Annotated in this window: 53 protein-coding genes and 1 riboswitch (1 of these 54 running past the window's edge); of the genes, 46 read left to right on the top strand and 7 right to left on the bottom strand. The window is 44.3% G+C overall.

The annotated features are described in order from the left end of the window. The 5 genes from PGQ38_RS05425 to PGQ38_RS05405 form a co-directional block, all read right to left on the bottom strand. On the bottom strand, positions 1–131 hold the start of the coding sequence (locus tag PGQ38_RS05425; protein WP_118584199.1) for a DUF4860 domain-containing protein. It extends 358 nt beyond the left edge of the window; only the first 131 of its 489 coding nucleotides appear in the window; the start codon lies at positions 129–131; its stop codon lies off the left edge, out of view. Next, a complete protein-coding gene (locus tag PGQ38_RS05420; protein ID WP_270430976.1) occupies positions 128–478 on the bottom strand; it encodes a hypothetical protein in 351 nt (116 codons plus the stop codon). Before PGQ38_RS05420 ends, PGQ38_RS05425 begins: the two co-directional genes overlap by 4 nt. Positions 479–499: 21 nt before the next feature. Next, positions 500–1,543: a type II secretion system F family protein gene (locus PGQ38_RS05415; RefSeq protein ID WP_270430975.1), complete on the bottom strand. Its 1,044-nt coding sequence runs from the start codon at positions 1,541–1,543 to the stop codon at positions 500–502. 74 nt (positions 1,544–1,617) lie between these two features. Next, entirely contained in the window at positions 1,618–2,550 is a 933-nt protein-coding gene (locus PGQ38_RS05410) for a transglutaminase-like domain-containing protein (protein ID WP_195589643.1), read from the bottom strand. A gap of 35 nt (positions 2,551–2,585) precedes the next feature. Continuing rightward, entirely contained in the window at positions 2,586–3,359 is a 774-nt protein-coding gene (locus tag PGQ38_RS05405; RefSeq protein WP_148461064.1) for a GntR family transcriptional regulator, read from the bottom strand. A 229-nt stretch (positions 3,360–3,588) separates the two neighbouring features. Between PGQ38_RS05405 and PGQ38_RS05400 the strand changes: the two genes are divergently transcribed. The 18 genes from PGQ38_RS05400 (at position 3,589) to PGQ38_RS05315 (ending at position 24,054) form a co-directional block, all read left to right on the top strand. Then, on the top strand, positions 3,589–4,935 hold the full coding sequence (locus PGQ38_RS05400; protein WP_204452647.1) for a glycosyl hydrolase family 28 protein: 1,347 nt from the start codon (positions 3,589–3,591) through the stop codon (positions 4,933–4,935). 30 nt (positions 4,936–4,965) lie between these two features. Further along, positions 4,966–6,009, top strand: coding sequence for a lactonase family protein (locus PGQ38_RS05395; protein ID WP_270430974.1), 1,044 nt, complete (start codon positions 4,966–4,968; stop codon positions 6,007–6,009). 15 nt (positions 6,010–6,024) lie between these two features. Continuing rightward, complete coding sequence (locus PGQ38_RS05390) at positions 6,025–6,837, top strand: SDR family NAD(P)-dependent oxidoreductase (protein ID WP_148461067.1); 813 nt, start codon at positions 6,025–6,027, stop codon at positions 6,835–6,837. Further along, complete coding sequence (locus tag PGQ38_RS05385) at positions 6,834–8,063, top strand: enolase C-terminal domain-like protein (protein ID WP_148461068.1); 1,230 nt, start codon at positions 6,834–6,836, stop codon at positions 8,061–8,063. The genes PGQ38_RS05390 and PGQ38_RS05385 overlap by 4 nt, the downstream gene beginning before the upstream one ends. 281 nt (positions 8,064–8,344) lie before the next feature. Beyond that, entirely contained in the window at positions 8,345–9,601 is a 1,257-nt protein-coding gene (locus tag PGQ38_RS05380) for an ABC transporter substrate-binding protein (RefSeq protein ID WP_270430973.1), read from the top strand. A 123-nt stretch (positions 9,602–9,724) separates the two neighbouring features. After that, the gene (locus PGQ38_RS05375; protein ID WP_226854353.1) at positions 9,725–10,609 is read left to right on the top strand and encodes a carbohydrate ABC transporter permease; all 885 of its coding nucleotides are present in this window, start codon (positions 9,725–9,727) and stop codon (positions 10,607–10,609) included. Then, a complete protein-coding gene (locus tag PGQ38_RS05370; protein WP_226854352.1) occupies positions 10,609–11,427 on the top strand; it encodes a carbohydrate ABC transporter permease in 819 nt (272 codons plus the stop codon). Before PGQ38_RS05375 ends, PGQ38_RS05370 begins: the two co-directional genes overlap by 1 nt. Before the next feature lie 22 nt (positions 11,428–11,449). Then, complete coding sequence (locus PGQ38_RS05365) at positions 11,450–12,277, top strand: MBL fold metallo-hydrolase (RefSeq protein ID WP_270430972.1); 828 nt, start codon at positions 11,450–11,452, stop codon at positions 12,275–12,277. A 92-nt stretch (positions 12,278–12,369) separates the two neighbouring features. Then, complete coding sequence (locus PGQ38_RS05360) at positions 12,370–13,401, top strand: LacI family DNA-binding transcriptional regulator (RefSeq protein ID WP_270430971.1); 1,032 nt, start codon at positions 12,370–12,372, stop codon at positions 13,399–13,401. Positions 13,402–13,589: 188 nt separating this feature from the next. After that, a riboswitch (cyclic di-GMP riboswitch) is annotated at positions 13,590–13,673 on the top strand. A gap of 170 nt (positions 13,674–13,843) precedes the next feature. Then, entirely contained in the window at positions 13,844–14,860 is a 1,017-nt protein-coding gene (locus PGQ38_RS05355; RefSeq protein WP_270430970.1) for an anthrax toxin lethal factor-related metalloendopeptidase, read from the top strand. Between the two features lie 503 nt (positions 14,861–15,363). Continuing rightward, on the top strand, positions 15,364–17,031 hold the full coding sequence (rho, locus tag PGQ38_RS05350; protein ID WP_195699595.1) for a transcription termination factor Rho: 1,668 nt from the start codon (positions 15,364–15,366) through the stop codon (positions 17,029–17,031). 168 nt (positions 17,032–17,199) lie between these two features. Next, positions 17,200–17,403, top strand: coding sequence for a 50S ribosomal protein L31 (gene rpmE / locus PGQ38_RS05345; protein ID WP_117851138.1), 204 nt, complete (start codon positions 17,200–17,202; stop codon positions 17,401–17,403). A gap of 69 nt (positions 17,404–17,472) precedes the next feature. Then, positions 17,473–18,543 carry a DUF1385 domain-containing protein gene (locus PGQ38_RS05340; protein ID WP_270430969.1) on the top strand — a complete coding sequence of 357 codons (1,071 nt, stop codon included), beginning with the start codon at positions 17,473–17,475 and terminating at the stop codon, positions 18,541–18,543. Continuing rightward, positions 18,540–19,409, top strand: a complete 870-nt coding sequence (prmC, locus tag PGQ38_RS05335; protein WP_270430968.1) for a peptide chain release factor N(5)-glutamine methyltransferase — start codon at positions 18,540–18,542, stop codon at positions 19,407–19,409. Before PGQ38_RS05340 ends, prmC begins: the two co-directional genes overlap by 4 nt. Positions 19,410–19,450: 41 nt before the next feature. Further along, the gene (gene prfA, locus PGQ38_RS05330; RefSeq protein WP_118578120.1) at positions 19,451–20,524 is read left to right on the top strand and encodes a peptide chain release factor 1; all 1,074 of its coding nucleotides are present in this window, start codon (positions 19,451–19,453) and stop codon (positions 20,522–20,524) included. Positions 20,525–20,589: 65 nt separating this feature from the next. Further along, positions 20,590–21,507 carry a sugar phosphate nucleotidyltransferase gene (locus PGQ38_RS05325; protein WP_195992894.1) on the top strand — a complete coding sequence of 306 codons (918 nt, stop codon included), beginning with the start codon at positions 20,590–20,592 and terminating at the stop codon, positions 21,505–21,507. A gap of 112 nt (positions 21,508–21,619) precedes the next feature. Beyond that, positions 21,620–22,966, top strand: a complete 1,347-nt coding sequence (glmM, locus tag PGQ38_RS05320) for a phosphoglucosamine mutase (protein ID WP_148461077.1) — start codon at positions 21,620–21,622, stop codon at positions 22,964–22,966. Positions 22,967–22,968: 2 nt separating this feature from the next. Continuing rightward, on the top strand, positions 22,969–24,054 hold the full coding sequence (locus PGQ38_RS05315) for a tetratricopeptide repeat protein (protein ID WP_270430967.1): 1,086 nt from the start codon (positions 22,969–22,971) through the stop codon (positions 24,052–24,054). 103 nt (positions 24,055–24,157) lie between these two features. On the opposite strand, the gene PGQ38_RS05310 is transcribed toward PGQ38_RS05315, so the two are convergent. Continuing rightward, the gene (locus PGQ38_RS05310) at positions 24,158–25,042 is read right to left on the bottom strand and encodes a transglutaminase domain-containing protein (protein ID WP_270430966.1); all 885 of its coding nucleotides are present in this window, start codon (positions 25,040–25,042) and stop codon (positions 24,158–24,160) included. 338 nt (positions 25,043–25,380) lie between these two features. Between PGQ38_RS05310 and hflX the strand changes: the two genes are divergently transcribed. The 26 genes from hflX to PGQ38_RS05180 all read left to right on the top strand — a co-directional run bounded on the left by hflX (position 25,381) and on the right by PGQ38_RS05180 (position 52,436). After that, the gene (gene hflX, locus PGQ38_RS05305; RefSeq protein ID WP_118578125.1) at positions 25,381–26,616 is read left to right on the top strand and encodes a GTPase HflX; all 1,236 of its coding nucleotides are present in this window, start codon (positions 25,381–25,383) and stop codon (positions 26,614–26,616) included. Positions 26,617–26,794: 178 nt separating this feature from the next. After that, positions 26,795–27,826, top strand: coding sequence for a M42 family metallopeptidase (locus PGQ38_RS05300; RefSeq protein ID WP_270430965.1), 1,032 nt, complete (start codon positions 26,795–26,797; stop codon positions 27,824–27,826). A gap of 102 nt (positions 27,827–27,928) precedes the next feature. Continuing rightward, a complete protein-coding gene (locus tag PGQ38_RS05295; RefSeq protein WP_118578126.1) occupies positions 27,929–28,597 on the top strand; it encodes a response regulator transcription factor in 669 nt (222 codons plus the stop codon). Beyond that, a complete protein-coding gene (locus PGQ38_RS05290) occupies positions 28,594–29,577 on the top strand; it encodes a sensor histidine kinase (RefSeq protein ID WP_270430964.1) in 984 nt (327 codons plus the stop codon). Before PGQ38_RS05295 ends, PGQ38_RS05290 begins: the two co-directional genes overlap by 4 nt. A gap of 113 nt (positions 29,578–29,690) precedes the next feature. Continuing rightward, on the top strand, positions 29,691–30,761 hold the full coding sequence (locus PGQ38_RS05285) for a PTS sugar transporter subunit IIC (RefSeq protein ID WP_204452658.1): 1,071 nt from the start codon (positions 29,691–29,693) through the stop codon (positions 30,759–30,761). A gap of 89 nt (positions 30,762–30,850) precedes the next feature. Continuing rightward, positions 30,851–30,982 (top strand): FeoB-associated Cys-rich membrane protein, encoded by a 132-nt coding sequence (locus PGQ38_RS05280; RefSeq protein WP_148461082.1) that lies wholly within the window; start codon positions 30,851–30,853, stop codon positions 30,980–30,982. 241 nt (positions 30,983–31,223) lie between these two features. After that, a complete protein-coding gene (locus PGQ38_RS05275; RefSeq protein WP_148461083.1) occupies positions 31,224–31,877 on the top strand; it encodes a hypothetical protein in 654 nt (217 codons plus the stop codon). Between the two features lie 348 nt (positions 31,878–32,225). Beyond that, on the top strand, positions 32,226–34,751 hold the full coding sequence (locus tag PGQ38_RS05270; RefSeq protein WP_204452660.1) for a glycyl radical protein: 2,526 nt from the start codon (positions 32,226–32,228) through the stop codon (positions 34,749–34,751). A 173-nt stretch (positions 34,752–34,924) separates the two neighbouring features. Further along, positions 34,925–35,716 carry a glycyl-radical enzyme activating protein gene (locus PGQ38_RS05265; RefSeq protein ID WP_195589674.1) on the top strand — a complete coding sequence of 264 codons (792 nt, stop codon included), beginning with the start codon at positions 34,925–34,927 and terminating at the stop codon, positions 35,714–35,716. A gap of 363 nt (positions 35,717–36,079) precedes the next feature. Next, positions 36,080–37,591, top strand: a complete 1,512-nt coding sequence (locus PGQ38_RS05260; RefSeq protein WP_118578133.1) for a 4Fe-4S dicluster domain-containing protein — start codon at positions 36,080–36,082, stop codon at positions 37,589–37,591. 57 nt (positions 37,592–37,648) lie between these two features. Beyond that, positions 37,649–38,866, top strand: a complete 1,218-nt coding sequence (gene pepT / locus PGQ38_RS05255) for a peptidase T (protein ID WP_148461087.1) — start codon at positions 37,649–37,651, stop codon at positions 38,864–38,866. Between the two features lie 207 nt (positions 38,867–39,073). After that, positions 39,074–39,217 (top strand): hypothetical protein, encoded by a 144-nt coding sequence (locus PGQ38_RS05250; RefSeq protein ID WP_204452662.1) that lies wholly within the window; start codon positions 39,074–39,076, stop codon positions 39,215–39,217. 384 nt (positions 39,218–39,601) lie between these two features. Further along, positions 39,602–40,549: an L-lactate dehydrogenase gene (locus PGQ38_RS05245; protein WP_204452664.1), complete on the top strand. Its 948-nt coding sequence runs from the start codon at positions 39,602–39,604 to the stop codon at positions 40,547–40,549. 287 nt (positions 40,550–40,836) lie between these two features. Next, positions 40,837–41,631, top strand: a complete 795-nt coding sequence (locus tag PGQ38_RS05240) for a CoB--CoM heterodisulfide reductase iron-sulfur subunit B family protein (RefSeq protein ID WP_118578136.1) — start codon at positions 40,837–40,839, stop codon at positions 41,629–41,631. Further along, positions 41,631–42,032, top strand: a complete 402-nt coding sequence (locus tag PGQ38_RS05235; protein WP_118578137.1) for a 4Fe-4S dicluster domain-containing protein — start codon at positions 41,631–41,633, stop codon at positions 42,030–42,032. The genes PGQ38_RS05240 and PGQ38_RS05235 overlap by 1 nt, the downstream gene beginning before the upstream one ends. Positions 42,033–42,039: 7 nt before the next feature. Then, positions 42,040–44,028 (top strand): CoB--CoM heterodisulfide reductase iron-sulfur subunit A family protein, encoded by a 1,989-nt coding sequence (locus tag PGQ38_RS05230; RefSeq protein ID WP_173718187.1) that lies wholly within the window; start codon positions 42,040–42,042, stop codon positions 44,026–44,028. Next, the gene (locus PGQ38_RS05225) at positions 44,019–44,462 is read left to right on the top strand and encodes a hydrogenase iron-sulfur subunit (protein WP_118578139.1); all 444 of its coding nucleotides are present in this window, start codon (positions 44,019–44,021) and stop codon (positions 44,460–44,462) included. Before PGQ38_RS05230 ends, PGQ38_RS05225 begins: the two co-directional genes overlap by 10 nt. Beyond that, complete coding sequence (locus PGQ38_RS05220) at positions 44,450–45,424, top strand: 4Fe-4S dicluster domain-containing protein (protein ID WP_118578140.1); 975 nt, start codon at positions 44,450–44,452, stop codon at positions 45,422–45,424. Before PGQ38_RS05225 ends, PGQ38_RS05220 begins: the two co-directional genes overlap by 13 nt. A gap of 3 nt (positions 45,425–45,427) precedes the next feature. Next, the gene (locus PGQ38_RS05215; protein ID WP_173716026.1) at positions 45,428–46,489 is read left to right on the top strand and encodes a 4Fe-4S dicluster domain-containing protein; all 1,062 of its coding nucleotides are present in this window, start codon (positions 45,428–45,430) and stop codon (positions 46,487–46,489) included. Further along, positions 46,489–47,343 carry an FAD/NAD(P)-binding protein gene (locus tag PGQ38_RS05210; RefSeq protein WP_021924662.1) on the top strand — a complete coding sequence of 285 codons (855 nt, stop codon included), beginning with the start codon at positions 46,489–46,491 and terminating at the stop codon, positions 47,341–47,343. Before PGQ38_RS05215 ends, PGQ38_RS05210 begins: the two co-directional genes overlap by 1 nt. A 39-nt stretch (positions 47,344–47,382) precedes the next feature. After that, complete coding sequence (locus tag PGQ38_RS05205; protein WP_118578142.1) at positions 47,383–47,715, top strand: DUF3784 domain-containing protein; 333 nt, start codon at positions 47,383–47,385, stop codon at positions 47,713–47,715. Between the two features lie 32 nt (positions 47,716–47,747). Further along, a complete protein-coding gene (locus tag PGQ38_RS05200) occupies positions 47,748–48,422 on the top strand; it encodes a 2Fe-2S iron-sulfur cluster-binding protein (protein ID WP_118578143.1) in 675 nt (224 codons plus the stop codon). A gap of 15 nt (positions 48,423–48,437) precedes the next feature. Beyond that, positions 48,438–50,051 carry an FAD-dependent oxidoreductase gene (locus PGQ38_RS05195; RefSeq protein ID WP_118578144.1) on the top strand — a complete coding sequence of 538 codons (1,614 nt, stop codon included), beginning with the start codon at positions 48,438–48,440 and terminating at the stop codon, positions 50,049–50,051. 127 nt (positions 50,052–50,178) lie between these two features. After that, positions 50,179–51,021, top strand: a complete 843-nt coding sequence (locus PGQ38_RS05190) for a fumarate hydratase (protein WP_148461094.1) — start codon at positions 50,179–50,181, stop codon at positions 51,019–51,021. Between the two features lie 2 nt (positions 51,022–51,023). Continuing rightward, a complete protein-coding gene (locus tag PGQ38_RS05185; RefSeq protein WP_204452665.1) occupies positions 51,024–51,590 on the top strand; it encodes a Fe-S-containing hydro-lyase in 567 nt (188 codons plus the stop codon). Positions 51,591–51,746: 156 nt separating this feature from the next. Next, positions 51,747–52,436, top strand: coding sequence for a YoaK family protein (locus PGQ38_RS05180; protein WP_118578147.1), 690 nt, complete (start codon positions 51,747–51,749; stop codon positions 52,434–52,436). A gap of 157 nt (positions 52,437–52,593) precedes the next feature. Here the strand turns inward: PGQ38_RS05180 and PGQ38_RS05175 are convergent, their stop codons facing one another. Further along, positions 52,594–53,985, bottom strand: a complete 1,392-nt coding sequence (locus PGQ38_RS05175; protein ID WP_204452667.1) for a sodium-dependent transporter — start codon at positions 53,983–53,985, stop codon at positions 52,594–52,596. A 492-nt stretch (positions 53,986–54,477) separates the two neighbouring features. On the opposite strand from PGQ38_RS05175, the gene pflB reads away from it, so the two are divergent. Continuing rightward, positions 54,478–56,733 carry a formate C-acetyltransferase gene (gene pflB, locus PGQ38_RS05170; protein WP_204452669.1) on the top strand — a complete coding sequence of 752 codons (2,256 nt, stop codon included), beginning with the start codon at positions 54,478–54,480 and terminating at the stop codon, positions 56,731–56,733. A 105-nt stretch (positions 56,734–56,838) separates the two neighbouring features. Next, positions 56,839–57,567 (top strand): pyruvate formate-lyase-activating protein, encoded by a 729-nt coding sequence (gene pflA, locus PGQ38_RS05165; protein ID WP_173716030.1) that lies wholly within the window; start codon positions 56,839–56,841, stop codon positions 57,565–57,567. Positions 57,568–57,671 lie beyond the last annotated feature (104 nt).

The raw sequence follows: 57,671 nt of genomic DNA, 5'->3' as shown, positions 1-57,671 counted from the left end.
TTTACAGAGGCCTGATAGTTCCCGGCACCAAAAAGCATCAGAAATAGAAGAAACAGCACATACATTGCAAAAAGCAGCAGGGCTGCCAGTGAATCAATGCTGTGGTTCTTCCGGGTAAATCTGGAATTCATCTGGCACCTCCTTTTCTGGCATTTACCGGAAGTACGCTGATCGATGGCAGAAGATTGGATCCGTTTGGAACATATTCTACCACAAATTTCTCAGAATCATAGGTAATATGGTAATCTGAAAGCAATTCATCCAGGCTCTGAGGGTATTGGCCTGTGAGGGCGTAGGTGCGGATGGCACCTCCTTCAAGTGCCTGCGTTAAAGTAACCTGTTCTTTTTTCAGGGAATCAGTCTGTGTACGTGCAATTCCAAGATAGAAGATCAGGCAGAGGACTGCAGCGAACAGGATTGGAACAATAAAGCGGAAAATCCGCCTGACACGAATGAGTCTGGTTTCAAATATATCCATTTTCACTCTCCCTTACAGCTGTTATGCGATCATTTCAGATAACAGTCCCAGCAGCGGCATCATAACAGAAAGAAGGACCAGTCCTACAAGAATTGAAAGGACGATCACAATAGTAGGCTCCAAAATTGACACAATATGGGAAACAGAGTCTGTGGATTTCTCTTCATACTGCTCAGCCAGTTTTTCCATTACTTCGTCAGATGCACCAGCCTGAAAACCAAGGGAGATCAGACGAAGCTCCATAGCCTTAAAAAGTCCGGATTCCGTGATGGCTTCTATAAATCCATAACCTTCAGCGAGCTGCTTCTGAATGGAAGCAAGCTTTTCCCTGGTCTCAGTCTGGGAGACAACAGCGCCTGCCAGTTCCACACAAAGCTCAGGGGAAAGTCCGCTTCGGATTCCCAGGGAAATACATTGGCAAAGACGACTGTAATCCAGATTTACCGGTATTTCCTTCATGCCTGGAAAACGGCAGACGATTTTGCGGATCAGTTCCTGCCCCTTTGGGTGAAGAACCAGGAAAAGGATAAAGCCGATCATCGCGGCCAGAAGAACAAGGAAGGCAGTGGAATAGCGGCTAAGTGTTTCGCCGATTCCAAGAAGGGCACCGGAGATCCCGCTCATTTCCAGTCCAAGCTGGCGGAAAACCTGGCGGAAAACCGGGAGAACCTTTACAAGAAGAATTACAATAACCGCAGTCATCATGCCCAGCATAACAAGGGGATAGGCGACTGCACTCTGAATCTGGTCTGTGATCTGAATCTCCTTCGCATAGAAAGCAGACAGACCCTTCATAACCTCATCCAGACAGCCAGTCTCTTCGCCGGTGCGTACATAAGCAGCAGCAGAAGCAGGAAAAGCACCGGATTGCTCCATGGCGTGCGCCAGGGAGCCGGATTCCTCCATGTCTTTATAAAGAAAGGTCAAAATTTCTTTGCCCCGTTCTGTCTGGCTGTCGTCATTTAAGATGGCAAGTCCCTCAATGGCGGACATTCCGGAACGTAATATGATGGAAAACTGTTCACAGAATTGGAACAGCTCCCGATTGTTTAATTTGGTAATCATATAAAGTCCTCTCTGAAAAAACATCAGGCAGATCCTGAAAAAATCCATGAACCTGCGAGGCGTTTTTCGTTGTGCTATCGGGTAAACTGCAGCGTATAATTTGCGCTGTCACCGATATAGGAATTGATAAGCTCTTCATCTTCACTGTTGGCGGTAAAGGTTGGATCCATGCGGTTCCATTTCTCCCCGTCATAGGTAATCGCCTGTTCCACCCATCCTTTTCCACGTATGTAAACATCGATCCAGGCATGCTTGATGTCACCTGCATATCCGATCTGAAGCTTACAGGGAATATCCCTGCTTCGCAGCATTGCCGTCATCAAGGCAGCATAATCAAAACAGATTCCCTTTCCGGTAGAGAGGGTTTCGTCTATGTCAGGAAGATATCCTGTCTCAACGGTGGCTGCTTTGTCCTCGTCGTAGGTGACATGCTGGGTTACATACTGGAAAACGGTGTCAATGCTTTCCTGTTCCGTGGCATCCTCTGCCAGAAGAGAAAGAGCCAGCTTGCAGGCTTCTGAGTCCGGGGTAAAATTTACATACTGGTTCGGATACAAAAATGGGAGAAATTCATTCTCCAGGGAAACCTCCAGAGCCTGGGCAAAAAGTGCGGCATACTGGCTGCCGTTTACCTGCTCATAACAGGATACCTGGTAGGTGCCGCTTCCACTGGTAAACGGAATGACAGCACTTTCGCCGGAGCTTACAAAATAAGAATAAACAACGCCGTCATCCGCGGAAAGCTGGATGTTTTTGGTGGTACCATTGCTGTCACTGACAGCAGTCAGATATCCCTGACTGATATTTGAAATATCCAGTATCAGAGGTGAATATCCTATGGTGTCTGTTCCCGGAGCTTCCGGAACCAGAACCTTCAGCGGGGAAAAAACAGGCGGTTCTTCGCCGGAACCGGAGCTGCTGTTCTGACCGCAGCCTGCAGCTGGGAAAACTATTAGCAGGCAAAATAGAAATAAGCAAAGCAGAAGGGCCGAAATGCGTTTAGACATAGCGCCGCTCCTTTTTATAAGTTGATCATTCATTTTCAAACACGTTCCAGGGATTTTTGAAATTCGGGAAGATCGTACCATGCTGGTGGTTCCTTCATACGAACCACGAAATGGCACAGATCAGGACGAATCCTGGCTTCCAGGTATTCCATAGGACCCAGTGAACAGTGTGCTGTTCTGGTGTTGAAAAAAATAGGAGATCCCGGTTCAATGTTGAGAATCTGTGCATCAAGGAAATCAGCTGAGCTGATGTTGATGTGTTCTTCACCGGTTTCAAATTTAATTCCGTAGTGCTTCTGAATAAAGTAATAGAGATCTACAAGCTGTTCGCGGTAGGTATCTAAATCCGGGAAAAAATCGATACGGATATAATTTGTCTGGATTATCACAGGCTGTTCATTGGAGGAAACCACTCTTTGAAGGCGGAAGACTTCTGTTCCTTCATTAAGGTCCAACGCACTGGCGACCTGGCTGTTTGCAGGAATACGGTCAATCCAGGTTCCGCTGATGGTCAGGGCGGCATTATCCGGAAACAGAGTGTTTATGTCTATTACGTTATGAAATTTTGAGAAGCTGGTAAGCTCCCGTTCTTTGGGATTGATCACCTGTGTGCCGGCACCCTGCTTTACCTTTATGCGTTTGTCTTTAACCAAAAGGTCAATGGCATGCCGGACCGTCGTACGGCTTACCGAAAACATTTTTCCAAGCTCATCTTCTGTGGGAAGATAGGAACCTATGGGATAAACGTTATTATCTATATCGGATTTTAATTTGTTATAACATTTCTTGTATGCAGGAAGTTTTTCCATAATGTTTCCTTTCAAAATAAAGTTGTTTAGTAACCTATAGTATATATGTATCAAACAAATAAGTCAAACGATAATTGGAAAAAACAGAATCTCTTATACAAAATGCATAAAAACAGGCGAAGTATCTTGTCAAATAAAACACTTTACTAAATATAAAAAACAATGTATAGTAATGTTTATAAACATAATTACGAATTTAAAAAATAAATTAAAATAAAGGAGAAACATAATGATGAAAAAACAGGAATTTGTACCGCGAAAGATAAGCGAGAAACCACTGTATGAACTGAAATCAGTGGAAGATATTCCGGTATCAGAGCTGTATCAGGTTAAGATAAACGGAAAGGAACAGCGAGTATATCATACGGAATTTTTTGATTTTGTTTCTTTCTTGGATGAAAATGAAAAGGCAGAGGTAGAAGTTACAGTAAACGAACCATTTCAGAAGGCTGTTATCCGTCCTGCAGCTGCACAGATACCGTTCGAAGAAGAGGGGAACAAAATCAGTATAAGCCTTCCTGCCGGAAAGAGAATTACTCTTGAACTGGACGATAAACTGGAGTCACCACTTTATGTTCTTCCTGGAAAATACATACCGAAGCCTGAGAATGCCACTTATGTATTTGAAAGTGGAAAAGCCTACAATGTGGGATGCCTTCAGCTTAATTCTGACGAAACTGTTTATATAGAGTACGGAGCAGTTGTAAGCGGAAGAATCTATTCCAGAATGGCAGACAGAGTCCGTATTCTGGGAAATGGAATCTTGTATGGAGGAAACTGGCATGCATGGGACGAAAATGGAGCAGAGCAGCTGATCGTTCCTGTATTGGGTGAGAACATTGAAATACGCGGAATCACACTTCTGGATGGTGGTTCCTGGCATATTGTTCCGGTTGCATGTAAAAATGTTCTGATTGAAGACGTAAATGTTCTGGGAAAAGTGATCACAGGAGATGGCGTCGATATAGTCGGATGTGAGAATGTAGTGCTTCGTAATTGCTTTATAAGGGCAAATGATGATTGTATATCTATTAAGGCTGTGGAATTCCAGGATCCGTCAGGCTGCACAGATGTGAGACATATCCTTGTTGAGGATTGCCTGTTCTGGAATGCAGAATTTGGAAACACACTTGAAATCGGATATGAAACCAGATGTGACGAAATTACAGATGTTGTTTTCAGAAATTGTGATGTTGTACATTGCCAGTATGAGGGCAATCAGTCAGGTGGAGTACTGACAATTCATAACGCTGACCGTGCCCATGTACATGATATTGTTTATGAAAACATCCGAATTGAAGATGCCCAGGAAAAATTTATTGATATTAAAACTCTTGATTCCAAGTATTCACGAGACAGGGAAAGAGGCATGGTAAATGATATTTTCTTTAAAAATATTGAAATTACAGAAGGCACTTTTCCAGTATCCATTATACGTGGCTTTGAGATGAAAAATGAAGTGTGCAGACCTCATGGCTTTTATTTTGACAATGTGGTAATTCATGGAGAAAAGGTGATGTCACCTGGTGAATTACACATGGTTGTGGAATTGTCAGATGAACTGAAATTCCAGTAAAAGGAATTAACAAAGGAGATGGAAGAAAGCATGGATATTTTGCTTGTCGGAACCTATACACAGCATGATGCCCCTGCTGTATTGAAGAAGCAGGAGCTTGGAAAAGGTATCTATCTGATTCCGTATAATGAGATCCTGGGAGATGTTGCAGGAACTCCTCTTATCATACAAATGCAGAATCCTTCCTGGGTTTGTCTGGTGAAGAACCGGCTTTTTGCGGTAAGTGAAAGTGAAGATGCTGCGGAAATTGTGGAATATGAAGTAGGGGTTCAGGAAGAAAGGCTTACAGCAGAGAAAAAGGAAGGTCTTCAGATGCCTGGAAAAGCATCCTGTCATATTGAAAAGGATGAAAAAGGACAAAGGCTTTTTGTATCTGATTACGGAAGTGGAGATTTAAAGGTGATCGACATTTCAGAAGCCGGCAGCCCGAAACTTTTACAGGAAATTTCTTTTACAGGAAAAGGGCTGAATCCGGAACGGCAGGAAGCATCTCATATTCACTCCTGCGTCCTTCATAGGGGAGATCTGTATGCAGCTGACTTAGGGTGTGATAAGATTTATTCTTTTGGCACAGATAAGGGAAAGCTTCTGCAAAAAGAAACCATAGAGGTCAGACCTGGAGCAGGTCCAAGACATATGGGAATACTGGAGAAAAATGGAAAAACGTATCTCTATGTATTAAATGAGCTGGATCTTACAATTTCTGTTTACTGTAATGGGGAGCTGTGCCAGACCATATCCCTGGAAGAGAAGTTGCCAGAGGGCGCGCTTGCAGCAGAACTGTGTATTGCAGAGGGGAAAATGCTTTACGCATCTGTGAGAGGAACCGGAGAAATTTTTGGATTTACCATAGATGAAAATGGAATGTTAAATTTGAAACAAAAAGTTGTAGTTCCGAAAGGATGGTTTCGAAGTATCTGTCTGGACAGCAGTGAGGAGCATTTGCTTGCAGCAGATCAGAAAACAGGAAAAATATATATTTTTGACAGGCAATCAGAGGGAGAACTGGGAAATCAGCGGGTCCTTGTGGAAGTTCCCGTACCTGTGCAGGTATTGTCTGGGAAAATAGAATAAGAGAGGAAAACTGTGATGAGAAAAAAAGCAATCGTTACAGGTGCCAGTCGTGGAATTGGACGTGGAATTATCAGAGAACTGGCAGCAGCCGGATATGATATTGCCTTTTCCTATCGGACACGGGAAGATGAGGCAAAGGAAGCTGCTGAAGAAATAAGAAATATGGGTTCCTTTGCCTGGTATGCAAAGGCTGATATGGCACAGGCAGGAGAAGGGGAGAAATTTTTTGACCAGGCTGTCAGGGAATTGGGCGGACTGGATCTGCTTGTAAATAATGCCGGAGTTACCGTGTTTCAGTCCATTCTGGACCTTGAAATGGAGGAAACCCAGAAAATGCTGAATCTGGATCTTTTGAATTACCTTGTACTTTCCAGTAAGGCGGCCAGATATATGAAGGCTCATGAGGTTAAAGGATGCATTATCAACATAACCTCTTCAAGAGCAGAAAGAGCATATCCGGGAGATTGTGTTTACGGCGGCATAAAGGCAGCAGTGAACCGGGCTTCACAGTCTATGGCACTGGATCTTGCACCATATGGGATCCGTGTGAACTGTGTGGCTCCGGGAGCTATCTGTATCCGTACGCCAGAGGAAATAAAAGCAGAAGGCAGGACAGAGCTGGAAGGCTTCTGGGAAAGTCTGGGAGAAAGAATTCCAATGGGCAGAAATGGAACACCGAAAGATATAGGAAGAGCGGTAGTATTCCTTGCAAGTGAGAATGCAGCTTATATAACCGGAGAAGTATTGCGGGTTGACGGAGGACTGATCCTGCCGGGAATGCCGGAAAAAGTAGAAAATGATAAAAATGCCTGGGGAGGAGAAAAATGAGAGTAACGATCAGAGATGTAAAAGTAATTTGCTGTGCGCCGCAGAAAATCAATCTGGTGACAGTAAAAGTGGAAACAAGTGAGCCAGGATTATATGGCGTGGGCTGCGCAACTTTTGCCCACAGACATCTGGCAGTGGTTGCTGCAGTGGAAAAATATCTGAAGCCATACCTGATCGGCAGAGATGTTTCTGATATTGAAGATATCTGGCAGTCCATAAAGGGCATGAGCTACTGGAGAAACGGACCTGTTTTAAACAATGCCCTGTCAGGTGTGGATATGGCTTTATGGGATATTAAAGGAAAAATGGCCGGAATGCCCTTGTATGACTTACTGGGTGGAAAATGCAGAACCGGAGTGCCATGCTATACGCATGCTGAAGGCACCACAATAGAGGATTGTGTGCAAAAAGTAGGAGCGTTAAAAGAAAGAGGATATCGCTGTATCCGTGCGCAGGTTGGAGGCTATGGCGGAAAGGATATGCCTTACCAGCCACCGGAAGGATCCTTTGAAGGCTGCTATTATGATCCAAAAGCATACATGGCAAAAACAATACAGCTGTTTGAGCGTCTCAGGGAAACCTATGGATGGGAACTGGAGCTTTGTCACGATGTACATGAGAGGCTGAGACCTTCGGATGCAGTGATATTTGCAAAAGATATGGAGAAATTCCGTCTGTTCTTTCTTGAGGACTGTCTTTCTCCGGAACAGAGCGGATGGTTTAAGCAGATCAGGCAGCATTGCACCACCCCGCTGGCTATGGGAGAGCTGTTTAACAATCCAAACGAATGGCTGAATCTTATCACAGAAAGAGAAATTGATTATATAAGAATCCATTTAAGCCAGATTGGAGGAATTACACCGGCACGTAAACTGATTGCTCTTTGCGATGCATTTGGAATAAGAACTGCATGGCATGGACCAATAGACCTTACTCCGATTGGTCACGCAGTAAATATCCATCTGGATATGGCTTCTCCGAATTTTGGAATCCAGGAATGGGCTGACACCAATACCCTGTCTGAAGATGCAGGTGCAATTGCCTTACATCAGATTTTTACCGGAATTCCGGAAATGCGGGACGGATATCTGTATCTGAATGGGAAACCAGGAATTGGTGTGGATATTGATGAAAAAGCAGCAGCTGAGTATCCGTGCAGCGAAGAGGTTGTCACATGGGATTGGATGCTGCCAAGGCTTCCGGATGGAACAGCAGTAAGACCGTAAATACAGTCACTTTGTCACAGTATTTGCAGGCAGTAAAGGTGGATTGTCAACTCCTGCAAATACTGTGCAATTCATACAAAAATGCACAAAAAATATTGTGAATACATACGAAAGTGATAAAGAGTCGCAAAAAAACATTGAAAATGTCAGTCGACTATGCTATGATTCAAATATCACCGGAAACGTTACCGGTAACAATACCGGAAACGTTACCAAAACGGAACCCAGCCACTGAAAAAATCAGTTGGCGGAAAATAAAATTATACTAGGAGGTATAAGAAATGAAGAAAAAAATGTTGGCAGCAGTATTAGCTGGAACAATGGTTATGTCCCTTGGAACAAACCTTTGCTGGGCTGATGGAGAGAAGACCAAGGTCACTATGACTGTATGGAATGGTGAGTGGGGCGATCAGCTGGATCGTACCATGGAGTCCTTCAACAGCAAACATGATGATATCGAGCTGGATATCACAATGCAGTCCGGAGATTACTCTGATTTCCTTGGAACTGCAGCTGCAACAAATGACTGGCCGGATATCTTTATCCTTACACCATGGACACAGGTACAGAATTTTGCAGAGGTCGGAAGAATTCAGGATTTAAGCGGAATGGATTTTACGGAGAAGGTTTACCCGACCGCTCTTGAAGCTGCTACCTATGATGGAAAAATCTACGGATATCCTGCAAATGTTGAGTACCTTGGTGTATTCTACAACAAGCAGATGTTTAAGGATGCCGGAATCGAAGAGGTTCCGAAAACAAGAGATGAATTTGAAGCAGCATGCGAGAAGCTGGAAGAGTCCGGCGTAACACCAATCGCTTCCACATTCAAAGATTCCTGGACTCTGAAACACATGTTCAGTGTAATGATGTCAAACGTAGTACAGGATGACATGGAAGGCTTTCTGGATCAGTTAAATTCCGGCGAGGGAACCTTCAATGTAGACGGTATCGATGATGTATTTGCAACAGCAGATATTATCAAAGCTCATTGTGGAAGCAATATGATGGATTGTGACTCCACATCCGGTTTCAACGCACTTGCAAACTCTGAAGCAGCTATGCTGATCAGCGGTGAGTTCAGCCAGAACGTAGTAGCAAAAATGGATAACCCGCCGGAAATCGGATACTTCGCATTACCAGTGTCCAACGACGCTGAGAGAAACAAAGCAGCAGTTGACGTAGGAATCGTATATGGAGTAAGCTCCCAGACAGAGCATCTGGATGCTTGCAAAGAGGTTATTGACTTCTTAAGTGATGCTTCCCTTTCTGATGGATACATTGCAATTGTAACCGAGAAACCAGGTTCTGCACCGGCTTCCCAGGATTTCACAGTTAATTATGATTCTGCATCTACAAACGATTATCTGGAATATGCAAACAGCGGAAACGTAATTCCGTGGGTATATCAGCAGTATGTAAACGGATTTGATGTTATCTCCGGAGATATCTTCCAGGGCTACATGGCAGACGCTGCTGACAAGGATGAGGTAATTTCCAAGCTTGACGCAGCATATCTTGAATATCTGGATCAGTAAATAAGAGGAAATGCTGACCTGCGATTCCCGGGGGGAGCACCCCCGGGAATCTTTTTAATGGAAGATTTATCGTGATATCTGTATAAGCAGATGAGCCTTTTAGAAAAAGAAAGAGAGGATAATATGTCATCTTTATATAAGAAAAACAAGAAATTTTATCTTCTGCTGATTCTGCCTGCCTTGCTTTTGTATTCCTTTGCAATGCTGGCACCTCTGTTTGGCGGAACCATTCCATATTCATTCCTGAAATGGAACCTGATGTCCGGGAAAAAAGCTTTTGTGGGATTTGACAATTATGTAAAACTGTTTTCCGATACAAAATTTTGGACTTCCTTTGGATTTAACCTTTTTGTTGGTGCGTTCACCATTATTGGTAGCAATGTTTTTGGATTTATTCTTGCTTATTTCCTGAATGAGAACATTAAGGCTAAAGGCGTGGTCAGAGCTATGTTCTTCATTCCTAACATTGTCAGTGCTGTATTGGTATCCTTTATCTGGGTGTTTATTTTTACAAATGCAATGCCTGCACTTGGCGGAGCATTGGGATGGGACTGGCTGGCAAATATAAGCTGGTTCGGAACTCCGTCAATGGCAACTGTGACGATCATTGTGGTTTCCATCTGGCAGAACATTGGTTTCTTGATGATCATTTATACCGCAGGTCTTCAGACTATTCCGAAGGATGTTATGGAGTCTGCTGAGCTGGATGGCTGCAGCGGTCTGAAAAAAGTTCTGAAAATCGAGCTTCCGCTGCTTATGCCAACTGTCACGATCAATCTGTTTGTTTCTATTTCAGGAGCATTTAAGTCATTCGATATTCCGAACGCAATGACAGGCGGTGGTCCTTACGGTTCCACAATGCCAGTTGCCATGAATATTTACCAGGAAGCTTTCACCAAGTACAACCTGGGCTATGGCTCAGCGAAATCTGTAATCCTGTTCCTTACAGTAGCAGCGGTTACTCTGATCCAGTTGTACTGCACTCGTAAGAAGGAGGTAGAATACTAATGAAAAAGAAAGTATGGCTTCCAACCATTATTATGTTTTTCTTTGGTGTCCTGTTCCTTATGCCGATCATCCTGCTTGTGATGAACGCATTCAAGACACATAACGATATGATCCAGAACTTCCTTTCTTTTCCCCATTACCTCTATACCGGTAACTTTACCGAAGCTATAGAACGTCTGAAATTCTGGAGAGTAGTCGGAAACTCAGCATATGTAACCCTGGGAACCATGCTGGTATGTACCATCATTTCCTTTATGGCTGCATATGGAATTGCGCACATCCCTGGAAAGCTTGGAAATGTTTTGTATCTGATTTTCACCCTTGGACAGATCATTCCGTTCCATTCCATTATGATCGCGCTTTCTGTACAGCTGACCAACACAAACCTTTTGAATAACCTGACCGTACTTATTTTCCTGTATGCCGGCTTCCACGGAGCATTTGGTATTTTTACCTATGTTGGTTTCCTGAAATCAATTCCAAAGGAACTGGAAGAGGCAGCGGCAATTGACGGCTGTGGCATGTTCCGCTGCATGTGGCAGGTAATTTTCCCATTGGTACGCTCCACAAGCATAACTCTTCTGGTACTGTTTTTCCTGTGGACATGGAATGATTTCCTTATGCCAAACCTGTATGTTTCAGACAGTGGTTTGAGAACCCTGACAGTTGCTATTTATATGTTTAAGAGTACCTCCGGATCTGAGTGGAATCTGATGCTTGCCGGAATGACTCTGTCTATGGTTCCAATCATAATCATTTATATTGCAGCACAGAAATATATCACCAGCGGACTTACCGCAGGTGCAGTAAAAATGTAATTGAAAAGGAGAACGGCAGAAAATGGACAATATTAATTTACAGAGAATTGAAGGCTATACAGTTCAGCTGGTAGCAGAGGATGTCTGGGCAATCGATGAGTTCGGAGCAGACATTATTTATCTGGTAAAAGGTGAAAAAAGTGCAGCTGTGATCGATACCGGTTCAGGTTTTGGAAATCTGAAAAAGGTGATCGAAACCCTGACTGATTTGCCATATGTTGTATTAAATACACATGGACATCTGGATCATGTGGGCGGCAATCACGAGTTCGGAAAGGCATATCTGAGTGAAAAAGATTTCAAAATGGCAGATACAGAAAAACTTAGAAGCGGCTGGAAGAAATATGTGGAAAAAACAAAGAAGGAACCGGGATTTTATGGAACAGAGTACATAATTGAAGGTCGTGAGCCTGGAGATTTCCAGATGCTGCCGCTGAGCGAGCATCAGATCTTTGATCTGGGCGGAAGAAGTCTGGAAGTGTTATTTACACCAGGACATACTCCTGGAAGTGTAGTTTTCCTGGATAGAAAAAATAAATTTCTGTTTGCCGGAGACAGTGTAGTGTCAACTCCGATCCTGATTTTTGATACCTATTCCTCAACAGTAAAGGAATATGCAGAGGGATTAAAGAAGTTAGATAAAGAAGATTTTGAACTTATTTTCCCAGGACATTTTATACGCCCGATCGGAAAAGCAATTCTTCATGATTTAATCACATGCGCTGATAAAATCGTAGAGGGAACTGCAACTCCAGAGCCTATTGATTTCAGCCATATGTCTTCAGAACCGGCTGTTCTCTACAAATACGGAAAAGGAAATATCGCCTATAACGACAAGCATATTTGCTGATAAATAATTTTTTATAAATTTTATTGAAAATCATTTGCCATGATATGCCAGTACATATATAATGAACACATTGTTGCATGAGGAGGGCAGTTATGGAGCAGATAACAATTAAAGAGGTTGCGAAACTGTGTGGCGTAGGAGTCAGCACGGTGTCCAGGGCTATTAACAATCACCCGGACATTAATCCTGAAACGAAACAGAAGATTCTGGATATTATCAAAGAGTATAATTATGTACCGAATAACAGTGCCAGAAACCTAAAACGAGCTGATTCAAATACGATCGCAGTTATGGTAAAAGAAATCAGCAACCCATTCTGGGGTGTTATGCTGCATGTTTTGGAGAAAAAGGTTCGTGAAAGAAAATACTGCCTGGTATTGCAGAATGTAGCAGATGATGAAGATGAAGTTGAGCTTGCGCTTCAACTGGAAAAAGAGAAAAAGGTCAAGGGAATCATATTTCTTGGTGGTATGTATGATTATGATGAGTCAAAGCTGAGAATGGTGAGGGTTCCGTATGTGATCGCCAGTTCCGGAAAAACAATTCCGGAGGATACTGGATCTTATACTCGAAGCGCTCTTGTAACAATTGATACAGAGATCGAGAGCCAGAATATGGTTGATTATCTGTGCAGCTGTGGACATAAAAGAGTTGCGTTCATTACTTCCGGAGATGAAGGTCTGGGAAGGTGCCATCTGAATGGCTATAAAAGGGCATTGGAGAAAAATGGACTGGAGTACGATGAGAAGCTTATAGTCCGTTTAAAGCCGGGGAATAGAATTTATACTATTGAGAATGGTTATAACAGTACCTGTGAGCTTTTGGAATCAGGAGTGGATTTTTCCTGTATTTATGCTATTTCAGATACTTTGGCTGTAGGAGCCTGCAAAGCAATTATTGACAGCGGTAAAAGAGTACCGGAGGATTATTGCGTGGCAGGGGCTGATGGACAGGATATTGCAGAATATTATCATCCATCTATTACCACTTTGGAATATCCCAGAGTGGAAACTGCACAGCAGAGTATTCGTACTTTGTTTGATATGATTGACCGGAAAAAGGTGGTCAAACGGCAAATGCTGGCCGGAAGGCTCATAGAACGGGAATCTACACGTAAACTGTGAGGGGTGTATGTTACTACCCAGACAGCGAAAGAAAATCTGTGAAATTATTTGAGAATGATTATTAGTTGTTACGGTCAGCTCAGATTGTTTTACAGATTTTTTCATTTTTGTATTTTTTAGACGGATTTTTGTGAATTTTAACAAAGAAAATCCGTTGACAAAAGTGAGGACTTGCTTTATCATAAGAAATGAATAAAAGGCAAACCTGTTGAAAGACAGGGACGCAAAGCCAAGGGTCTAAGGTCTCAGGACTATGACAGCCGGTTGCCGCATTGATATTGATTAGGTAATGTAATATGACAGGAGACGTGGTTCTTCTATTTGTGGCGACCGTTTATTTAATCTGATAAACGGTTTTTTTATTTCCACAAACTGATGGGACTGATAATTTCCAGATAGCGGCAAGTCAGTTACATTATGGTTCAAGAAAGGTGTGTTATTTATGAAAGGAAAGAAATTAACAGAGTGGCTTGCAAATAAAAAAGTTGTTTCCAGTTGTGCTGCAATAGCATTGGCAGCAGTGATCGGCGGCGTTTCATTATTCTCAGGAGCAGGAGAAACACCTGAATTCCCCAGTTATACAGATCCGATCATGGAGACTTCCATCATAGAAGATGAAACTCCACTGGCTTCCCAGCCGAAGACTACTGTGAAGACTACCTCCAGCACCAAGACAACCAGGAAGACTGTTAAATTAAAAAAGGCTTCCAAGAAGAGCTACACCAAGAAACTGAAAACCAAAACAAAAGTAACCAATAAAACAAATAAAGCCGGTAATACAACAGTAGATACCAAGACAACCGTTGTTACCAAAGCAACAGCGAAATACACCAAGAAATCCAAAAAGAAAGTTGTTACATCCAAGATCACAACAACTGTTCAGACAACAACTACACAGCAGGTATCAATTGCCAATGAGACCGCTGTAAGCACTACTTCTTCTGGTACTTCCGTTTCCCAGGCAACTGCAGCAGCAAGCTCTTCACAGAACCAGAGTAAATACGAAGCAAATGTAGCAAGTGTTGCAGGCAAGATGGACAATCGTGTAATTGCAGCATATCAGCAGCTGGGATTTAAGCTTGTTGTTGATCCATCCGTCAACTATTCCGGATATTTTGATGCAAGATCAAGATCTATTACAATGAAGCAGATCGATGATTCTGTTTATCATGAGCTGGGTCATTTCCTTGCATTTATCGCAGGAAATGCAGATAAGACAGCAAGCTTCCAGAGCATTTTTGCAGCTGAGAAGGCAAATGTTACAGCTTTTAATAAAGCCTATGTAACACAGAATGCTTCCGAATATTTTGCAGAATCTGTTAAGGATTACATCCTGAACAATGCTTCCCTGAAGAGTAGCAGACCACAGACTTATGCAGCTGTTCAGAATGCACTGAATCAGATTACAGACGCACAGATCGCTAAGATCCAGAAGATTTACGGAGCGTTCTGGAATTAATAATTTTAAAGATGACCGGCACCCGGAGAAATATCTCCGGGTGTTTTATTGTGAATAGCACAGGCGTGGGAAACCGGTATTTTATAAAAAGGTAAGTGACAGCTGGTACTTATCTTTGGGTCACCGGGAGAACAGGACTCTTATATATGTCGAAGAGTCGGGATATGCGTCGACAGAAAATTCTTGCAATGAAAAACCTTAGGTGTGTATAATACAAAACAAAGGTTATCACTTTCTTGCAGGCAGGGATAGATATATTTGAGTTACTGGTAGGTTACTGGTCACGGGGTGAACAGTAACACTGGTAGAAGTGAACAGTAACATGTATTTGGAATGGATGTAGACACGGCGCCTGAAATGTGTTAAAATAAACTTTAATAAGTTTTTTGAAGGATGTTTTTATAATTCAGTATATAGCTTCTGTCTAATCAGACATTTGTATCCCGTTAAATCAAAATTGAAATGTGTTTTAGAATTGTATTAGTCGAAGAGGTAGATGATTGATGAAAGAAAAGTATGAATCATTATCCCTGGCTACGCTGAAAGACTTGGCAAAAGCCAGAGGACTGAAGGGCATTTCTACTATGAGAAAGCCTGAATTAATTGAACGTATGCTGGAAGAGGACAGGAAAGAACAGACTGCAGAAAATGAGCAGACTATTTCCGGAACAGCAGAAGAGAATACCATACCTGCAAGACCAGAGCCTGTGGCAGCAGAAAAAACAGAAAATACGGGAAGTGTTTCTTCACCGGAGAGAAGAGAAGCACCAACCAGATCCCGTACCATTATACGGCGTAATCCTGAGTACCGCAGCAATAATTATGGCAGAAATGAAAATGCAGGACGCCAGAACAGTTATAATGGGGAAAACAGACCGGAGAACTTCGTGAAGCGCACTCCTGTAGCGAAACCTGTAGAAGTGGTTCCGCCAGCCGAATTAAGACCTGAGGAAACGGAACAGCCCCGTACAGGCGCAGCCAGTGAGAACCGTACAGAAGAGGATGTAAGCAACGCTTACAGTGTTCCGGCTGAAACGGTCCAGCTTGACAGTGGCGAAAAGGCCAATGGAATCCTGGAGGTTATGCCGGATGGATTTGGATTTATCCGAAGTGAGAATTATCTTCCGGGAGAAAATGATATCTATGTTTCTCCGTCACAGATCCGCAGATTCAATCTGAAGACAGGGGATATTATTCAGGGAAATATCCGTATTAAAACACAGGGGGAGAAATTCAGTGCCCTTTTGTATGTGACGTCTATCAATGGTTTCCATCCAAGTGAGGGACAGAAGAGATACAATTTTGAAAATATGACCCCAATCTTCCCAGATGAACGTCTGATCATGGAGCGGCCTGGCGGAACTACTGCCATGCGTATCGTAGATCTGATCAGCCCTATCGGAAAGGGACAGCGTGGTATGATCGTTTCCCCGCCTAAGGCAGGTAAAACTACTTTGCTCAAGGATGTTGCGAAATCTATTCTTAAGAATAACAAGGATATGCATCTGATCATTCTTCTTATTGATGAACGTCCTGAGGAAGTTACCGATATCAGGGAAGCAATACAGGGACCGAACGTGGAAGTTATTTATTCCACATTTGATGAGCTTCCGGAGCATCATAAGCGTGTATCCGAGATGGTTGTAGAGCGTGCACGCCGCCTTGTAGAACATAAGCAGGATGTTGTGATCCTTCTGGATTCCATTACCAGACTGGCAAGAGCCTATAACCTGGTTGTTCCCCCAAGTGGGAGAACTCTGTCAGGAGGTCTTGATCCGGGAGCACTTCATATGCCGAAGCGCTTTTTTGGTGCAGCACGTAATATGCGTGAGGGAGGAAGCCTTACCATTCTGGCCACTGCACTTGTTGACACCGGAAGCAAAATGGACGACGTTATTTACGAAGAATTCAAGGGAACCGGCAATATGGAGCTTGTTCTTGACCGCAAGCTTCAGGAGAAACGGGTTTTCCCGGCCATCGACATTCAGAAATCCGGTACCAGACGAGAAGATCTGCTTCTGAGCAAAGACGAGCAGGAAGCTGTATATATTATGCGAAAGGCTCTTAACGGAATGAAGTCTGATGAGGCAGTGGAACAGATTCTGAACATGTTTGCACGTACTGCAAATAATGCTGAATTTGTGCAAATGGTAAAAAAACAGAAATTGTAATGTTCACAAAAAACACCGTGCAGAATATTATCTGGGATTAGTTTTAGAAATTTTTATAAATAACTTGCATTTCTCATAACGCCATGCTATAATCAGTAGGCTGTGTAAAGTGTGAATTCGTCAGATTCAACGCAAATAAAATAGAATAAATATAGAGAGGTGAAAATCATGAGAGAAGGAATCCATCCGAATTACTATCAGGCAACTGTAACCTGCAACTGCGGTAATACTTTTGTAACAGGATCTACCAAGCAGGATATCCACGTAGAAATCTGCTCCAAATGTCATCCGTTCTATACAGGACAGCAGAAAGCTACTCAGGCTCGCGGACGTATCAATAAGTTCAACGAGAAATACGGCCTGAATAAATAATTTGAATATTACTGAATGAGAAGGTTGAGGTTGGGAAATCTCAACCTTTCTTTGTAACTGGAGGATAAAATGAAACCATCCAATATCGGTGGACAAGCTGTAATGGAAGGCATTATGATGCGCCATAAGGATAAATACTCCATTGCAGTACGACGTCCTGATAAAGAAATTGAAGTAAAAGTGGAAGATTATAAATGCATTTTCGGGAAAGCCAGGATCTGGCGGAAACCGATCATCCGCGGAATGGTAAGCTTTATCGATTCTCTGGTAACCGGAACGAAATGCCTTATGTATTCAGCTGAAATTGCAGGCGATGAGGAGGACGAGGAAGAGACCAGAAAGAATGCTGCTCTTTCTCCAGAAGAACTGGAAGCCAAGAAGAAAAAAGAAGACAAGGCATTTAAAGCCTTGCTCTATGTAACTGTGGCCATTTCTATTGTAATTTCCATTGCAGCCTTTATGCTGCTTCCTTATGCACTGGCCAGTCTTTGCCGTAAAGTAGGCGCTTCGGAAGTGGTGGTTACCATTGTGGAAGCGTTTGTGAAGCTGGGTCTGTTTATGGGATACATGATTCTGATCTCCAGAATGAAGGATATTCAGAGAACCTTTATGTATCATGGTGCTGAACACAAATGTATCAACTGTGTGGAAAATGGTAAGCCACTTACTGTGGAGAACGTGCTTGAGAGCTCCAGATTCCACAGACGCTGCGGAACAAGCTTTCTGTTCCTGGTTATGATAGTAAGTATTTTCCTACATTTTATTTTTGTACTGGTACCGTCTTACTGGTTCCGTCTTTTCGGCCGTCTGCTCATGGTACCTGTAGTATCTGGAATTTCATTTGAAATTATCCAGTGGGCAGGCAGGACAGACAGTAAATTTGCCTTGATGATGAGCAAACCTGGTATGGCAATGCAGAAATTTACCACAAAAGAACCTACAGCTGATATGGCAGAGGTTGCCATCAAGGCTGTGGAGGCTGTGTTTGACTGGAGAGCATATTTAAAGACAGAATTCAATCTGGATATTCCATATGAGAACAAAGAAAACGGTGATCTTTCCGCTGCTTCCGCGCAATCTGAAAGCGGGGACAGTGAAGAACTTACCGGGAATGTACCGGAAACGGGAGCTGCACAATGACTTCTCTGGAAACACTATTAAAAGAAGGAACCAAGGTTCTGGAACAGCATAAGATCCAGGAAGCCAGGCTGGATGCCTGGCTTCTTCTGGAGTATGTGACAGGAATGAACAGAGCTTTTTATTTCGCTCATTCAGATGATGGGATTGAAGAGGAAAAAGCGGACAGATACCGGGAGCTGATCCGAAAAAGAGCAGGTCATGTTCCCTTGCAGCATATTACCCACCAGGCATATTTTATGGGATTTGAATTTTATGTAAATCAAAATGTACTGGTTCCGAGGCAGGATACGGAGACATTGGTGGAGAAGGCTCTGGAAGTTATGAAGGGGAAAAAGACACCAGGGATTCTGGATATGTGCACCGGATCGGGGTGTATTCTTTTAAGTCTTCTGGCACTTACCGGGGATGCATATGGTGTGGGTGCTGATGTTTCCCCACTTGCTCTTCAGGTGGCAGATAAGAATGCGGTAAGCCTGGAAGTGTCAGACAGAGCTGTTTTCGTGGAAAGCGACTTGTTTTCGTCAGCTTTTTTTCAACAAAACACTGGCAAAGATATGCCTCAGTATGATATCCTTATTTCGAATCCCCCCTACATCAGAAGCGCAGAGATTGAAGAGCTTATGGAAGAAGTGCGGGATCACGATCCAAGACTTGCATTGGATGGCCATGAAGATGGTCTGTATTTTTACAGAAAAATCGTATCGGAGGGAAAGGCTTTCCTAAAGGAAAATGGCTGGATGCTGTTTGAAATCGGATATGATCAGGGCGAAGCTGTAAAGGCGCTGATGCGGGAAAATGGCTTTTTTGATGTACAGATTGTTAAAGACCTGACGGGACTTGACAGAGTTGTGTTGGGTAGACGATAGTTTTATATAAGTAAAGAGAAGAATATAACAGGAGGAAAACCATGTTTGACAAGTTGGACGATTTGCTCATACGTTTCGAGGAAGTTCTGAATGAGCTGGGTGAGCCAGATGTAACATCTAATCCAGATCGTTTCCAGAAGCTTATGAAGGAACAGAGCGACCTGCAGCCAATTGTGGATACCTATAAGGAATATAAGAAAAATAAAGAAACCATTCAGGACAGCCTTTCCATGCTGGAAGAGGAGAAGGATGAGGATATGAGAGAAATGCTCAAGGAAGAGCTTTCCGATGCCAAGAAGCGTGTGGAAGAGCTGGAGCATGAACTGAAGATCCTTCTTCTGCCTAAGGACCCTAACGATAATAAGAACGTTATCGTGGAGATCCGCGCCGGTGCCGGTGGAGATGAGGCTGCTCTTTTTGCAGCTGAGATTTACAGAATGTATGTAAAATATGCAGAATCCAGGCGCTGGAAAACAGAGATGATGAGCTTAAACGAGAATGGAATCGGCGGATTCAAAGAGGTTACCTTTATGATAAACGGTGCCGGAGCTTATTCCAGACTGAAGTATGAGAGTGGTGTACACCGGGTACAGAGGGTTCCGGAGACGGAATCCGGCGGAAGAATCCATACATCCACCTGTACGGTTGCAATTATGCCGGAAGCTGAGGAGATTGATTTCCATCTGGATATGAACGACTGTAAATTCGACGTATTCCGTGCTTCCGGAAATGGCGGACAGTGCGTCAATACTACAGACTCCGCAGTACGACTGACCCATATTCCTACAGGAATCGTAATTTCCTGTCAGGATGAGAAGTCCCAGCTGAAGAATAAGGATAAGGCGTTAAAGGTTCTTCGCTCACGTCTGTATGAGATGGAGCTGGCCAAACAGCATGACGCAGAAGCAGAGGCGCGAAGAAGCCAGATCGGTACAGGTGATCGTTCCGAGAAGATCAGAACCTACAATTTTCCACAGGGACGTGTAACAGATCACCGTATCAAACTTACACTTCACAGACTGGATAACATTCTGAATGGAGATCTGGATGAAATCATCGACAGCCTGATCGCAGCAGACCAGGCAGCGAAATTGAGCAATCTGCAGGAACAGTAAACTTAGAGCCTTTTTCAAACACGCTCTAAAACAACAATCATATGAAAAATGGGAGGGTATTACCTATGAAAAAAACAGCTCTTGTAATTATGGCAGCCGGAGTTGGAAGCAGATTTGGAAATGGAATCAAGCAGCTTGCACCAGTTGGACCAAATGGTGAGATCATTATGGATTATTCCATCAGAGACGCATTGGAGGCTGGCTTCAATAAAATTGTATTTATTATCCGTAAGGATCTGGAAGAAGAATTTAAAAGCACCATTGGTGCAAGAGTAGAGAAGATCGCAGAAGTTGCGTATGCATATCAGGAAATGGAGAAGCTTCCGGAAGGCTTTGTGAAACCGGCAGACAGAACCAAACCATGGGGAACCGGCCATGCTGTTATCTGCGCAAGAGAGTTCCTTACAGAGCCATTTGCAGTTATCAATGCAGATGACTACTATGGAAAGGAAGCATACGTAAAAGTACATGATTATCTGGTTCAGGAGAAGCCGGCAGATGATGTCCTGCATATTTGTATGGCAGGCTTCCGTCTTGGAAACACCTTAAGCGATAATGGAAGTGTTACAAGAGGACTTTGCCACATTACAGACGGCAAGCTTACAGGGGTTACCGAGACACACAACATTTTTAAAACAGCAGATGGCGCTGAGAGCCGCGAAGATGGACAGCCGGCAGAGAAGCTTGATTTAAATGAGCTTGTTTCCATGAACATGTGGGGACTGACTCCTGCGTTTATGGATACTTTATACGATGGATTTGTAGAGTTTCTTCAGAATGTAAAAGCTGGTGATATCAAGGCAGAGTATCTTCTTCCGGTTATGATCGATACATTGATCCAGAAGGGAACTGCCCAGGTGGATGTGCTTGAGACAAAGGATACCTGGTTTGGTGTAACTTACCAGGAAGATAAAGAGGTTGTGATCAAAGCCTTTAAAGAGCTTACCGAGGCTGGCGTATATCCAAACGGACTTTACAAATAAGATTATCGGATACTGTATATTGTAATTGTTTGCAGTTTTGCCTGAAAATATGGAAAAGAATGTATGATTCATATATGCTTTCAGGTGTAATAAGCAAGGAGGATAATTAGATATGGGAAAATATTTTGGAACAGACGGATTTCGTGGTGAGGCGAATGTTCAGCTGACAGTTGATAATGCGTTTAAAGTAGGACGTTATGTAGGCTGGTATTATGGACGTGACCATAAGGCGAAGATCGTAATCGGAAAAGATACCAGACGAAGCAGCTATATGTTTGAGTATGCCCTTGTTGCAGGACTTACCGCTTCCGGAGCAGATGCTTATCTTCTGCATGTAACCACTACTCCAAGTGTATCCTTTGCGGTTCGTACAGAGGATTTTGACTGCGGTATTATGATTTCCGCAAGCCATAACCCATTCTATGATAATGGAATCAAGCTTCTGAATGGAAACGGACAGAAGATTGAGGCTGAGATCGAGGAGCGTATTGAGGCCTACATTGATGGCGAGATCGAGGAGCTTCCTCTTGCACGCAAAGAAGACATTGGACGTACTGTTGATTTTGCTTCCGGACGAAACCGCTATATCGGATATCTGATCTCCATTCCAAGCCGTGATTTCAAAAATGTAAAAGTCGGACTTGACTGTGCCAACGGAAGCTCATCCGCAATTGCAAAAAGTGTTTTCGAGGCACTTCAGGCGAAAACTTATGTGATCAACAATCAGCCGGATGGAACTAACATCAATACAAACTGTGGATCCACCCATATCGAAGTCCTTCAGAAATATGTGATAGACAATGGCCTGGATATCGGATTTGCTTATGATGGAGATGCTGACCGTTGTATCGCAGTTGATCATCGTGGAAATATCATCGATGGTGACAAGATTATGTATGTCTGCGGTAAATATCTGAAAGAGCAGGGGAAACTGAATGGAAATACTGTTGTTACCACAGTGATGTCCAATATGGGACTTTACAAAGCTCTGGAGCGTGAAGGAATGCGTTATGAGCAGACTGCAGTTGGTGACAAATACGTTGCCGAGAATATGATGGCAAATAACTACAGCATTGGTGGAGAACAGTCCGGACATATTATTTTCAGCCGCTATGCAGCTACAGGTGATGGTATCCTTACTTCTCTTATGGTCATGGAAGCATGTGTAGATAAGAAGTCTACTTTATGTGATCTTGCCAAAGAGATGAAGGTTTATCCTCAGGTTCTTCGAAATGTACGTGTAGCAGATAAGAAGACTGCGCGTGAGAACCCGAAGGTGGTTGAAGCAGTCGAAGCGGCAGGAAAGGCACTTGGCGATTCCGGACGTATTCTGGTCCGTGAGAGCGGTACAGAGCCGCTGATCCGTGTTATGGTGGAGGCCGAGACAGATGAGCTTTGCCATCAGTATGTAGACAGTGTTGTGGAAGTAATGGAAGCCGAAGGGCTGATTGTTGGTTGAGAATGAAAATCAGAAAAACAGCATTAATATTGACAGCGGTCATGGGGCTTTCCCTTCTGGCTGGCTGTGATAATGAAAAACAGCAGATTTTTAAGGAAGCAGAGAAAGATCTGGAGCAGGGCAGCTATGAGTATGCGCTGGATGAATTTACTACTTCTGTGAATAATGGTGTGAAGCCTGCAGTGTCTTACCGCGGGATTGGAATCTGTCAGCTGCGTCTGGGAAATTATGAGGATGCCATTACTGCCTTTACCAGTGCTCTTGGCGAGGAGAAAGTAAGTAAAAGTATGGCCCGGGACCTGTATCTGTATCGCGCTACAGCACGTTTGCAGGCTGGGTATCTGGATGATGCCATGGCAGACTGTCAGGTGCTTGCCCAGAATTATGAGATGGATGCAGATGCCTGGTTTCTTACTGGAAAGGTTGCCCTGGAAATGGATGGCTATGATGAAGCTGCCTCTGATTTTGAGCAGGCATATGGGGAAGATTCCAGCTATGACCGGGCCATCCAGATCTACGAGACGTACCTGGATAAGGACATGGAAGCGGATGGAACCAGGTATCTGGAGGCTGTTTTGTCCACAGAGGCAAAGGGAGCAGAGGATCTTTGCAGCCGGGGAAGAATCTATTACTATATGGGAGATTATACCAATGCCCAGAAGGAGCTGACAGATGCTTCCAATCAGGGAAGTACAGAGGCACTTCTGGTTCTTGGAATGGTCTATGGCGCTCAGTCAGATTACGCAAATGCCCGTGCAATGTACCAGCAGTATATCAATCAGAAGCTGGATGATACGTCCGGGAATCAGACACAGACTGCCGCACAGGGATACAATGGACTGGCAGTGTGTGATATGGCAGAAGGAAGCTATGATTCTGCCCTGGAAAATATCAGCAGCGGAATTACCATTGCTTCCGATGATGAAATGCAGAGCTTGTTATTTAATGAAATTGTAGCTTATGAGAAGAAACTGGATTTTTCTACAGCACAGGAGAAAGCTGTATCTTATGTCGGAATGTATCCGGAGGATGAAGAAGCTGCGAAAGAGCTTGATTTCCTGAAATCCAGGACTGGAAGTAATGAATAGGAAACAGAGTAGGCTCCTGAAGTTATTTTTATAATTATAAAAAGGATTTGAAATCTGAGGCAATATTGAATGCCGGATTTCAAATCCTTTTTTGGTAATACTCTCAGACTTTTTTTACATAAAGGCGGTTGCCTCGGTACATAGGGCGGCCGTTCACGCCACTGAGATCGTAGGACATTGCAAAGTAGGAATCCACGCTGCTTACAAGCGCCCAGTCAGGATCATAGATCTTTCCACCAATTTCAGCCCAGCCGTGACCGCCGGAGCAGATTACATAAACTTTTTTCATTCCTACAGCGTTTGCAAGGTAGGCGAAAGCTGCTGCATAGGAAACACAGTCACCTCGTCCGCCGCGGAAAAACATATCTTCGGCGAAATCCTTTTCCCAGTCCTGTGTATTCCTGAATTCACGCCAGCAATAGTAGGTGTACTGCTTCTTGACGTAATCAAAGCTGGCACGGAGGCGCTGCATTTTGTTCATTCCTGGTCTGCTGATCTTTTCTACAATCTTGTTCGCTTCTGTCATTAGCTTCAGCTTGCGCAGGTTAGAACCGGATTTGCTGGCACGTCCGGAAGCATCAAGGGCGATACCATTTATAGTGGTGGAGGTCAGCATGTATGCGCCGGTGGTTCCTGTGCTGATACGGAAAAAGTAGTAATTATTTTTGATTTTTTTCCAGCCGTAACGCTGAATTCCATTTTTGTCAAAAAAGTAATAGCGGGATCCGATTTTGACCTTGCCTTTGACTTTCTTGCCGCGGGCATTGTAATAGTAGTGGCGGCCTTTGCTGGTCTTCCAGGTACCAGAAGAGGAACTGGAAGCCTGTCCCTTACCGGAATGGGGCTTCTTATTGGTGTCAGTGGAAGAAGATTTCGCAGTTTGGGAAACAGATGTCCGAGCAGCTGCCTGGGTGGGAAGAGTACCTGTCAGGAGTGTACAGGACAGGCAAAGGCATGCTGCAAGAGTTTTGAGATTTTTCTTTTTCATAGGTTCCTCCTTTTTGGGTCTTTTACTATTATTATATACTATATGAGATCTGAACTGTAGTTGTTGTTTTCAGATTTGAAATATGTTACTGTTCACTCCGTTCACAGTAACGCGCTTCGCGATGCACAGAAATCATGCATTCGCATGATTTCGCGCCGCAATTCTCGAGTTTTCTGTGAACTATGTTCACAAAAAACGCCTCGCGGAACGTTACCAGTGAACAGTAACTGAAATATACCTCTCCCAAAAGGAATGGGTTTGTGTTATACTCTAACAGATGATTTTCAGATAGAAAAGTAACTGAAAGTTAGTTTATGGATGATCCGGAAGGAGGATTTATGGAATATATTGAAGAAATACAGGAGCAGGTGATTCTGGTTGGCGTTCAGCTGGACGAGAACGACAATGTGAAAGAATCCTTGGATGAACTGGAGGAGCTTGCAGATACTGCCGGAGCCCAGACAGTGGGAAAAATTATCCAGAACCGTGAGACTGTACATCCTGGAACTTATATTGGAAAAGGAAAGATCGAGGAGGTACGTGCTCTTATGCTGGCCACGGATGCTACAGGAATCATCTGTGACGATGAACTTTCCCCGGCACAGATGAACAATCTGGAGCATGAGCTGGAATGTAAGGTAATGGACAGAACTCTTCTGATCCTTGACATTTTTGCAAAACATGCCACTACCAGCGAGGGAAAGATTCAGGTTGAGCTTGCACAGCTCCGTTACAGAGCATCCAGACTGGTAGGACTAGGTGCGTCTTTGTCCAGACTTGGAGGAGGAATCGGAACCCGAGGTCCTGGAGAGAAGAAGCTGGAGAGCGACCGACGTCTGATCCGAAAGAGAATCACAGCGCTGAAGGAAGAGCTTTCCCAGGTAGAGAAGCACAGAGAACTGCTCCGTACCGGACGTACCCGGGGAAAGATGAAGACTGCGGCGATCGTGGGCTATACCAATGCGGGAAAATCCACTTTACTGAACACTTTGACAGGCGCAGGTGTTCTTTCCGAGGACAAGCTTTTTGCCACTCTGGATCCGACTACGCGGGCTCTGACGCTGGATGACGGACAGCAGATCCTGCTTACCGATACGGTTGGATTTATCCGTAAGCTGCCACACAATCTGGTTGAGGCGTTTAAGAGTACGCTGGAGGAAGCCAGGTACGCGGATTACATCATTCATGTGGTGGATTGCTCCAATCCCCAGGCGGTGCAGCAGATGGAAGTGGTTTACGACACTTTGCAGGAGCTGGAAGTTCAGGGGAAAAAGACCATTACATTGTTTAATAAGGTGGATATGGGAGCGGCTATCCGTATGCGCGACAGCAATGCAGACCACACTTTGAAGGTATCTGCGAAAACAGGGGAAGGCCTTGAGGATTTAAAGGCACTTCTGGGGAAAATTCTTTCCGAAGAGCAGATTTATGTGGAAAAGCTTTTTACCTATCAGGAGGCTGGCAAGATCCAGCTGATCCGGGAATATGGGCAGCTGCTTTCGGAGGAGTACACAGATACTGGAATTCTGGTGAAAGCCAGAGTGCCGCAGGAAATTCATGGGAAGCTTATGTGACGCAGCCAGACCCGTGGAACTGGCAAAAAGTATGGGCTATAAAGTTATCACATTTGAGGATAATAAGTAAATATAATGTTATCGCTTAAAAGTAATTTCTGTGAAGTGCATTGCTATACAAAAAGTGAAGAACGATAGATGATAAGATTAAAATTCGTAAGAAACAGGAGAGAATATCATGGGAAAATACACAGATTATGTTATGAAAACAGCACAGGATCTGCTTGCAGTGCCAAGCCCAAGCGGCTTCACACACATGGCAGCCGAATTTGTGAAAAAAGAATTTGAGAATCTTGGCTATAAGCCTCAGATTACCAAGAAGGGCGCTGTGCTCGTAAAGCTTGGAGGAAAAGACGATGAGAATGCAGTGGTTCTGGCAGCTCACATGGATACTCTTGGCGGAATGGTCTGCCAGATCATGGACAACGGACATCTGAAACTGACTAATATCGGCGGTATGAATCCAAACAATGCAGAGGCTGAGAATTGTAAGGTTTATACAAAGTCCGGCAAAGTATATGATGCAACTTTCCAGCTGGAGAATGCGTCTGTTCATGTAAACGGCGAGTATAGCGATACCAAACGTACTTATGAGACGATGGAGACCATTCTTGATGAGCCGGTGAAGAATAAAGAGGATGTGAAAAAACTTGGAATCATGACAGGCGATTTTGTCTGCTTTGATCCAAGGACAGTTGTGACTGAGAGCGGATACATCAAGAGCCGTTTCCTTGATGATAAATTCAGCACTGCTATTCTTCTCGGCTATGCTAAATATCTGAAAGAGAAAGAAATTCAGACAGAGCGTACCATTTATGTACTGATCACTTCTTATGAGGAAGTGGGACATGGTGGATGTGCCGCTATCCCAGATGGAGTGACAGAGATGATCTCCGTAGATATGGGATGTGTTGGAAAAGGCCTGGAATGTGATGAAACCATGGTTTCAATCTGCGCTAAGGACAGTATGGGACCATATGATTACCAGGTGGTTTCCGGTCTGATCAAGGCTGCACAGGAGAATGACATTGCGTTTGCTGTGGATGTGTATCCTCATTATGGCTCTGATGTGGATGCGGCACTGAAAGCAGGCTATGATATGAAGCATGGTCTGATCGGACCGGGAGTTTACGCATCTCATGGATACGAGCGGTCACACAGGGATGGAGCGAAGAATACACTGAAATTACTGAAGGCATATTTAGGATAAAAGTCCTGCGCGGTAGCGCTAAAGGCGCGGAACAATCGACTTTCATTTGGGGTGATGTCTGCGCAGGCAGACATGTCCGTTTAGAAGAAAACTTGATTAAAAATGTATAAAATCTTAATAATAGAAGATGACGAAATTATTGTACAGATAGTAAAGCGACATTTGGAATCCTGGGGATATGAGGTCTTTCAGATCGAAGATTTCACTCATGTGATTCAGGAGTTTGTGCAAAAAGATCCACAGCTGGTGCTGCTGGATTTGAAACTGCCGTTTTTTAACGGTTTTCATTGGTGTGAGGAAATCCGCAAAATTTCACAGGTACCAGTGATGTTTCTGTCTTCAGCGGCTGACAATATGAATATGGTAATGGCCATGAGCCGGGGTGCAGATGATTTTATCGCGAAACCTTTTGATCTGGATGTGTTAACTGCGAAGGTGCAGGCTGTGCTTCGCAGAACCTATGCCTTTGGTCAGAACAACAGTCTTCTGGAAAGGGGCGGCGTAGTGCTGAATCCTGGAAATGGGACGATTTCAGTGGATGGAAAGCTTGCAGACCTGACGAAAAACGAATTGAAGATATTGCAGATACTATTTGAACATCAGGGGCATGTTGTATCCAGAGAGTCGATTATGACAAAACTGTGGGAGAGCGACAGCTTTGTGGATGACAATACTTTGACAGTAAACATCACAAGAATCCGTCGGAAGCTGGAAGGTCTGGGTGTAGAGAACTTCATTATCACCAAAAAAGGCCTGGGGTACATGGTATGATTAAATATCTGAAAACCAGATGGAAAACAGGTGTTTTGGCTTTACTTATGGCAGCGGTAACGGCTGGAATCCTTTTTCTGTATGATATTCCGCTGGAGCCTGTAGGTTATGTGGCGGTTTTTGAAATGCTGCTGACAGGCCTGGGGCTTATGTGGGATTACCATAAATACCGGAAAAAGCAGGAAAGTCTGCTTTACATAAGAGACTGCGGCAATTTTTCAGAAGAATATCTGGAGGCTCCGGAGAATGAAAATGAGGCTATTTACCGGGAAATCTGCCGTAGTCTGGATGAGAAGAGAATAGAGGCTGAAAATCAGAGAAGTGCTTTTGGTACAGAATTGACAGACTTTTATACGCTGTGGGTTCACCAGATCAAAACACCTATTGCTGCAGCAAGACTGCTTCTTCAGGAAGAGAAGCCCAGACCTCAGGAGATTCTGAATGAGCTTTTTAAGGTGGAGCAGTACGTGGAGATGGTGCTGGGGTATCTTCGAACGGAGGATATGGCTTCAGACATCCGATTTGAGGAAATGGATATGGATTCTCTGATTCGTGAGCAGATTCACAAATTTGCCAGAATATTTATTGGGAAAAAGCTTTCTCTGGAGTATCAAGAGGTATCGGAAACGGTGCTTACAGATGAAAAATGGCTTGGCTTTGTGTTGGGACAAATTTTATCAAATGCACTGAAATACACAAAAAAAGGAAAAATATCCATCTATATGAGCAAATCCAGGCCGCATACGCTGGTGATCGAAGATACTGGAATTGGAATCCGTGCCGAAGATTTGCCCCGGGTTTTTGAAAAGGGGTTTACTGGCTATAATGGACGTGAAGAGAACAGGTCTACTGGAATTGGGCTTTATCTTTGCGGAAAGATTATGAAAAGGCTGGATCACGGAATCAGGATAGAGTCGGAGCTTGGAAAAGGGACGAAGGTATTTCTTGAACTGGGAAGGAAGAAGATGGATCTATATTAGAGCGTGTTCGGAAAAAACAATCTCGCAGTCTGCATGCCCCACTTTTCGGTGTATTTTGCAGATTGCAAGATTAATTTTTTACATGCTTTAGATGGTGGGGACAAGGAGAGAGTATGAAAGCGATAAAGAAGGTTTTAAACAATATTTTTATTGATGGTTTAAGCGGAATGGCTTTGGGGTTGTTTTCTACTTTGATCATCGGAACTATTTTGAAACAGATTGGTGATTTGATGGGCGGTACATATGGCACTTATTTAAGTGCATTTGCAGTGGTTGCCCAGAGGCTTACAGGTGCCGGAATCGGCATCGGTGTTGCGTATAAATTCCGGGAATCTACTTATGTGCTGTTGTCGGCTGCGGCAGCAGGAATGATTGGGGCTTATGCATCAAACCTTATTGCAGGAACCCTGTTGTCTGATACAGGGGCATTAGTGTTATCCGGTCCTGGGGAGCCTCTTGGAGCGTTTGTGGCTGCATATGTGGGAATTACGATTGGGAGGCTGGTTGCCGGAAAAACAAAACTGGATCTTCTTATTACACCAGCAATCACCATCCTTTCCGGTGGTGCTGTAGGGATACTGGTAGGACCGGGAGTATCAAACTTCATGACATGGCTTGGCAATCTGGTAAACTGGGGAACTGAGCAGCAGCCAATCTTGATGGGAATTGTGGTTTCTGTCATTATGGGAATGGTACTGACTTTGCCAATTAGTTCTGCAGCTCTTGGAATTATTCTGGGGCTGAATGGCGTGGCAGCGGGTGCGGCAACGATCGGATGCTGCTGTCAGATGGTTGGATTTGCAGTGACAAGTTTTAAGGATAATGGCGTGGGCGGTCTTTTTGCCCAGGGAATCGGAACCTCCATGCTGCAGATCCCTAATATTATGAAGCGTCCGCTGATCTGGCTGCCTCCTACACTGGCATCTGCTATTTTAGGCCCAATTGCCATTATCGGGCCTTTCCATATGACAAACAATGCGACAGGCTCCGGAATGGGAACCTCAGGTCTGGTTGGACAGATCATGACTTACCAGACTATGGTGGCAACAGAATCACCGGTGCTGGTAATTCTGAAAATTGTATTGTTCCACTTCCTACTTCCGGGACTGTTATCCTATGTGATTTACCGCGGAATGCGAAATATGGGATATATTAAAGACGGACAGATGAAGCTGAATGTGTAAGGAATATAAAATAAATATTGACATCTAATGAATGTTAGAATATACTAACAACATAAAGGAGCTTATAGGTAATCTGAAAGGAGTATCATATGGGAACAGTAGTTGTTGGTGCTATCGTAGTCGTAATAGCAGGTCTGGCAGTGAGAAGTATTGTGAAGGATAAAAAAAGCGGAAAAGGCTGCAATGGTAATTGTGGAAGCTGCGGCGGACACTGCCACTAAGATGTGAATGAGGCACTGGTATTTTACATAGCTGGTAAATAAGAAGATGAGGAAACTGCTGTATTGGAGAAATCTGATATGGCAGTTTTTTTATTGATAAAAAACAGAATGTGACAAACCCGCAAAAGAATTGCGCACACGTTTTGGCACAGATTGTAAATGGGTATAAACTGTTATAAAATCAAAAATGTATATATATATTGTATTCTGTAATGTCCATATCATGAAGGGAGTGTTGAAAATGAAAAAGTCACTAAAAAAAATAATAACGGTTGTGCTGACATTTGCTATGATGTTTGCAATGACCGTGCCTGCTTACGCAAAAGAGGTATTTAAAATTCTTAAGACAAATGCAACTATTTATTCTTCTAAAACTATGGAAAATCGCAGATGCTACAATCCGGATGAACTTATTGCCTACATTGGAAAAAGAAAAGTAGTTGTGGAATCCAGTAATACAAAAGTTGCAACTGTAAAGATAAAGGATAATGCTATTTGGGCTACGCCCCAAAAAGCTGGCACAACAACTATTACTGTGAAAACTGAACGGGAAACTTACAAATGTACATTTACCGTGTATAAATATGTAAATCCTGTTTCTTCTGCAAAGGTGGGAAAGCTCACAATTAAAGGAACTGCTTTTAAAAAGAATGCAATTTATAATCTGCGTTATTCCAAATATAAAAATAAGAGTATCGCATTTAAATTTAATCTGAAAAAAGGTTGGAAACTCAGAGGGGGAATATCGTATGCAAGAAGTAACTGGGGTGTAGCAAAGATGTCACCAAATGGCAGCAAAATAAAAGTTGCAGGAGGATCTGGATTTCTTGCTGTTGCATTGGCTGAAAATATCAAGACGGGGCAGAGAGAAAGAATACACATATATTTCAAATAAATTGATAACTTTCAACGTATGGCACTGAACTGCTATATAATTTGTGTGGAGATATAATTTGAAAAGCGTTTTCCGAAATCAAAATATGAAAATCGGAAAACGCTTTTTGTTTAATCTGGCATCTTAATAAAAACAACGAAAAACCACAAAAACAAACCAAAAACACCAACTAAAACAACAAAACTAGTGTTGAATTATGTTGACATCGCATAGCGAATGACGTATAATGAGCATAGAAAACTATGTCATGGAACAACGGACATTTATGTTGCCGACAGAGAGAATATTGTGTTTTGGAGATACAGAATATTATTTCATATGCCGGGACATCCATGAGAAAGGAGAACCATGGAAAAATACAATTCAAGTGAGATTCCCAAATCTTCCAGAATTACCCGTCTGGTTGATCATCTCTATGCAAAAATGCCAGAGATCGAGTCTTACAGAGCCAAGCTGATCACAGAGTCCTATAAAGAGACCGAAGACCAGCCGATCATTACCAGAAGAGCGAAAGCTTTTGCCCACATTTTACATAATATTCCGATCATCATCCGTGATGAGGAACTGATCGTGGGAAGTAACTCCATTGCACCAAGAGGATGTCAGACATTCCCGGAATTCTCATTCCAGTGGCTGGAAGACGAGCTGGATACGGTTGCTACCAGAACTGCCGATCCGTTCTATATCTCAGAGCAGGCCAAGGCAGACCTTCGGGAAGCTCATAAATACTGGAAGGGCAAAACCACCAGTGAGCTGGCAACTGCTTACATGGCACCGGAAGCAATTCGCGCGATCGACCATAATATCTTCACCCCGGGTAACTATTTCTATAATGGTGTAGGACATGTTACCGTAAAATACTGGGAAGTTCTTGAAATCGGATACGAAGGCATTATGGCAAAAGCACAGGCTGAGCTGGATAAATGCAATGTGGGGGATGGAGATTACGCAGAGCGTTCCCGTTTCCTGGAAGCAGTTATCATGAGCTGCCAGGCAGTGATTGATTATGCAGACAGATATGCAAAGCTTGCCCTTGAAATGGCAGAGAAATGTACAGATCCACAGCGTAAAGCAGAGCTTCTTGTGATTGCATCCAATTGCAGCAAGGTTCCGGCGAAGGGAGCTACCAATTTCTGGGAGGCGTGTCAGTCCTTCTGGTTTGTGCAGCAGCTTCTCCAGATGGAGTCTAGCGGACATTCCATTTCCCCAGGACGTTTCGACCAGTATATGTATCCTTATTATAAGAAGGATATTGAGAGCGGCGCGATTACCAGAACAGCAGCCCAGGAGCTTCTTGATTGCATCTGGGTAAAATTAAATGACCTGAATAAAGTCCGTGATGCTGCTTCCGCAGAAGGCTTCGCAGGCTACAGTCTGTTCCAGAACCTGATCGTAGGAGGTCAGGATAAAGATGGCAATGATGTGACCAATGACCTTTCCTTTATGTGTATTGAGGCATCCATGCATGTACATCTTCCGGCTCCGTCCCTTTCCATCCGTGTATGGAATGGTTCTCCTCATGACCTTCTGATCAAGGCAGCAGAGCTTACCAGAACGGGTATCGGACTTCCGGCTTATTATAACGACGAGGTAATCATCCCAGCACTGCAGAACAGAGGACTTTCCCTTGCAGATGCCCGTGAGTATAATATCATCGGTTGCGTAGAGCCACAGAAAGCAGGTAAGACAGAGGGATGGCATGATGCAGCATTCTTTAATATGTGCCGTCCGCTGGAGCTTGTATTTGCCAATGGTATGGATCAGGGCGAGATGGTCGGAATTCCTACCGGCGATGTAACCCAGATGGCTACATTCGATGAATTCTATGATGCATACAAGAAACAGATGGAGTACTGCATTTCCCTTCTTGTAAATGCAGATAATGCCATTGACGTGGCTCATGCAAAGCGTTGTCCGCTTCCATTCCTTTCCAGTATGATCGATGACTGTATCAAACGTGGAAAGACCGTACAGGAAGGCGGTGCAGTTTATAACTTTACCGGTCCCCAGGGCTTTGGTATTGCAAACATGGCAGATTCCCTGTATGCAATTCGTCAGCTGGTCTATGAAGAGAAGAAGTTTACGATGGAGGAGCTGAAGGAAGCTCTTGCATGGAACTATGGCAAAGGCCTGGATGAGCAGTCTGTGAAAGAGATCACAACCGGCATCTTAAGAGAGATGACCGAGAGCGGTGCCAAGGTTGATGCGGATACTGCAGCAGCTGTCCTGAAATCTGTTATGAATGCCCAGATGGCACCTGAGAAGATGGCAAGATACCAGGAAATCCACGATATGATCGCAGAAGTTCCGAAATTCGGAAATGATATTCCGGAAGTGGACTACTTCGCAAGAGATGTGGCTTACACATATACAAGACCGCTTCAGAACTTTAAGAACCCACGTGGTGGACAGTACCAGGCAGGACTTTATCCGGTTTCTGCAAACGTACCCCTTGGCGGACAGACTGGTGCTACACCAGATGGAAGATATGCACACACTCCGGTTGCAGATGGTGTTTCCCCATCCGCAGGCAAGGATGTGAACGGACCTACTGCAGCAGCAAGCTCTGTTGCGAAACTGGATCACTTTATCGTATCCAATGGTACTTTGTTCAATCAGAAATTCCATCCGTCAGCATTGTCTGGACGTGAGGGTCTTGAGAAGTTCGTTGCATTGATCCGATCCTACTTCGATCAGAAGGGAATGCATATGCAGTTTAACGTTGTAAGCAGAGAGACACTGCTGGATGCACAGGCACATCCGGAGAACTATAAGCATCTGGTTGTACGTGTGGCTGGTTACAGTGCACTGTTTACCACACTTTCCAAATCTCTGCAGGATGACATTATCAGAAGAACTGAGCAGGGATTCTAAAACGAAAGTCAGCAGACTCTTATGCAGGAGAGTTATAATTGCCCCATAGCTCACTTCTTAGCGAGATGATAAGTGTGGATGTGAATGGAAACTTTCTGCGAAAAATATAAATGGAATTGCTGGTGGCTTCGTTAAGAGAAGTCTGCTGGCACTTCCGTATAATGGAGATATCTATGGAATATTTAGACACTACAGGGCGTATTTTCGACGTCCAGCGTTATTCCATCCATGACGGTCCTGGAATCCGTACCATTGTGTTTTTGAAAGGCTGTGTGCTCAGATGCCAGTGGTGCTGCAATCCGGAATCCCAGGAATATAAGATCCAGACAATGAAAACTCCAGACGGCGTGAAGACCATGGGACGAGACGTAACTGTCCGCGAGATGATCGAACTGGTAGAGAAGGATCGCCCATACTACTACCGTTCCGGCGGCGGAATGACACTTTCCGGCGGCGAATGTCTCTGTCAGCCGGAATTTGCCCGTGACCTTCTTCGCGCAGCGAAAGAGCGTGGAATTAATACAGCTATCGAGAGTATGGCTTGTGTTCCCTGGAAAAATATAGAGATGGTACTGCCTTATCTGGATACTTACCTGATGGATATCAAGCATACCAATCAGGAGAAGCATAAGCAGTTTACAGGCAAGCCCAATGGACTGGCTCTGGAGAACGCCAGAAAGGTAGCTCTTTCTGGCCAGACCAATCTGGTGATTCGTGTACCTGTCGTTCCAACGTTCAATGACAGTGTGGAGGAAATCAAGTCTATTGCTTCCTTTGCATCTACATTGCCAGGTGTGAAGAAGATTCACCTTCTTCCCTATCACCGTCTGGGACAGGATAAGTACGACTGGCTTGGAAGAGAATACAAGCTGCCGGAGATACTTCCTCCAGAACCGAAGCATATGGAACTTTTGAAAAAAGCAGTGCATTCCGTCTGTGATCTGGATTGCCAGATAGGTGGATGAAATAATATTTTATGTGAAAATTTTGAAGAAAGACATTGTGTGGAGAAATCTGTACAGTGTCTTTTTTTGCGCGCATTTCTTATTTAATGTGTTGGGAGGGTGAAAAGTTCTTCAGGAGGGACACATTTGAACAACTTTCAACACACTAAAAGAAAGCCTTTTTCATACATGCTCCAGGAAAAGAAATTGGAAAAAGATTTGCTTAAATTATAATTTTTTTGTATGATAGGTGGTATAATAAATACTTGATGAATTTATATCAACTATTTAAAAAAGCGGAGAAAGAAAACTTTATAAAGACAGTTAGATTGATTGCGGTAAAATCTGGCTGGTGCAAAATACTACAGCATAAGGAGAAAAAGAATGAGAGGACTATACTCATCAAAGACAAAAATCAGACACCAGATTTTTACTGAAATTGCCCGGCTTGCCTATGAGGGCGACATTGAGAAAGAGATGGATGATCTTCCGTACAAAATTCTTCCAGGAGAGATTGCAACATATCGTGACAGTATTTTTCTGGAGAGAGCTATCGTAGGAGAGAGACTGCGTGTGGCAATGGGACTGCCTCTTCGAAACATTTCCGAGCATGCGCCAATTTCCAAGGGCGTAGAAGCCAGCTTGATCGAAGAGAAATATTATGAGCCGCCCCTTATCAATATTATTAAATTCGCCTGCAACTCCTGTCCGGAGAAGCGTGTGATTGTCACAGAGGGCTGCCAGGGCTGTCTGGAACATCCTTGTCAGGAGGTCTGTCCCAAGCAGGCTATCCACATGGAAAACGGGCGGTCTGTGATCGATCAGGAGAAATGCATCAAATGTGGAAAGTGTCTGGAATCCTGTCCATATAATGCCATTATCAAGCAGGAGCGTCCGTGTGCCAAGGCCTGTGGAATGAATGCCATCCATTCAGACGAGTATGGCAGAGCAGAGATCGACTATGACAAGTGTGTTTCCTGTGGAATGTGCCTGGTAAGCTGTCCGTTCAGTGCCATTGTAGATAAGGGACAGATTTATCAGACCATTATGGCATTAAAAAGTGATACACCAGTTTATGCCATTGTAGCGCCGGCTGTGGCAGGTCAGTTTGAACCGGAATTGAAGAATACCCAGCTTCGGGGAGCTTTTAAGGCGCTTGGATTTACGGATATTAAGGAAGTGGCTGTGGGTGCAGATCTTTGCACCATTGAGGAGGCTAAGGACTTCATGAAGGAAGTGCCGGAGAAAATTCCGTTTATGGGAACCTCCTGTTGCCCGGCATGGTCTGTTATGGCAAAAAAGACGGTTCCACAGCTTGCCAACTGCATTTCCATGGCGCTTACTCCCATGGTACTGACTGCCAGACTTCTGAAGCAGGAAGAGCCAGACTGCAAGATCGTGTTTGTAGGACCATGTGCAGCCAAGAAGCTGGAGGCAAGCCGTAAGTCGGTTCGAAGCTATGTGGACTTCGTTCTCACCTTTGAAGAGGTGAAAGGCATGTTTGATGCCAAGGGCGTTGATTTCGCCAGCCTTCCGGAGGAAGAGCCTCTTACCCAGGCCAGTAGTGACGGTCGTGGCTTCGCTGTTAGCGGCGGTGTGGCAGCCGCAGTTGTGAAAGCTGTAAAGCGAATGGATCCGGATCGCGAGGTGAAGGTAGTCAGTGCTAACGGACTTCAGGAGTGTAAAAAGATGCTGATGGCAGCCAAAGCAGGGAAATACAACGGATATCTGCTGGAAGGCATGGCGTGTCCTGGCGGCTGCATAGCAGGTGCCGGAACGGTGCAGACTGTAAAGAAGGCGGGAGTGGCACTGGAGAAGATGAAGAAGGAAGCGTCTTTTGAAGAATGTATGGATACTTCATTTGGCGGGGAACTGGAGAAACTGGAAGAGCTGTAAAATTATTTAGCCGAGCTGCTTGAAAATAAAGAATACATGAGAAGGAGAAAAGCAAAAATGCGTGCATACGAACGTTTATTAAATTATGTGAAAGTATATACCACAAGCGAGGATGAGCAGGAGAACGTGCCATCCACCAGCCGTCAGTTTGACCTGGGAAACCAGCTGGCAGAGGAACTGAAAAAAATAGGGGTTCAGGACGTGCGCATTGATGACAAGTGCTATGTTTATGGCGTGATCCCGGCTACAGAAGGCTTGGAAGAGAAACCAGCCATCGGCTTTATCGCACATATGGACACAGCACCTGATTTCTCCGGAGAAAACGTAAATCCACAGATCATCCCGGAGTACGACGGCGGTGATGTAAAGTTGGGAGACAGTGAATATGCTCTTACCTTGAAAGATTTCCCACATCTGGCATCTTTAAAAGGAAGAACCCTGATCACCACCGACGGAAGCACCCTTCTTGGTGCAGATGACAAGGCTGGTGTGGCTGAGATCATGACTATGGCAGAGCAGGTGATCACAGAGAACATTCCTCATGGAAAAATCTGTATCGGCTTTACCCCGGATGAAGAAGTGGGCCGCGGCGCAGACTTCTTCGATGTAGAAGACTTTGGAGCAGATTTTGCCTATACTGTAGATGGCGGTGCGGAGAATGAGATCGAGTATGAGAACTTCAATGCCGCAGGTGCGAAAGTAAAGATCAAAGGCTTTTCTGTACACCCGGGCAGCAGTAAGAACACCATGATCAATGCAGCCCTGGTTGCCATGGAGTTCAATAACATGCTTCCGGCAGGAGATACCCCAGCGAACACAGAAGAGTATGAGGGATTTTTCCATCTCTGTGAAATGAGCGGAGATGTGTCTTCTGCAAGCCTTGACTACATTATCCGTGACCACGACAGCGCCATGTTCGCCTGCCGCCAGGAGCTGATGAGACATATCGTCAAGCTTCTCAACGAGAAATACGGCGAAGGTACCGTAACCCTCATCATCAAAGAACAGTACCGCAACATGAAAGAGAAGATCGAGCCTTGCATGCACCTGATCGATAACGCCAAGAAAGCCGTCCAGCAGTCCGGGCTGAATCCTAAGACAGTTGCAATCCGCGGCGGCACAGATGGCGCAAGGCTTTCCTTCATGGGACTGCCCTGTCCGAACCTTGGAACCGGCGGCTATGCCTTCCACGGACCATGCGAACACATTACCGTTGAAGGAATGGATTATGCTGTGGAGAATCTGAAGAATATTGTGAAGCTGTACGCCTGCTGATTCGGGTAGGAAAAAAGCATTGGTGAGATATATAATTTTTTAAACATGCTTTAGAAAAAAGCATCTGTCGAATCGTAACCGACAGGTGCTTTCTTCTTCTCAAAATTTAAACAAAATTTTACATGGCTAAGACAACAACATGCTTTTTTCCCCTTATAATTATCCTGAGAAAAAAGCTAAAAAGGATAAAAAGGAGAACTGATCTACTTGAAGTACCAGGAAATTGTAAATAATAAGGAAATTAATGCATATCTGAAAAAGGGAGACGCCAATCTGGGGACAATGGGATTTACAGAAGTAACCTACATAAAATCATACAAAACAGAGCTCCTATATTTATGCAATATGTAAAAGCCCCAAAATAATGATAAAAATTTCAAAAAACAGTTGTTAAAAGATTGTCATTGTGGTATCTTAATGAGAGCGGAGAAAACCAATATTTTATGCGGAGACGAAGAGGGAAAAGTCCTTTTGTTGAGAATTGTTTGTCAAGAAACACATAGTGACATGACTTGAACCAGGAAAACAGGAAGAAAATTCTCTGTGTTTCTGGTTTAGGCCATGTCACAAGGCAGAAAATAAAGTTTTTACCCGCTTTTTTTCTAACTGTGATTGTTAAAAAATAAACAAGAAACAAAAGACATCACACAGGGAAAACCAACCAATCCCACGGAAAAGTAACAAAACAGAGGGAAAAGTTGACACAATCCCACAACCCCATGAAAGGAGTTTTTTATGAGCAGCAAAATTACCATTATCGGAGCTGGAAGCGTTGGCTCCACTATCGCTTACACACTGGCACACGATGAGATCGCTTCCGAGATTGTTCTGATCGACATCAACAAGGAGAAGGTTGAAGGAGAGGTTATGGACATTGAGCAGGGAACCTGCTTTAGAAGCCCTGTATCTCTGGTGGCCGGAGATTACGCAGATGCCAAAGATTCAGACATCGTGATCATTACTTCCGGAATCGCCCGTAAACCAGGACAGACACGAATTGAGCTTACTCAGACAAACGTAAACATTCTGAAGAGCATCACTCCTCAGATCGTAAAAGAAGCTCCGGACGCAAAGTATATTATTGTAAGCAACCCGGTAGATATTATGACCTATGTATTTACCAAGATTTCCGGTCTTCCGGAGAATCAGATCATGGGATCCGGAACTATTCTTGATACAGCAAGACTTCGCTATGGACTTTCCGAGCACTTCAAAGTAGCCCAGGGAAATATCCACGCTTATGTGTTTGGCGAGCACGGCGACACCTCCTTCATTCCATGGACCGGCGCTTACATTTCCGGTCTCAGCACAGATGAGTATTATGAAGAAATGAAAGCTCACGGCAAGGATGTGAAACCTCTGGATAAAGAAGCCATGCTGGAATATGTACAGAAATCCGGCGGAAAAGTTATTGCAAAGAAAGGCGCAACCTTCTACGCAGTATCTGCTACCGTTTGCCAGCTGGTAGGTCTGATCCTGGCAGCTTCCGATTCCCTTGCAACCGTATCCTCCATGCTTCACGGTGAGTATGGAATCGAAGATGTGTGCCTGAGTACCCTTACTCTTGTAGGACCAAATGGAATACAGGGAAAAGTTCAGATGCGTATGAATAAAGAGGAAATTGCATTGCTGAAGAAGAGTGCCGATGCCCTGAAGGAAGTAATCGCACAGATTGAGCTTTAAAAGTTATTGTTCCCAGATATTATTCCGCGAAGCAGACAGATGTGAACGGAAGAAACAGTAATTTTTCACCTTAGCTTTGTAGAGTGCATTTTGTAAAGAAAAAAATAATTTCAAGTGCAGAATCGAAGCATTACATTCAACTATACCAGCAAAGACATCCCGGCTTCTATCGTGGAAAGCGGTAAGTCGGGTTCCACTTTGCGAAAGCAACCCAAATAGCTGCTGTTTACCTATATGAATTTAGAAAAGCATATTTTGTGAACAGTGACAAGAAAGGAACAAGAAGCATGAAGTACAGTTATTATCCAGGATGTACCCTGAAGAATAAGGCAAAAGATCTGGATGCCTATGCCAGAGCTTCTGCAAAAGCACTGGGCTTCGAAATGGAAGAGATAGAAGACTGGCAGTGCTGCGGCGGCGTATATCCTCTTGGCAGCGATGAGATTGCCACCAAACTTTCTTCCGTCCGGGCTTTAAATGACGCAAAAGAAAAAGGACAGGATCTGATCACAGTCTGTTCAGCCTGTCATCATGTGCTCAAACGTGTGAACGACGACATGAAAAACGTGGACGACATCCGCACCAGAGCAAATAATTATCTGAAACTGGATACTCCATATGAAGGAGAGACAAATGTCCTTCATTATCTGGAAGTACTCCGTGATGAAGTTGGATTTGATGAGATCAAAAAGAAAGTGGTAAATCCTTTAACTGGCAAAAAAATCGGTGCATATTATGGCTGCCTTCTTTTAAGACCAGGAAAGATCATGGCATTTGATAATCCGGAGAATCCCACCATTATGGAAGACTTCATCCGTGCCCTTGGCGCAGAGCCTGTGGTATACCCATACCGCAATGAGTGCTGCGGCGGCTACATTTCCCTGAAAGAAAAAGAAATGGCACAGAATATGTGTGAAAAGATCATGGACAGTGCAAAGGGCTTTGAAGCAGATATGCTGATCACAGCCTGTCCACTTTGCATGTATAACCTGAAAAAGAACGGAAACGGCGATCTTCCTGTTTACTATTTTACAGAACTTCTTGCAGAAGCTCTCGGAGTAAAAGAGGAGGTGGCGAAGTAATGGCTTATACATATGGAAATACCCAGAATGCAGCAGAGCGAATCAAAGAAATTTCCGGAGTAAATCCCCTGAAATGTATGAAATGCGGCAAATGCTCCGCAACCTGTCCTGCATTTAACGAGATGGATATCAAGCCTCACCAGTTTGTAACTTATGTACAGAACGGCGACATTGAAGCTCTTGCACAGTCAAAATCCTTATGGAAATGCCTCTCCTGCTTTGCATGTGTAGAACGCTGTCCAAGAGATGTTAAACCGGGAAAACTGATCGACGCAGCCAGACAGCTGGTTGTCCGCGAGCGTGGGCAGAACTATCTGACCGCAGACGAAATTCCGGAGCTGCTTGATGAAGACACACCGCAGCAGCTGCTGGTAAGTGCATTCAGAAGATACAGGAGGTGAAAAACAGGTGCAGAGAATAGGTGTATTCGTATGTCATTGTGGTACCAATATTGCAGCCACAGTTGATGTAAAAAAAGTAGTAGAGATGGCAGCAAAAGAGCCAGGCGTTGTTCATGCGGAAGATTATCAGTACATGTGCTCCGAAGCAGGACAGGCCAAGATCATTAACGCCATCCATGAAAAAAATCTGACAGGAATCGTAGTCTGTTCCTGTTCCCCGCGTATGCATGAGGCTACCTTTAGAAAGGCAGCACAGAAAGCGGGATTAAACCCATATATGGTAGAGATTGCCAATATCCGTGAGCATTGCTCCTGGATCCACAAGGATATGGAAGAGGCTACCTTAAAGGCAGTGATCCTTGCAAGAGCCGCAATCGCAAAAGTAAATCTGGATGCTCCTCTTCAGCCAGGCGAGAGCCTTGTAACCAAACGTGCTCTTGTAATCGGCGGAGGTATTGCCGGAATCCAGTCAGCCCTTGACATTGCAGAGGCTGGTTATGAGGTTGATATTGTGGAGAAGCTTCCAAGTATCGGTGGAAGAATGTCCCAGCTGGACAAGACCTTCCCAACTCTGGACTGCTCCGCGTGTATCCTTACACCGAAAATGGTAGAGGCAGCAGCACATGAGAAAATCAACATCTATACATACAGTGAAGTTGAGAAGGTAAGCGGCTTTGTAGGTGACTTCACCGTTGATATCCGCAAGAAAGCAAGAAGCGTGGATATGAGCAAATGTACCGGATGCGGCGTTTGTTCTGAGAAATGTCCGTCCAAGAAAAATCCAAACGAATTTAACCGCGGTCTGAACAACAGAAGTGCTATCTACATTCCGTTCGCTCAGGCTATCCCAAATGTTCCGGTAATCGACCGCGAGCATTGTACCAAATTTAAAACCGGAAAATGCGGTGTCTGCTCCAAGGTTTGTGCCGCAGGTGCAATTGATTATGAGCAGAAGGATGAGATCGTTACACAGAAATATGGTGCAATCGTGGTTGCAACCGGTTTTGACGTGATTCCGCTGGATAAATATGATGAGTACGCTTACAGCCAGAGTAAGGACGTTATCACCTCTCTTGAGCTTGAGCGTATCATGAATGCAGCAGGACCTACAAAGGGGCATCTTGAGAGACTTTCCGATGGAAAAGCTCCGAAAAACATTGTATTTGTGCAGTGTGTGGGAAGCCGTTGCTCTGATGAAAGAGGAAAGAGCTACTGCTCCAAGATCTGCTGTATGTACACTGCAAAACATGCAATGCTGATCCGTGACAAATACCCGGATACAAATGTAACTGTTTTCTACATTGACGTTCGTACTCCAGGCAAAAACTTCGATGAGTTCTACAGAAGAGCTGTTGAAGACTACGGTGTAAATTATGTAAAAGGCCAGGTTGGAAAGGTAATCCCACAGCCGGATGGAACTCTTATGGTTCAGGCTTCTGACCTGCTTGAAAATAAACAGATCCTTATGGAGGCTGATATGGTGGTTCTTGCAGCTGCCATCGAGCCAAACAAGGATGTAAGAAAAATTGCAACTATGCTTACCGCAAGTATTGATACCAACAATTTCCTCACAGAAGCACATGCAAAGCTTCGTCCGGTAGAGTCCCCTACAGCTGGTATTTTCCTTTCCGGTGTCTGCCAGGGACCAAAGGATATTCCGGAGACAGTTGCACAGGCTGGCGCAGCAGCAGTAAAGGCAATCGGCCTTCTTGCAAAAGACAAGCTGACCACCAACCCATGTACCGCACATTCTGACGAGCTTCTTTGCAACGGATGCTCCCAGTGTGCAAATGTGTGTCCGTATGGTGCGATTTCCTATGAGGAAAAACAGGTAAATGACCACGGAATCCGTGAGACAAGAAGAATTGCTGTTGTAAACAATGCTCTTTGCCAGGGCTGTGGTGCATGTACTGTAACCTGCCCGTCCGGAGCAATGGATCTCCAGGGATTCTCCAACAGACAGATTTTAGCGGAGGTAGATGCAATATGTCGATAGAAGCAAAAGAAGAATTCAGACCGAAGATCGTGGCATTCTGCTGTAACTGGTGCAGCTACGCAGGTGCAGACCTTGCAGGAAGCAGCCGTCTTTCTTATCCGGCTGATGTAAAGATCATCCGCGTACCATGCTCCTGCCGTGTAAATCCAATGTTTATCCTCCGTGCCTTTGAAAAAGGTGCTGACGGCGTGATCATGTGCGGCTGTCACCCGGGAGACTGCCATTACACAACCGGAAACTATTACGCGAGAAGACGTATGACACTTCTTTTCTCCATGCTGGACTTCATTGGTGTGGAAAATGGCCGTACCCGTGTAGAGTGGGTATCTGCCGCAGAAGGTGTAAAATTCTCCCAGACCATGAATGAATTTGTGGAAAAAATCCATTCTCTGGGTAAAAACGTCAGATTGGAGGATTTAAGATGCAGGAACTGATCGCTCGTGCAAAAGAACTGCTGGCTGATGGAACCGTAGTACGTGTTCTTGGCTGGAAAGCCGGAGACCTGCCTTACAATCCGGAAGCAGCATATTTCGAAACTGCAGAAAGCCTGGACGAATTTGTCTATAATGGTTTCTGCGGACAGAACTTAAGTAAAATGATGATCGAGGCTTCCAAATTAGAGGGAAAAACCCTTGTCTGTCTGAAGCCTTGTGATACCTACAGCTTCAACCAGCTGATCAAGGAGCACCGTGTAGACCGTGAAAAAGCCTACATTATCGGTGTTGGCTGTAAAGGCAAGCTGGATGTGGAGAAGCTTCGTAAAATGGGCATCAAGGGAATCCAGAGCATTTCCGGCGCTGAGCTTACCGATGATTGTGAAGAACTTAACATTTCCACAATCTATGGTGACAAAACAGTCGCTTACAAGGATGCAATGCTGGAGCGCTGCCATGTATGCAAAGGAAAAGAGCACATGATCTACGACGAGATCATCGGCGAATCCAAGGATACAAAGGATGCAGACCGTTTTGCAGAGGTGGAGAAAATTGAGAAGATGAGCCCGGAAGAGCGCTTCGCATTTTTCCAGAAGGAGCTGAGCAAATGTATCCGCTGCAATGCCTGCCGCAATGCATGTCCAGCCTGCAGCTGTCGTAAATGTGTATTCGACAGCAACAAGTTTGACAGTGCGCAGAAGGCAAATGTGGATTCCTTTGAAGAAAAAATGTTCCACATTATCCGTGCATTCCACGTTGCAGGAAGATGTACAGACTGCGGTGAGTGCAGCCGTGTCTGCCCGCAGGGGATTCCGCTTCATCTGTTTAACCGTAAGTTCATCAAGGATATTGATACCTTCTACGGCGAATATCAGGCAGGAGCAGATGCTGAGTCAAAAGGCCCGCTGACCAGCTTTACATTTGATGATGTAGAGCCAGGTGTAGTGGCAGAAAGGGGATAATGTATGTATAAGATTGAAAAAGAAAATCTGGAAGCATTATTCCGGAAAATCGCAGAAAGCCAGGATCTGATCCTTCCGATCAAAAAGGCAGGACAGACCAACTTCGGCCTTTGGAATGAAGGAGAAGAGGCAGACCTTGAGACATTGAAAACCGTAAAATCCGGCAAAGATGCCTTTTTCCCACAGAGCGAAACACTTTACACCTGTGTTCGTGATGGAAAGAAGCTGACCGTAGAGCCGGAAGAGCTGAGAAGCCGTCCGTTCGTTGTATTTGGCATGAAGGCCTGCGATGTAAAAGGGGTTGCAGTTCTGGATAAGGTTTTTCTTGCTGATCCTGTTGATACTTTCTATGCAGCAAGAAGAGACCATGGAACTATCGTTGCCCTGGCTTGTCATGAGCCGGAGGAATCCTGTTTCTGTAAGGTTTTTGGAACAGATGCAGCAGATCCGGAAGCAGACGCCGATGGAAAAGGAATTGCCGATGTAGCAGCCTGGATGGTGGAGGGAAGCCTTTACTGGAAAGCCCTTACGGAAAAAGGAGAGGCTCTTACAGAAGCTGTAAAAGAACTTCTTACCCCGGCTGACGGCGATCAGGCAAAAGTGGATGCTGAAAAAGAAGCAATCCATAACATTGTAGAAAAGCTTCCATATACACATCTTTCCCTGGAAGGATGGGATGGAAATGCTACAGATGCGAAGTTTAATTCTCCTGTCTGGGAGACTTTATATAAACCATGCCTGGCATGCGGAACCTGTACCTTTGTATGTCCGACCTGCCAGTGCTATGACATCAAGGATTACGACACAGGACACGGTGTAAAGCGTTACCGTTGCTGGGATTCCTGTATGTATTCCGATTTCACAATGATGGCTCACGGAAACAACCGTACCAGCCAGCTGCAGAGATTCCGTCAGAGATTTATGCACAAGCTTGTATATTTCCCTGCTAATAACAACGGTATGTACTCCTGTGTAGGCTGTGGCCGCTGCGTGGAAAAATGTCCGTCATCTTTAAATATTGTGAAGGTGATCAAGGCTTTTGAAAAGCATGGAGGTGAAAAGTAATGAGCGAGTGTACCTGTCATAAAAATTATACTCTGGATACTCTGATCCCGCAGGTTGGCGTGATCACAGACATTCATGAGGAGACTCCGGATGTAAAAACATTCTGTGTAACAGCACCGGATGGAGGAAAGCTTTTTGAGCATATGCCAGGCCAGTGCGCTATGGTCTGCGCCCCAGGTGTAAGCGAAGGTATGTTTTCCATTACTTCCTCTCCTACAAATAAAGAGTATCAGGAATTCAGTATTAAGAAATGTGGTGAGCTGACCTCTTATCTTCACAGCCTTCAGGTGGGAGACGAGATCACAGTACGTGGACCATATGGTAACCATTTTCCGGTAGAGGATAAGCTGAAAGGCAAAAATCTTCTGTTTATTGCCGGTGGTATCGGTCTTGCACCACTTCGTTCCGTAATCAACTACGTTCTTGACAATCGCGATGACTATGGCACTGTAGATATTCTCTACGGTTCCCGTTCCGCAGATGATCTTGTAAAATTAAAAGAGATCCAGGAAGTGTGGATGAATGCAAAAGACGTAAACGTCTACCTGACCATCGACCGTGAGCAGGAAGGCTGGGACGGACATGTAGGCTTCGTACCAACCTATTTGAAAGAAATCGGCTTCGACACCAACAAAGTCGCATTAGTCTGCGGACCGCCGATCATGATCAAATTCGTACTTCAGGGCCTTGAGGAGCTTGGATTTACAAGAACCCAGGTTTACACAACACTGGAGCTTCGCATGAAGTGCGGTATTGGTAAATGCGGACGCTGCAACATTGGATCTAAATATGTCTGCAAAGACGGTCCGGTATTTAGAATGGACGAGATTGACCAGTTACCTGACGAGTACTAAGTAAACCCAAAAGTTTCAGTAAATACAAGGGGGATTTTTATGACATTGGCAGATACAGCTCATGGATCAGACTGGATACTCTGGGTCGTCTTTGCTGTCTTTGTAATTTTGACCATTGCTTTACTAAGTGGTCATGGCAGCAAATTTATTTCTGGCTATAACACTGCTTCAAAAGAAGAGAAAGCCAGATATGATGAGAAAAAGCTGTGCCGTGTATACGGAATTGGAATGGGCGTGATCGCTATTCTCCTTCTGATAACCGGACTATTTGAAAGCTTTTTGCCATCCAGTTTTGTTTATGTGCTATTAGTTTTAATTGTCATAGATGTTGTAATTATTATTATCCTGAGTAACACAATTTGTAAGAGATAGAGTTAGACAATCAGAAGAAAGGAACTCCCAAAATGGAAAATATGGTAAACGTATATTTCTTCGGTAAAAAATACACCGTACCAGCTGACCTGACCATTATGACGGCCATGGAATATGCCGGATACACTTTAAAACGCGGCTGCGGCTGCCGTCACGGCTTCTGCGGCGCCTGCGCCACAATCTACAGAATCAAAGGCGACAACGAACTGAAAACCTGTCTTGCCTGTCAGACGCAGGTACAGGAAGGCATGTATGTAGCAAGCATCCCGTTCTTCCCTACAGACAAGAGACTCTACAACATCGAAGACCTTCAGCCAAACCAGCAGGTCATGATGGAGCTCTACCCGGAAATTTACAGCTGTATCGGCTGTAACGCATGTACAAAAGCATGTACCCAGGGCTTAAATGTAATGCAGTACATCGCATATGCACAGAGAGGCGAGCTTGAGAAATGTGCAGAAGAATCCTTTGACTGCGTAAGCTGCGGATGCTGTTCCGTAAGATGTCCGGCAGGTATCTCTCACCCGATGGTAGGTCTTCTTGCAAGACGTCTCACAGGAAAATACATTGCTCCTAAGAGTGAGCATCTTGAAAAACGTGTAGAAGAGATCCATGAAGGCAAATACGATGATCTGATCGAGCAGATCATGCAGAAACCGATCACAGACATGGAAGAACTTTATAACAACAGAGAAATTGAGAAATAAGGAGGGCATAAAAACATGTACGCACCATATCCAGAAAATATGATGGAATCCATCAAAAAGGTAGAGGCTACAAGAGCACAGCGTATGGCAACAGAGCCAAGACGTCTGAGCGCTGATGAGAAAGATGCTCTTCTTAAGAAATTCCATCCAGACTATAACCCGGATGCATTTGCAGAAATCAAAGTAGGACCAAACAAAGGACAGAAGGCACCGCTGGAGCTGGCAGAAATGCTTCACTCCGAAAGCCGTCTTCTGAATGAAAAAATTGACCTTAACAAAATCGATTATGATGTAGATGTACTTGTAATCGGCGGCGGCGGTGCAGGCTCCTCCTGTGCCATCGAAGCACACAATGCAGGTGCCAACGTTATGATCGTGACCAAGCTTCGTATCGGTGATGCCAACACCATGATGGCAGAAGGCGGAATCCAGGCAGCTGACAAAGAAAACGATTCTCCTGTACAGCATTATCTGGACTGCTTCGGCGGCGGACATTTTGCTGCAAAGCCAGAGCTGGTAAAGAGACTTGTAATGGAAGCTCCGGATGCAATTAAATGGCTGAACGATCTTGGCGTTGAGTTCGATAAAGAAGACGATGGAACCATGATCACCACACACGGTGGCGGAACCTCCAGAAAGAGAATGCATGCTGCAAAGGATTATTCCGGATCTGAAATCATGCGTACTATCCGTGACGAGGTTCTGAACCTTGGCATTCCGGTAGTAGAATTTACTTCCGCTGTGGAGCTTCTGAAAGATGAAAAAGGACAGACAGCAGGTGCTGTTCTTCTTAACATGGAAACCGGCGATTACTCCGTCGCAAGAGCAAAAACAGTTGTCATTGCAACCGGCGGAGCAGGAAGAATGCACTATCAGGGATTCCCTACCTCTAACCACTACGGCGCAACCGCAGATGGTCTTGTACTTGGTTACCGAGCAGGTGCTTCCCTTCTTTATCAGGATTCCATCCAGTACCATCCAACTGGTGCCATTTATCCGTCCCAGATCCTTGGCGCACTGGTAACAGAGAAAGTTCGTTCCGTTGGCGCGCAGCTTGTAAATGCAAACGGAGAAGCCTATATTCACCCTCTGGAAACCCGTGACGTCAATGCTTCCGGTGTTATCCGTGAGTGTGAGGAAGGTCGTGGCGTAGAGGTTCCTGGCGGACTGAAAGGTGTATGGCTGGATACTCCGATGATTGAGATCCTTGGAGGAGAGGGAACTATTGAGAAGAGAATCCCGGCAATGTTCCGTATGTACATGAACTACGGCGTTGACATGAGAAAAGTGCCGATCGTGATCTATCCTACTCTTCACTACCAGAACGGTGGTCTGGAAATCGATGGAGACGGATTTACCAAAGAAATCCCGAACCTTCTGGTTGCAGGAGAAGCTGCAGGCGGAATCCATGGAAGAAACAGACTGATGGGTAACTCTCTTCTGGACGTAATCGTATTCGGAAGAAATGCCGGTAAAAAGGCAGCTGCAAAATGCAAAGAGGTAGAGCTTGGAGAAATGAACCTGGATCATATTTACGCATATGAGAAAGAGTTAAAAGCAGCAGGAGCAGAGACCGATAAAGTATCTCCGTTACTGCTTCCAAACTATGCCCGTCATGAGCAGAGATAATAACCAGATAGTTAAAAAGAAATTCCGGTACCGTTAAATTGCCGGTATCGGAAGCTTTTTATATAATGTGAAAGGATATGTCGCCTTTTGGCGGTATGCCATAAATGAAAGAAGGGAGCTTACCAAAATGCGTGAAGTAGAAGTAAGCAGACTTACAGACGTCATCGAAAAACTCTGTATCGAAGCAAACGAACATCTTCCGGAAGACGTAAAATGCGCTATCAAAACATGTCGCGCATGCGAAGACGGAGAGATTGCCAAGGGTATTCTTGACAATATTATCGAGAATTTTGATATTGCAGATAACGAAAATGTACCGATCTGTCAGGATACAGGAATGGCATGTGTGTTCCTGGAAATCGGACAGGATGTGCACTTTGTTGGCGGAGATCTTACTGATGCCATCAATGAAGGTGTACGCCGCGGATATACAAACGGATATCTTCGCAAATCTGTTGTAAAAGATCCTGTACGTCGTGGAAACACAGGAGACAATACACCGGCTATGATTTATACAGAAATCGTTCCTGGCGATAAAGTGAAGATCACAGTGGGCCCGAAAGGCTTCGGAAGTGAGAATATGAGTATGATCCGTATGTTCAAGCCATCTGCAGGACTTCAGGGAATCAAAGATTTCATTCTGGAAGTCGTTGAGACAGCAGGCCCGAATCCATGCCCTCCGATGGTTGTAGGGGTTGGAATCGGCGGAACCTTTGACAAATGTGCTCTTCTTGCAAAGAAGGCACTGATGCGTCCTCTGGATTCCCACAATCCTGATCCATTCTATGCAGAGCTGGAAGATGAAATGCTGGAGAAAGTAAACAAGCTTGGAATCGGACCACAGGGCTTTGGCGGAAAAACCACAGCCATCGGCCTGAACATTGAGACAATGCCTACTCACATTGCGGGAATGCCATGTGCAGTCAACATCAACTGCCACGTTACCCGCCACAAAACGGAGGTGATCTGATCATGGAAAGAAGACATATTACACTGCCTCTGACGGAAGAACTGGCAAAAACCCTTCACGCAGGAGATCAGGTTCTCCTTACCGGAACCATCTACACATCCCGTGACGCAGGTCACAAGCGTATGTGTGAGGCTCTTGCAAAAGGCGAAAAGATTCCTTTTGATCCAACAGATGCAACTATTTATTATGTAGGTCCAACTCCTGCAAAACCAGGTCAGGTCATCGGATCTGCCGGACCAACTACCAGCGGCCGTATGGATGCCTACGCACCAACCATGATGTCTGTAGGAGCCCGCGGAATGATCGGCAAAGGAGCGCGTCTGCCTGAAGTAGTAGAAGCCATGAGAAAATATCACGGTGTTTACTTCGGAGCCATCGGCGGTGCCGGCGCCCTTCTTGCCAAATGTATCAAAAAAGCGGAACTTATCGCATACGAGGATCTGGGCGCAGAAGCTCTCCGTAAGCTTTACGTAGAAGATATGCCCCTTGTAGTCATTATTGACAGCGAAGGCAACAATCTTTATGAAGAGGGAAGAAAAGAGTATCTGGAAGCGCATAAAGAAAACTAATAATTGTGACGGAAATCCTGCAGAAAGTCTTTTTCAAATACGCTCCAGGCATATAAGATATATATACTCCACATATCAAAATAGATGTTTACAGAAAGCATTATTTATTCTATAATCTGAAGATATGTATACGAAAGACGAAAGAAGGAGCTTATTATGGACCATCATAAAAGGGTACAGACCTCAGAAGCATTCATAAACAGTGCATTCCTTGCAGTGTCAGGAGGATTTCAGGATGCCTATACCTATTTTACCCGCGATGGCGTTTTCTCCAACGCCCAGACCGGAAACGTGGTACTGATGAGTGAGCGGTTTATGAACGGCGAAGTGAAAGCAGGATTGCATTATCTCATTCCCCTGACCGCATTCTTTCTTGGAGTTCTGTTAGCGGAACGCATTCAGGAAAAATTCCGCTATGCCAGACGCCTTCACTGGCGCCAGGGAATCCTTCTGGTAGAGATCATCCTGCTGTTTCTGGTTGGCTTCATCCCAGGGAACCTGAACGTGCTTGCCACCACCCTGGTATCCTTCTCCTGCGCCCTTCAGGTGCAGACCTTCCGAAAGGTTGAAGGAAATGCCTATGCCAGCACCATGTGTATCGGAAATCTGAGAAGCGGCACTGCCGCTCTTTCCGCTTACATGCGTGAAAGAAAGCCACGCCTGCTTCGTCAGGCCTTATGCTACTTCGCCATTATTTTCCTGTTTGCCATTGGCGCAGGAATTGGCGGCAGACTTTCAATGGCTTACGGCGAAAGAGCCATCTGGGTATCCAGCATCCTGCTTCTCATCAGCTTCCTTTTAATGTTTATTGAGGAAATCGAAGAGGCAGAACACCGCTGGCAGTGAGAAATTAATAAAGCTTCAGTATCTTTACAATTACAAATTATAAAAAACATCCAGTCTCCATATAACGATGGCAGGCTGGATGTTTTTTTACAATATAATCTTTCACAAATTGTGAGGCACATCTTGCAGAAAGTCTTCCTCAAACATGCTCTGCAGTTTAAGATAAAATCCCTGTAGACTGTAAAAACAGAATAAACATCATAACCGGTGCAACAAAGCGGATCATGACGCGGTACAATTTTTTCCTACGGAACTTATCCCCGCTTCTTTCCATTTCGCTAATCACATAATCCGGCGTTACGACCCAGCCGATGAGAATCGTGGAAAGCAGTGCAATAAACGGCATCATAACACTGTTGCTGATGTAATCCATAATATCAAGAAGCTGTCCTACAGAACCGTTCGGAAGCTTCACTTCCACATAGAAAATACTGTATCCCAAAGCGATAACTGCGGAAGCTGCAAGGTAGATCACAGATAAAACAAGAACTGTTTTTTTACGGCTGGTATGAAAAATTTCCATGCAGTTTGCAGTAATAGATTCCAGTACGGAAATACAGGAAGACAAGGTTGCAAAAATAGCAGTTACGAAAAACAGGATTCCTACGAAGGTACCAGCTTTTCCCATTGCAGAAGATACCTTTGGCAGGGAAATAAACATCAGGCTTGGTCCAGCACCCATTCCCTCAGTGCCGGAAAACACATATACAGCCGGGATGATCATGGCACCTGCAAGAAAGGCAACACCTGTGTCAAAAATTTCAATCTGATTGATCGCTTTGTTCAGGTTCACTTCAGGTTTTACATAGGAGCCGTAGGTGATCATAATTCCCATGGATACACTGAGTGAAAAGAACAGCTGGCTCATGGCATCCAGCAGAATCTGCAGAAAACGCTGCACAGTCAGTCCTTCAAGGTCAGGCGTCAGGTAGTAAAGAAATCCCTGTAAGCCGGTGCGAAGCTGACCGGAAGCATCCGTATGTGAAATCGTAAGAGAATACACTGCAATCACTACGACCAGAACTAGCAGGACCGGCATCATCCATTTGGATACTTTTTCAATTCCCTTTTCCACGCCATTGTATACAATGAAAGCAGTAACACCCATGAAAAGCAGTGCGAAGATCACCGGTGAAGTGGAAGAGGTGATAAAGGCTGTAAAATAGTCATCTGCGGCAGCTGCCTGTGCCTGACCGGTTATGTATACCACCGCATATTTGGTAATCCATCCGCCGATGACCGCGTAATAGGTCATAATAAGCACTGGTACAAGGAAGGTAAGGATTCCCAGGAACTTCCATCTGGGACGCATCTGGGTATAGGCTCCGATGGCACTCTTCTGTGTACGCCGTCCGATCGCAATATCAGAGGTGAGAAGGGCAAATCCGAAGGTTAGTACCAGAATCAGGTAGATAATTAAAAATAAGCCGCCTCCGTCCTTTGCGGCAAGGTATGGGAATCTCCACAAATTTCCCACTCCTACAGCACTTCCGGCTGCAGCCAGGACAAAACCAAGCTGTCCTGAAAAATGGTTTGATTTCTTTTCCATTACATTTGTTTCCCCCTTAATGTTGTAAGAATAGGATAACATATGACAAGATAATAGTAAAACAAATACTTAAATTTTTAGCAAGCAGAAAGGAGTATAAGTTATTGTCCACTTCGTTCACAGCAACACGCTCCGTGATGGCATTGAACATGGCGATGCAGATAAGACCATCGAGAGCTTCACGAAAATTTATTCGTTAAGCGATAGCCCCCTTCAATTAAGTTGATAAAATTTAACAAAGTATATCGAGAATATTTCTCTGTATTTACTACAGTGAAAATGGGACTTACAAATGGAAAAATGAATTAAAGTACAGAATATAGGACTTATATATAGGGAAATCCATTTTTTACCAGATAAATTGTACTTTATTAAAAGCATGCCCCAAACCGATTGACGGAAAAAAAACAATCTCGTATACTACAATCGTTAAACCAATAACAATTCTTCAATATACGCGGAGAACTATAAAATAAAGAAAGAGGTACAAGAATGAAAGATTTTGCACAGTGGGAGGGCTTCGAAGGAAGTCGTTGGAAAGAACAAATTAACGTTCGTGATTTTATCCGTCACAATTATACCCCTTATGACGGAGACGATTCTTTCCTGGAAGGCCCGACCGAGGCAACTGACAAACTGTGGGGAAAGCTGCAGGAGCTGCAGAAAGCAGAGCGTGCCAACAATGGTGTGCTTGACATGGAGACAAAGGTTGTCACAGGCCTGACCGCATACGGACCAGGATATATTGCTGAAGACCTGAAGGATCTTGAGAAGATTGTAGGACTTCAGACAGACAAGCCTCTGAAACGTGCATTTATGCCATACGGCGGAATCAAAATGGCTGAGCAGGCATGCGAAATGTACGGCTACAAGGTAGATCCTCAGATCCATGATATGTTTACAAAATATGAGTTCAAAACACATAACCAGGGCGTTTTTGACATTTACACACCAGAAATGAAAAGAGCACGTCACAGCCATATCCTTACCGGACTTCCGGATACTTATGGACGCGGACGTATCGTAGGCGATTACAGACGTGTGGCTCTGTACGGTATTGATGCGCTGATCGAGGGCAAAGAGAAAGACTTTGCAGCAAGTGACCGTCAGGGTATGAGACGTTATGATTTCCAGCTTCGTGAGGAAATCGCAGATCAGATCCGCGCTCTTAAAGGAATGAAAGAGATGGCAAAGGTCTATGGTTATGATATTTCAGAGCCTGCAAAGAATGCTCATGAGGCATTCCAGTGGCTGTACTTTGGATATCTTGCAGCAATTAAGACCCAGAATGGTGCTGCAATGAGTGTTGGACGTATCTCCACATTCCTTGATATCTATATTGAAAGAGACCTTAAGAATGGCGTGATCACTGAGAAAGAGGCACAGGAGCTTGTTGACCACATGGTAATGAAATTCCGTATGGTTAAATTTGCAAGAATTGAGTCCTACAACCAGCTGTTCTCCGGTGACCCGGTATGGGCAACTCTTGAGGTTGCAGGTATTGGTGTTGACGGACGCCATATGGTTACCAAGAATGACTATCGTTTCCTTCATACTCTTGAGGATATGGGACCGGCTCCGGAGCCAAACCTTACTGTTCTTTATTCTTCCAAGCTGCCGGAAAACTTCAAGAAATATGCTGCTAATATTTCTGTTACAACAAGTTCTATCCAGTATGAGAACGATGATGTTATGCGTCCGGTATGGGGCGATGATTATTCTATCTGCTGCTGTGTATCTGCAACTGAGACCGGTAAGGAAATGCAGTTCTTTGGAGCTCGTGCAAACCTTGCGAAATGCCTCCTTTATGCGATCAACGGTGGTGTGGATGAGAAGTTAAAGACTCAGGTAGGACCGGAGTACAAGCCGATCACTTCCGAGTATCTTGATTATGATGAGGTTATGCAGAAATATGACCAGATGATGGACTGGCTGGCTCATCTGTATGTAGGAACTCTGAACATGATCCACTATATGCATGATAAATATTACTATGAGGCAGCTGAGATGGCGCTTATCGATACCAAGGTTGAGCGTTCTTTTGCAACAGGTATTGCTGGATTTTCACATGTAGTAGATTCTCTGTCTGCTATTAAGTATGCGAAGGTAAAAGCTATCCGTGATGAGGATGGAATTACCACTGATTTCCAGGTTGAGGGTGATTTCCCACGCTATGGTAATGATGATGACAGAGCAGATGAGATTGCAAGAAATCTGCTTTCCACCTTCATGGATAAACTGAAACACATCCATACCTACCGTGATTCCAAGCCAACCACTTCTATTCTTACCATTACTTCTAACGTTGTTTATGGTAAAGCTACCGGAGCTCTTCCGGATGGAAGAAAGGCTGGAGAGCCTCTGGCACCTGGAGCAAACCCATCTTACGGAGCAGAGCAGAACGGACTTCTTGCTTCACTGAACTCTGTTGCAAAGCTTGACTATGAGGATGCACTGGATGGAATTTCCAATACACAGACCATTAATCCGGAAGCTCTTGGACATAGTGATGAAGAGCGTACAGATAATCTGGTACATGTACTGGACGGATATTTCAACCAGGGTGCACATCACCTGAACGTAAATGTATTTGGCAAAGAGAAACTGATCGATGCTATGGAGCATCCGGAAAAAGAGGAGTATGCAAACTTCACTATCCGTGTTTCCGGTTATGCAGTTAAGTTTATCGATCTGACAAGAGAGCAGCAGCTGGATGTTATTGCCAGAACCTGCCACGACAGAATGTAAGTCTGATATTTTAAAATAGTATCGGCGAAACAAAAGGGCATGCAATACAATATATGTTAGAGGTTGCATGTCCTTTTTATAAATATGAATGCAAAGGAATTAGAAATGTTAAAAGGCTATGTTCATTCTCTGGAGAGCTTCGGGTCTGTGGACGGACCTGGAGTGAGATATGTGATTTTTCTTTCTGGCTGTGCTATGCGTTGTCAGTTCTGCCATAATCCGGATACCTGGAATATGACAGATGGAAAAGAGTACACTACGGATCAGCTTTTGAAGACAGCACTTCGGTTTAAGTCTTACTGGGGAGATAAGGGTGGTATCACGGTGAGCGGCGGGGAACCACTTTTGCAGATGGATTTTCTCACAGAGCTTTTCCGTAAGGCAAAGGAAGCGGGAGTCCATACTACTTTGGATACCAGCGGAAATCCTTATACGACTAAGGAGCCGTGGCATTCTAAGTGGCTGGAGCTGATGAAGTATACAGATCTTCTGCTTCTGGATATCAAGCAGATCAATGAGCAGGAGCATGTGAAGCTTACCGGGCAGACCAATACGAATATTCTTGCCATGGCCCGTGAGCTTTCGGATATGGGTAAGCCTGTTTGGATCCGGCATGTGTTAGTACCGGGGGGCAGTGACAAGGATGAGTATCTGCACCAGCTGGCGGATTTTATCCATACACTGAAAAACGTTGAGCGCGTGGAAGTTCTTCCGTATCATACTCTTGGCATTTTTAAATGGGAAAAGCTGGGGATTCCTTATCCGCTGGAGGGCGTGAAACCTCCAACGCAGGAGAGGATTGATAATGCCAGACGGATTCTTGGGGCGATTTAAGAGCGTGAAAGAAAGTAAATAAAACTCCTTAAGGGGAGGCCGTTGCGGACTGGAAATGAGTTTGCAATGGCCTCTTTTAAGTTGCTATTTAGTGGATTAAAAGT

This window comes from Blautia faecis (assembly GCF_027662325.1).
Taxonomy (GTDB): Bacteria; Bacillota; Clostridia; order Lachnospirales; family Lachnospiraceae; genus Blautia_A; species Blautia_A faecis.
Note: the sequence above shows the minus strand (reverse complement) of the source record. Positions and strands in the feature narration are given on the sequence as shown.

Bases quoted from the DNA above. Each gene is read 5' to 3' on its own strand.
- PGQ38_RS05420 (WP_270430976.1), bottom strand. From the start codon at position 478: ATGGATATATTTGAAACCAGACTCATTCGTGTCAGGCGGATTTTCCGC.
- PGQ38_RS05415 (WP_270430975.1), bottom strand. From the start codon at position 1,543: ATGATTACCAAATTAAACAATCGGGAGCTGTTCCAATTCTGTGAACAG.
- PGQ38_RS05410 (WP_195589643.1), bottom strand. From the start codon at position 2,550: ATGTCTAAACGCATTTCGGCCCTTCTGCTTTGCTTATTTCTATTTTGC.
- PGQ38_RS05405 (WP_148461064.1), bottom strand. From the start codon at position 3,359: ATGGAAAAACTTCCTGCATACAAGAAATGTTATAACAAATTAAAATCC.
- PGQ38_RS05400 (WP_204452647.1), top strand. From the start codon at position 3,589: ATGATGAAAAAACAGGAATTTGTACCGCGAAAGATAAGCGAGAAACCA.
- PGQ38_RS05395 (WP_270430974.1), top strand. From the start codon at position 4,966: ATGGATATTTTGCTTGTCGGAACCTATACACAGCATGATGCCCCTGCT.
- PGQ38_RS05390 (WP_148461067.1), top strand. From the start codon at position 6,025: ATGAGAAAAAAAGCAATCGTTACAGGTGCCAGTCGTGGAATTGGACGT.
- PGQ38_RS05385 (WP_148461068.1), top strand. From the start codon at position 6,834: ATGAGAGTAACGATCAGAGATGTAAAAGTAATTTGCTGTGCGCCGCAG.
- PGQ38_RS05380 (WP_270430973.1), top strand. From the start codon at position 8,345: ATGAAGAAAAAAATGTTGGCAGCAGTATTAGCTGGAACAATGGTTATG.
- PGQ38_RS05375 (WP_226854353.1), top strand. From the start codon at position 9,725: ATGTCATCTTTATATAAGAAAAACAAGAAATTTTATCTTCTGCTGATT.
- PGQ38_RS05370 (WP_226854352.1), top strand. From the start codon at position 10,609: ATGAAAAAGAAAGTATGGCTTCCAACCATTATTATGTTTTTCTTTGGT.
- PGQ38_RS05365 (WP_270430972.1), top strand. From the start codon at position 11,450: ATGGACAATATTAATTTACAGAGAATTGAAGGCTATACAGTTCAGCTG.
- PGQ38_RS05360 (WP_270430971.1), top strand. From the start codon at position 12,370: ATGGAGCAGATAACAATTAAAGAGGTTGCGAAACTGTGTGGCGTAGGA.
- PGQ38_RS05355 (WP_270430970.1), top strand. From the start codon at position 13,844: ATGAAAGGAAAGAAATTAACAGAGTGGCTTGCAAATAAAAAAGTTGTT.
- rho (WP_195699595.1), top strand. From the start codon at position 15,364: ATGAAAGAAAAGTATGAATCATTATCCCTGGCTACGCTGAAAGACTTG.
- rpmE (WP_117851138.1), top strand. From the start codon at position 17,200: ATGAGAGAAGGAATCCATCCGAATTACTATCAGGCAACTGTAACCTGC.
- PGQ38_RS05340 (WP_270430969.1), top strand. From the start codon at position 17,473: ATGAAACCATCCAATATCGGTGGACAAGCTGTAATGGAAGGCATTATG.
- prmC (WP_270430968.1), top strand. From the start codon at position 18,540: ATGACTTCTCTGGAAACACTATTAAAAGAAGGAACCAAGGTTCTGGAA.
- prfA (WP_118578120.1), top strand. From the start codon at position 19,451: ATGTTTGACAAGTTGGACGATTTGCTCATACGTTTCGAGGAAGTTCTG.
- PGQ38_RS05325 (WP_195992894.1), top strand. From the start codon at position 20,590: ATGAAAAAAACAGCTCTTGTAATTATGGCAGCCGGAGTTGGAAGCAGA.
- glmM (WP_148461077.1), top strand. From the start codon at position 21,620: ATGGGAAAATATTTTGGAACAGACGGATTTCGTGGTGAGGCGAATGTT.
- PGQ38_RS05315 (WP_270430967.1), top strand. From the start codon at position 22,969: ATGAAAATCAGAAAAACAGCATTAATATTGACAGCGGTCATGGGGCTT.
- PGQ38_RS05310 (WP_270430966.1), bottom strand. From the start codon at position 25,042: ATGAAAAAGAAAAATCTCAAAACTCTTGCAGCATGCCTTTGCCTGTCC.
- hflX (WP_118578125.1), top strand. From the start codon at position 25,381: ATGGAATATATTGAAGAAATACAGGAGCAGGTGATTCTGGTTGGCGTT.
- PGQ38_RS05300 (WP_270430965.1), top strand. From the start codon at position 26,795: ATGGGAAAATACACAGATTATGTTATGAAAACAGCACAGGATCTGCTT.
- PGQ38_RS05295 (WP_118578126.1), top strand. From the start codon at position 27,929: ATGTATAAAATCTTAATAATAGAAGATGACGAAATTATTGTACAGATA.
- PGQ38_RS05290 (WP_270430964.1), top strand. From the start codon at position 28,594: ATGATTAAATATCTGAAAACCAGATGGAAAACAGGTGTTTTGGCTTTA.
- PGQ38_RS05285 (WP_204452658.1), top strand. From the start codon at position 29,691: ATGAAAGCGATAAAGAAGGTTTTAAACAATATTTTTATTGATGGTTTA.
- PGQ38_RS05280 (WP_148461082.1), top strand. From the start codon at position 30,851: ATGGGAACAGTAGTTGTTGGTGCTATCGTAGTCGTAATAGCAGGTCTG.
- PGQ38_RS05275 (WP_148461083.1), top strand. From the start codon at position 31,224: ATGAAAAAGTCACTAAAAAAAATAATAACGGTTGTGCTGACATTTGCT.
- PGQ38_RS05270 (WP_204452660.1), top strand. From the start codon at position 32,226: ATGGAAAAATACAATTCAAGTGAGATTCCCAAATCTTCCAGAATTACC.
- PGQ38_RS05265 (WP_195589674.1), top strand. From the start codon at position 34,925: ATGGAATATTTAGACACTACAGGGCGTATTTTCGACGTCCAGCGTTAT.
- PGQ38_RS05260 (WP_118578133.1), top strand. From the start codon at position 36,080: ATGAGAGGACTATACTCATCAAAGACAAAAATCAGACACCAGATTTTT.
- pepT (WP_148461087.1), top strand. From the start codon at position 37,649: ATGCGTGCATACGAACGTTTATTAAATTATGTGAAAGTATATACCACA.
- PGQ38_RS05245 (WP_204452664.1), top strand. From the start codon at position 39,602: ATGAGCAGCAAAATTACCATTATCGGAGCTGGAAGCGTTGGCTCCACT.
- PGQ38_RS05240 (WP_118578136.1), top strand. From the start codon at position 40,837: ATGAAGTACAGTTATTATCCAGGATGTACCCTGAAGAATAAGGCAAAA.
- PGQ38_RS05235 (WP_118578137.1), top strand. From the start codon at position 41,631: ATGGCTTATACATATGGAAATACCCAGAATGCAGCAGAGCGAATCAAA.
- PGQ38_RS05225 (WP_118578139.1), top strand. From the start codon at position 44,019: ATGTCGATAGAAGCAAAAGAAGAATTCAGACCGAAGATCGTGGCATTC.
- PGQ38_RS05220 (WP_118578140.1), top strand. From the start codon at position 44,450: ATGCAGGAACTGATCGCTCGTGCAAAAGAACTGCTGGCTGATGGAACC.
- PGQ38_RS05215 (WP_173716026.1), top strand. From the start codon at position 45,428: ATGTATAAGATTGAAAAAGAAAATCTGGAAGCATTATTCCGGAAAATC.
- PGQ38_RS05210 (WP_021924662.1), top strand. From the start codon at position 46,489: ATGAGCGAGTGTACCTGTCATAAAAATTATACTCTGGATACTCTGATC.
- PGQ38_RS05205 (WP_118578142.1), top strand. From the start codon at position 47,383: ATGACATTGGCAGATACAGCTCATGGATCAGACTGGATACTCTGGGTC.
- PGQ38_RS05200 (WP_118578143.1), top strand. From the start codon at position 47,748: ATGGAAAATATGGTAAACGTATATTTCTTCGGTAAAAAATACACCGTA.
- PGQ38_RS05195 (WP_118578144.1), top strand. From the start codon at position 48,438: ATGTACGCACCATATCCAGAAAATATGATGGAATCCATCAAAAAGGTA.
- PGQ38_RS05190 (WP_148461094.1), top strand. From the start codon at position 50,179: ATGCGTGAAGTAGAAGTAAGCAGACTTACAGACGTCATCGAAAAACTC.
- PGQ38_RS05185 (WP_204452665.1), top strand. From the start codon at position 51,024: ATGGAAAGAAGACATATTACACTGCCTCTGACGGAAGAACTGGCAAAA.
- PGQ38_RS05180 (WP_118578147.1), top strand. From the start codon at position 51,747: ATGGACCATCATAAAAGGGTACAGACCTCAGAAGCATTCATAAACAGT.
- PGQ38_RS05175 (WP_204452667.1), bottom strand. From the start codon at position 53,985: ATGGAAAAGAAATCAAACCATTTTTCAGGACAGCTTGGTTTTGTCCTG.
- pflB (WP_204452669.1), top strand. From the start codon at position 54,478: ATGAAAGATTTTGCACAGTGGGAGGGCTTCGAAGGAAGTCGTTGGAAA.
- pflA (WP_173716030.1), top strand. From the start codon at position 56,839: ATGTTAAAAGGCTATGTTCATTCTCTGGAGAGCTTCGGGTCTGTGGAC.